General features: G+C 63.6%; 58 protein-coding genes (2 of these 58 running past the window's edge). 33 read left to right on the top strand and 25 right to left on the bottom strand.

Going from position 1 to position 55176, the window contains the following annotated elements; translation table 11 throughout:
* The 3 genes in view from HAV21_RS14825 to HAV21_RS14815 are tightly spaced (at most 16 nt apart) and all read left to right on the top strand, a layout consistent with a single transcriptional unit that may run on beyond the window.
* On the top strand, window positions 1-236 hold the 3' end of the coding sequence (locus HAV21_RS14825) for a carbohydrate ABC transporter permease (protein ID WP_166842248.1). It extends 706 nt beyond the left edge of the window; only the last 236 of its 942 coding nucleotides appear in the window; its start codon lies off the left edge, out of view; the stop codon is at window positions 234-236.
* A gap of 5 nt (window positions 237-241) precedes the next feature.
* Window positions 242-949 (top strand): hypothetical protein, encoded by a 708-nt coding sequence (locus HAV21_RS14820; protein WP_223941007.1) that lies wholly within the window; start codon window positions 242-244, stop codon window positions 947-949.
* 16 nt (window positions 950-965) lie between these two features.
* Entirely contained in the window at window positions 966-2720 is a 1755-nt protein-coding gene (locus tag HAV21_RS14815; RefSeq protein WP_166842247.1) for a beta-galactosidase family protein, read from the top strand.
* A gap of 242 nt (window positions 2721-2962) precedes the next feature.
* Here HAV21_RS14815 and HAV21_RS14810 read toward each other — a convergent pair whose 3' ends face one another.
* The 3 genes from HAV21_RS14810 to HAV21_RS14800 form a co-directional block, all read right to left on the bottom strand.
* Window positions 2963-3304 (bottom strand): hypothetical protein, encoded by a 342-nt coding sequence (locus HAV21_RS14810; protein ID WP_142937835.1) that lies wholly within the window; start codon window positions 3302-3304, stop codon window positions 2963-2965.
* A gap of 201 nt (window positions 3305-3505) precedes the next feature.
* On the bottom strand, window positions 3506-5227 hold the full coding sequence (locus HAV21_RS14805; RefSeq protein ID WP_166842246.1) for an amidase: 1722 nt from the start codon (window positions 5225-5227) through the stop codon (window positions 3506-3508).
* Window positions 5224-6267 carry an agmatine deiminase family protein gene (locus HAV21_RS14800; RefSeq protein ID WP_166842245.1) on the bottom strand — a complete coding sequence of 348 codons (1044 nt, stop codon included), beginning with the start codon at window positions 6265-6267 and terminating at the stop codon, window positions 5224-5226. Before HAV21_RS14800 ends, HAV21_RS14805 begins: the two co-directional genes overlap by 4 nt.
* A gap of 81 nt (window positions 6268-6348) precedes the next feature.
* Between HAV21_RS14800 and HAV21_RS14795 the strand changes: the two genes are divergently transcribed.
* The 3 genes from HAV21_RS14795 (at window position 6349) to HAV21_RS14785 (ending at window position 8320) form a co-directional block, all read left to right on the top strand.
* Window positions 6349-6984, top strand: a complete 636-nt coding sequence (locus HAV21_RS14795) for a TetR family transcriptional regulator C-terminal domain-containing protein (RefSeq protein ID WP_166842244.1) — start codon at window positions 6349-6351, stop codon at window positions 6982-6984.
* A 59-nt stretch (window positions 6985-7043) separates the two neighbouring features.
* Window positions 7044-7694: a hypothetical protein gene (locus HAV21_RS14790; protein WP_166842243.1), complete on the top strand. Its 651-nt coding sequence runs from the start codon at window positions 7044-7046 to the stop codon at window positions 7692-7694.
* A 203-nt stretch (window positions 7695-7897) separates the two neighbouring features.
* Window positions 7898-8320 carry a hypothetical protein gene (locus tag HAV21_RS14785; protein ID WP_166842242.1) on the top strand — a complete coding sequence of 141 codons (423 nt, stop codon included), beginning with the start codon at window positions 7898-7900 and terminating at the stop codon, window positions 8318-8320.
* A gap of 99 nt (window positions 8321-8419) precedes the next feature.
* Here HAV21_RS14785 and HAV21_RS14780 read toward each other — a convergent pair whose 3' ends face one another.
* Entirely contained in the window at window positions 8420-8722 is a 303-nt protein-coding gene (locus HAV21_RS14780) for a DUF3040 domain-containing protein (RefSeq protein ID WP_166842241.1), read from the bottom strand.
* A 194-nt stretch (window positions 8723-8916) separates the two neighbouring features.
* Here HAV21_RS14780 and HAV21_RS14775 point away from each other — a divergent pair, with 194 nt between their 5' ends.
* Window positions 8917-9504 (top strand): hypothetical protein, encoded by a 588-nt coding sequence (locus HAV21_RS14775; protein WP_166842138.1) that lies wholly within the window; start codon window positions 8917-8919, stop codon window positions 9502-9504.
* Here the strand turns inward: HAV21_RS14775 and HAV21_RS14770 are convergent.
* The 4 genes from HAV21_RS14770 to dnaK all read right to left on the bottom strand — a co-directional run bounded on the left by HAV21_RS14770 (window position 9428) and on the right by dnaK (window position 13554).
* Entirely contained in the window at window positions 9428-9850 is a 423-nt protein-coding gene (locus tag HAV21_RS14770) for a helix-turn-helix transcriptional regulator (protein ID WP_166842240.1), read from the bottom strand. The genes HAV21_RS14775 and HAV21_RS14770 overlap by 77 nt on opposite strands.
* A 10-nt stretch (window positions 9851-9860) precedes the next feature.
* Window positions 9861-10841 carry a DnaJ C-terminal domain-containing protein gene (locus tag HAV21_RS14765; RefSeq protein WP_166842239.1) on the bottom strand — a complete coding sequence of 327 codons (981 nt, stop codon included), beginning with the start codon at window positions 10839-10841 and terminating at the stop codon, window positions 9861-9863.
* A gap of 188 nt (window positions 10842-11029) precedes the next feature.
* Window positions 11030-11689: a nucleotide exchange factor GrpE gene (locus HAV21_RS14760; protein WP_142937826.1), complete on the bottom strand. Its 660-nt coding sequence runs from the start codon at window positions 11687-11689 to the stop codon at window positions 11030-11032.
* A gap of 2 nt (window positions 11690-11691) precedes the next feature.
* Window positions 11692-13554 (bottom strand): molecular chaperone DnaK, encoded by a 1863-nt coding sequence (gene dnaK / locus HAV21_RS14755; RefSeq protein ID WP_142937825.1) that lies wholly within the window; start codon window positions 13552-13554, stop codon window positions 11692-11694.
* A gap of 252 nt (window positions 13555-13806) precedes the next feature.
* On the opposite strand from dnaK, the gene HAV21_RS14750 reads away from it, so the two are divergent.
* Window positions 13807-14364 carry a hypothetical protein gene (locus tag HAV21_RS14750; protein WP_166842238.1) on the top strand — a complete coding sequence of 186 codons (558 nt, stop codon included), beginning with the start codon at window positions 13807-13809 and terminating at the stop codon, window positions 14362-14364.
* On the opposite strand, the gene HAV21_RS14745 is transcribed toward HAV21_RS14750, so the two are convergent.
* From HAV21_RS14745 to HAV21_RS14735, 3 genes are read right to left on the bottom strand one after another with little or no spacing between them, the layout of a single operon-like run.
* A complete protein-coding gene (locus HAV21_RS14745) occupies window positions 14339-15226 on the bottom strand; it encodes a DUF817 domain-containing protein (RefSeq protein ID WP_166842237.1) in 888 nt (295 codons plus the stop codon). The two genes, HAV21_RS14750 and HAV21_RS14745, sit on opposite strands and share 26 nt — an antisense overlap.
* Window positions 15219-16010, bottom strand: a complete 792-nt coding sequence (locus HAV21_RS14740; RefSeq protein WP_166842236.1) for an oxygenase MpaB family protein — start codon at window positions 16008-16010, stop codon at window positions 15219-15221. The genes HAV21_RS14745 and HAV21_RS14740 overlap by 8 nt, the downstream gene beginning before the upstream one ends.
* A gap of 17 nt (window positions 16011-16027) precedes the next feature.
* Window positions 16028-16756 (bottom strand): TetR/AcrR family transcriptional regulator, encoded by a 729-nt coding sequence (locus tag HAV21_RS14735; protein ID WP_166842235.1) that lies wholly within the window; start codon window positions 16754-16756, stop codon window positions 16028-16030.
* Window positions 16757-16896: 140 nt separating this feature from the next.
* On the opposite strand from HAV21_RS14735, the gene HAV21_RS14730 reads away from it, so the two are divergent.
* From HAV21_RS14730 to HAV21_RS14710, 5 genes are read left to right on the top strand one after another with little or no spacing between them, the layout of a single operon-like run.
* Window positions 16897-17829, top strand: coding sequence for an NAD-dependent epimerase/dehydratase family protein (locus HAV21_RS14730; RefSeq protein WP_166842234.1), 933 nt, complete (start codon window positions 16897-16899; stop codon window positions 17827-17829).
* A 60-nt stretch (window positions 17830-17889) separates the two neighbouring features.
* Window positions 17890-18609, top strand: coding sequence for a phosphatase PAP2 family protein (locus HAV21_RS14725; protein WP_243753304.1), 720 nt, complete (start codon window positions 17890-17892; stop codon window positions 18607-18609).
* A 10-nt stretch (window positions 18610-18619) separates the two neighbouring features.
* On the top strand, window positions 18620-19288 hold the full coding sequence (locus HAV21_RS14720) for a VTT domain-containing protein (protein WP_166842233.1): 669 nt from the start codon (window positions 18620-18622) through the stop codon (window positions 19286-19288).
* A gap of 4 nt (window positions 19289-19292) precedes the next feature.
* The gene (locus HAV21_RS14715) at window positions 19293-19967 is read left to right on the top strand and encodes a response regulator transcription factor (RefSeq protein WP_166842232.1); all 675 of its coding nucleotides are present in this window, start codon (window positions 19293-19295) and stop codon (window positions 19965-19967) included.
* On the top strand, window positions 19960-20946 hold the full coding sequence (locus tag HAV21_RS14710; protein WP_166842231.1) for a HAMP domain-containing sensor histidine kinase: 987 nt from the start codon (window positions 19960-19962) through the stop codon (window positions 20944-20946). The genes HAV21_RS14715 and HAV21_RS14710 overlap by 8 nt, the downstream gene beginning before the upstream one ends.
* A 94-nt stretch (window positions 20947-21040) precedes the next feature.
* Here HAV21_RS14710 and HAV21_RS14705 read toward each other — a convergent pair whose 3' ends face one another.
* Complete coding sequence (locus tag HAV21_RS14705) at window positions 21041-21649, bottom strand: dihydrofolate reductase family protein (RefSeq protein WP_166842230.1); 609 nt, start codon at window positions 21647-21649, stop codon at window positions 21041-21043.
* A 345-nt stretch (window positions 21650-21994) separates the two neighbouring features.
* Between HAV21_RS14705 and HAV21_RS14695 the strand changes: the two genes are divergently transcribed.
* The gene (locus HAV21_RS14695) at window positions 21995-24418 is read left to right on the top strand and encodes an HAD-IC family P-type ATPase (RefSeq protein ID WP_208096891.1); all 2424 of its coding nucleotides are present in this window, start codon (window positions 21995-21997) and stop codon (window positions 24416-24418) included.
* Here the strand turns inward: HAV21_RS14695 and HAV21_RS14690 are convergent.
* Entirely contained in the window at window positions 24400-24810 is a 411-nt protein-coding gene (locus HAV21_RS14690; RefSeq protein WP_243753303.1) for a hypothetical protein, read from the bottom strand. The genes HAV21_RS14695 and HAV21_RS14690 overlap by 19 nt on opposite strands.
* 122 nt (window positions 24811-24932) lie before the next feature.
* Here HAV21_RS14690 and HAV21_RS14685 point away from each other — a divergent pair, with 122 nt between their 5' ends.
* The 3 genes from HAV21_RS14685 to HAV21_RS14675 all read left to right on the top strand — a co-directional run bounded on the left by HAV21_RS14685 (window position 24933) and on the right by HAV21_RS14675 (window position 28619).
* Window positions 24933-26528: an alkaline phosphatase D family protein gene (locus HAV21_RS14685; RefSeq protein WP_166842229.1), complete on the top strand. Its 1596-nt coding sequence runs from the start codon at window positions 24933-24935 to the stop codon at window positions 26526-26528.
* 147 nt (window positions 26529-26675) lie between these two features.
* Entirely contained in the window at window positions 26676-27335 is a 660-nt protein-coding gene (locus HAV21_RS14680) for a hypothetical protein (RefSeq protein ID WP_166842228.1), read from the top strand.
* A 48-nt stretch (window positions 27336-27383) separates the two neighbouring features.
* Window positions 27384-28619 (top strand): pyridoxal phosphate-dependent aminotransferase, encoded by a 1236-nt coding sequence (locus HAV21_RS14675; protein ID WP_166842227.1) that lies wholly within the window; start codon window positions 27384-27386, stop codon window positions 28617-28619.
* A 70-nt stretch (window positions 28620-28689) separates the two neighbouring features.
* On the opposite strand, the gene HAV21_RS14670 is transcribed toward HAV21_RS14675, so the two are convergent.
* The 3 genes from HAV21_RS14670 to HAV21_RS14660 form a co-directional block, all read right to left on the bottom strand.
* Window positions 28690-29727, bottom strand: a complete 1038-nt coding sequence (locus HAV21_RS14670; protein ID WP_166842226.1) for a zinc-dependent alcohol dehydrogenase family protein — start codon at window positions 29725-29727, stop codon at window positions 28690-28692.
* A gap of 185 nt (window positions 29728-29912) precedes the next feature.
* Window positions 29913-30344, bottom strand: coding sequence for a hypothetical protein (locus tag HAV21_RS14665; protein WP_166842225.1), 432 nt, complete (start codon window positions 30342-30344; stop codon window positions 29913-29915).
* 19 nt (window positions 30345-30363) lie between these two features.
* The gene (locus tag HAV21_RS14660; protein WP_166842224.1) at window positions 30364-32346 is read right to left on the bottom strand and encodes a primary-amine oxidase; all 1983 of its coding nucleotides are present in this window, start codon (window positions 32344-32346) and stop codon (window positions 30364-30366) included.
* 122 nt (window positions 32347-32468) lie between these two features.
* Here HAV21_RS14660 and HAV21_RS14655 point away from each other — a divergent pair, with 122 nt between their 5' ends.
* Window positions 32469-33059, top strand: a complete 591-nt coding sequence (locus HAV21_RS14655) for a TetR/AcrR family transcriptional regulator (protein WP_166842223.1) — start codon at window positions 32469-32471, stop codon at window positions 33057-33059.
* On the opposite strand, the gene HAV21_RS14650 is transcribed toward HAV21_RS14655, so the two are convergent.
* Complete coding sequence (locus HAV21_RS14650) at window positions 33060-33701, bottom strand: LysE family translocator (protein WP_166842222.1); 642 nt, start codon at window positions 33699-33701, stop codon at window positions 33060-33062. It lies immediately after the preceding gene.
* Between the two features lie 161 nt (window positions 33702-33862).
* Between HAV21_RS14650 and HAV21_RS14645 the strand changes: the two genes are divergently transcribed.
* Together HAV21_RS14645 and HAV21_RS14640 are read left to right on the top strand one after the other, a co-directional pair.
* The gene (locus HAV21_RS14645; protein WP_166842285.1) at window positions 33863-35275 is read left to right on the top strand and encodes an aldehyde dehydrogenase family protein; all 1413 of its coding nucleotides are present in this window, start codon (window positions 33863-33865) and stop codon (window positions 35273-35275) included.
* 144 nt (window positions 35276-35419) lie between these two features.
* A complete protein-coding gene (locus HAV21_RS14640; protein ID WP_166842221.1) occupies window positions 35420-36277 on the top strand; it encodes a prephenate dehydratase in 858 nt (285 codons plus the stop codon).
* On the opposite strand, the gene HAV21_RS14635 is transcribed toward HAV21_RS14640, so the two are convergent.
* The 4 genes from HAV21_RS14635 to HAV21_RS14620 all read right to left on the bottom strand — a co-directional run bounded on the left by HAV21_RS14635 (window position 36274) and on the right by HAV21_RS14620 (window position 39938).
* The gene (locus HAV21_RS14635) at window positions 36274-37656 is read right to left on the bottom strand and encodes an NAD(P)-binding domain-containing protein (protein WP_166842220.1); all 1383 of its coding nucleotides are present in this window, start codon (window positions 37654-37656) and stop codon (window positions 36274-36276) included. The two genes, HAV21_RS14640 and HAV21_RS14635, sit on opposite strands and share 4 nt — an antisense overlap.
* Window positions 37657-37685: 29 nt before the next feature.
* Window positions 37686-38663, bottom strand: a complete 978-nt coding sequence (gene trxB / locus HAV21_RS14630; RefSeq protein ID WP_166842219.1) for a thioredoxin-disulfide reductase — start codon at window positions 38661-38663, stop codon at window positions 37686-37688.
* A gap of 24 nt (window positions 38664-38687) precedes the next feature.
* On the bottom strand, window positions 38688-39110 hold the full coding sequence (locus tag HAV21_RS14625) for an arsenate reductase ArsC (RefSeq protein WP_142937795.1): 423 nt from the start codon (window positions 39108-39110) through the stop codon (window positions 38688-38690).
* A 135-nt stretch (window positions 39111-39245) separates the two neighbouring features.
* Window positions 39246-39938 (bottom strand): helix-turn-helix domain-containing protein, encoded by a 693-nt coding sequence (locus tag HAV21_RS14620; RefSeq protein WP_166842218.1) that lies wholly within the window; start codon window positions 39936-39938, stop codon window positions 39246-39248.
* A gap of 45 nt (window positions 39939-39983) precedes the next feature.
* Here HAV21_RS14620 and HAV21_RS14615 point away from each other — a divergent pair, with 45 nt between their 5' ends.
* The 3 genes from HAV21_RS14615 (at window position 39984) to HAV21_RS14605 (ending at window position 41652) form a co-directional block, all read left to right on the top strand.
* The gene (locus HAV21_RS14615) at window positions 39984-40721 is read left to right on the top strand and encodes an MIP/aquaporin family protein (RefSeq protein ID WP_166842217.1); all 738 of its coding nucleotides are present in this window, start codon (window positions 39984-39986) and stop codon (window positions 40719-40721) included.
* A 74-nt stretch (window positions 40722-40795) separates the two neighbouring features.
* Entirely contained in the window at window positions 40796-41146 is a 351-nt protein-coding gene (locus HAV21_RS14610; protein WP_166842216.1) for a metalloregulator ArsR/SmtB family transcription factor, read from the top strand.
* Window positions 41147-41163: 17 nt separating this feature from the next.
* Window positions 41164-41652 (top strand): GNAT family N-acetyltransferase, encoded by a 489-nt coding sequence (locus tag HAV21_RS14605; protein WP_208096887.1) that lies wholly within the window; start codon window positions 41164-41166, stop codon window positions 41650-41652.
* A gap of 3 nt (window positions 41653-41655) precedes the next feature.
* Here the strand turns inward: HAV21_RS14605 and HAV21_RS14600 are convergent, their stop codons facing one another.
* Window positions 41656-43830 (bottom strand): MMPL family transporter, encoded by a 2175-nt coding sequence (locus HAV21_RS14600; RefSeq protein ID WP_166842214.1) that lies wholly within the window; start codon window positions 43828-43830, stop codon window positions 41656-41658.
* A gap of 166 nt (window positions 43831-43996) precedes the next feature.
* Here HAV21_RS14600 and HAV21_RS14595 point away from each other — a divergent pair, with 166 nt between their 5' ends.
* From HAV21_RS14595 to HAV21_RS14575, 5 genes are all read left to right on the top strand, one after another.
* Entirely contained in the window at window positions 43997-44509 is a 513-nt protein-coding gene (locus HAV21_RS14595; protein ID WP_166842213.1) for a helix-turn-helix domain-containing protein, read from the top strand.
* A 68-nt stretch (window positions 44510-44577) separates the two neighbouring features.
* Window positions 44578-45393: a methyltransferase domain-containing protein gene (locus tag HAV21_RS14590; RefSeq protein ID WP_166842212.1), complete on the top strand. Its 816-nt coding sequence runs from the start codon at window positions 44578-44580 to the stop codon at window positions 45391-45393.
* Between the two features lie 100 nt (window positions 45394-45493).
* The gene (locus HAV21_RS14585) at window positions 45494-45853 is read left to right on the top strand and encodes a YciI family protein (RefSeq protein ID WP_062068338.1); all 360 of its coding nucleotides are present in this window, start codon (window positions 45494-45496) and stop codon (window positions 45851-45853) included.
* A complete protein-coding gene (locus HAV21_RS14580) occupies window positions 45854-47077 on the top strand; it encodes a DUF6596 domain-containing protein (protein ID WP_208096924.1) in 1224 nt (407 codons plus the stop codon).
* Window positions 47078-47095: 18 nt separating this feature from the next.
* Complete coding sequence (locus HAV21_RS14575; protein ID WP_166842211.1) at window positions 47096-48079, top strand: aldo/keto reductase; 984 nt, start codon at window positions 47096-47098, stop codon at window positions 48077-48079.
* A gap of 37 nt (window positions 48080-48116) precedes the next feature.
* Here HAV21_RS14575 and HAV21_RS14570 read toward each other — a convergent pair whose 3' ends face one another.
* Window positions 48117-49172: a DNA polymerase IV gene (locus HAV21_RS14570; protein WP_166842283.1), complete on the bottom strand. Its 1056-nt coding sequence runs from the start codon at window positions 49170-49172 to the stop codon at window positions 48117-48119.
* A 187-nt stretch (window positions 49173-49359) separates the two neighbouring features.
* Here HAV21_RS14570 and HAV21_RS14565 point away from each other — a divergent pair, with 187 nt between their 5' ends.
* A complete protein-coding gene (locus HAV21_RS14565; protein ID WP_142937784.1) occupies window positions 49360-49983 on the top strand; it encodes a LysE family transporter in 624 nt (207 codons plus the stop codon).
* A gap of 42 nt (window positions 49984-50025) precedes the next feature.
* On the top strand, window positions 50026-50391 hold the full coding sequence (locus HAV21_RS14560; RefSeq protein WP_166842210.1) for a hypothetical protein: 366 nt from the start codon (window positions 50026-50028) through the stop codon (window positions 50389-50391).
* On the opposite strand, the gene HAV21_RS14555 is transcribed toward HAV21_RS14560, so the two are convergent.
* Complete coding sequence (locus HAV21_RS14555) at window positions 50375-51418, bottom strand: LacI family DNA-binding transcriptional regulator (RefSeq protein ID WP_166842209.1); 1044 nt, start codon at window positions 51416-51418, stop codon at window positions 50375-50377. The genes HAV21_RS14560 and HAV21_RS14555 overlap by 17 nt on opposite strands.
* Before the next feature lie 199 nt (window positions 51419-51617).
* Here HAV21_RS14555 and HAV21_RS14550 point away from each other — a divergent pair, with 199 nt between their 5' ends.
* The 3 genes from HAV21_RS14550 to HAV21_RS14540 are packed head-to-tail and all read left to right on the top strand — an operon-like array spanning window position 51618 to window position 55029.
* The gene (locus HAV21_RS14550; protein ID WP_166842282.1) at window positions 51618-52631 is read left to right on the top strand and encodes a nucleoside hydrolase; all 1014 of its coding nucleotides are present in this window, start codon (window positions 51618-51620) and stop codon (window positions 52629-52631) included.
* Window positions 52631-54076 carry an MFS transporter gene (locus HAV21_RS14545; protein ID WP_166842208.1) on the top strand — a complete coding sequence of 482 codons (1446 nt, stop codon included), beginning with the start codon at window positions 52631-52633 and terminating at the stop codon, window positions 54074-54076. Before HAV21_RS14550 ends, HAV21_RS14545 begins: the two co-directional genes overlap by 1 nt.
* Entirely contained in the window at window positions 54073-55029 is a 957-nt protein-coding gene (locus HAV21_RS14540; RefSeq protein WP_166842207.1) for a ribokinase, read from the top strand. Before HAV21_RS14545 ends, HAV21_RS14540 begins: the two co-directional genes overlap by 4 nt.
* A 79-nt stretch (window positions 55030-55108) precedes the next feature.
* On the opposite strand, the gene HAV21_RS14535 is transcribed toward HAV21_RS14540, so the two are convergent.
* A protein-coding gene (locus tag HAV21_RS14535) for a hypothetical protein (RefSeq protein WP_166842206.1) crosses the window boundary here: on the bottom strand, window positions 55109-55176 show its 3' portion. The gene runs 253 nt beyond the window's last position; the window shows 68 of its 321 coding nt (coding positions 254-321); its start codon lies off the right edge, out of view; it ends in the stop codon at window positions 55109-55111.

Here is a 55176-nt window from a genome sequence, read left to right as displayed (position 1 = left end):
CGCTGCTGACGTTCGTGAACACGTGGAACGACTACATGGGACCGTTCATCTACCTCACGTCCAACCGCCTCTGGACCGTCCAGCTGGGCCTGCGGTCCTTCGTGGGCCAGTTCGACGCCGAATACGCCATGATCATGACCGGCTCGGTGATCTCCGTGATCCCCATCCTGATCATCTTCCTGATCGGCCAGCGCTACTTCATCCAGGGCATCGCCACCAGCGGGATGAAAGGATGAGTGTTGTGGGTGGAACAAAACGGCGCGGCCTGGCAGGACGAATCCCCAGCCCGGGGTTCGAGGCTTTTGGCAGCATCTTCGGTTTCATCTACACCTTCCTTGCCGGGAATGTGCTGATGGCGGTGGCCAATGCCCCGTTGGTACTTTCCTTGTCACTGGTTGCAGATCCGGCGGCGGCCTGGCCCTTCTTCCTGGCTCTCTCCGTCACCGTCGCACCGTCGCTCGCCGGCATCTTCGCCGCCTTCAAGGCCTTGAACGACGACGGCGGTGCGGTCAAGCCGGTTGCCGCTTTCCTTCGGGGATACAAACGCAGTTTCGGCAAGGCCGCGCTGTTGGGCGTCGGGGCGGTGGGCCTCCTGATGTTCCTCGGCGTGGACCTGGCCGTCGTCCAGAACCAGGCCATCCCCGGCGCCGCAGTTTTGGTGCCTCTGATCGTCGTAGCAGCCGCCGTGACGGTGAGCCTCACCGTCACGGCGATTGCCGGCGTCGTGCTGTTGCCCGATGCGAAGCTCAAGAGCGTGCTGAAGGCCTCGCTGTATCTGGTGGTGCAGCGCTGGTACCTCAGCGCCGCCATGCTGATCCTGCTGGGAATCATCGTGTCCGCTGCCGTGCTACAGCCCGTTCTCGGCGTTGCCCTGGCACCGGCGCCGCTGCTGTTCGTGATCTGGAGCAATGCGTCGTTCGCTTTCCATGCCGTTCTCCGTTCGGCCTGATTTTTAGGATTTTTAGTTGCAGACCTTCGCAATCGGCCGTCAGGATTTCCTCCTGAACGATCAGCCTTTCCGTATCCTGTCCGGAGCCATCCACTACTTCCGGGTCCATCCGGACCAGTGGGCGGACCGGATTGAGAAGGCCCGGCTGATGGGTCTGAACACCATCGAAACCTATGTGCCCTGGAATGAGCATTCCCCCGTTCCCGGCGCTTTTGTGTGCGACGGTGGGCTGGATCTTGGCCGGTTCCTGGACCTGGTGGCCGACGCCGGGATGCAGGCCATCGTGCGGCCCGGCCCGTATATCTGCGCCGAATGGGACAACGGTGGACTCCCTGCCTGGCTCTTCACCGATCCCACCGTGGGAGTGCGCAGCAGCGAAGCCGGCTACCTTGCCGCCGTTTCCTCCTACATGGAGTCCGTGCTGGAGATTGTGGTGCCGCGGCAAATCACCCAGGGCGGGCCCGTGATCATGTTCCAGATCGAGAACGAGTACGGCGCTTACGGCAGCGACAAGGCCTACCTGCAGCACTTGGTTGACCTGTCCAAACGGTTGGGTGTTGATGTTCCGCTGTTCACCTGCGACCAACCATTCGGGACCATGATCGAGGACGGCTCACTGCCCGAACTCCACAAGACAGGAACGTTTGGATCACGCGCGGATGAGCGGCTGGCGTTCCTGCGGGAGCGTCAGCCTACCGGCCCTCTGATGTGCGCAGAGTTCTGGAACGGCTGGTTCGACAACTGGGGCACCCACCACCACACCACCGACGCCGCTGCTTCCGCCGCCGAACTGGATGCACTGCTGACCGCCGGGGCTTCGGTGAACATCTACATGTTCCACGGCGGAACCAACTTCGGGTTCAGCAACGGGGCAAACGACAAGGGTATTTACGAGCCCACCATCACCTCGTACGATTACGACGCTCCGCTCTCCGAGGACGGACAACCCACGGCCAAGTACTTCGCGTTCCGGGACGTCATTGCCAAGCACTTCCCGGTTCCTTCCGAGGTGCCGCATCGGCGGACGCCTGTTCCGGAATCCTCTGTCCTGTCCGTCACGTCCTCCGTCCCGCTGCTCTCCGTTCCGACCACTGCCCAACTGGTCCCCGGGCCGGTACCGCCGGTGGAAGTGACCGGCCAATACCGGGGCTTCTACCTGTACGAGGCATCGCTGCCTTCCGGCGGAGTGCTGTCCTTCTCGGGAATACGGGACCGGGCACAGTTCTTCCTGGATGGCGTGCCCGTGGGCGTCCTGAGCCGGGAATTGGGCGAACGCGCTGTTGTCATCCCGGGCGGCGGCCGTCTGCAGGTTCTTCTGGAGGACCAGGGCCGGGTGAACTACGGCCAACGGATCGGCGAGGCCAAGGGCTTGATCGGTCCCGCGATGCTGAACGGTGTGGAGATTATCGACTGGGAAGTGGGCGCTGTTGATGTGAACTCGCTGGAGGCCTACCGGTCCGCAGCGGTTACTCTTCCCCGCGGTTCCGCATCTGCCGGGGTGGCTGGGCCATCTGTTTCGTTCGCGACCTTCGACGCCGACGGCCCCGGCGACCGTTTCCTCCGCCTGGACGGCTGGACCAAGGGCAACGCCTTCATCAATGGCTTCAACCTCGGACGGTACTGGAGCCGCGGGCCCCAGCGCACGCTCTATGTTCCCGGTCCGCTGATCCGCGAAGGTGCCAACGAGCTCGCCATCCTGGAACTCCACGGAAGCGCCACACGCCAGGTGAGTTTCGCCGTCGGGCCTGACCTGGGCCCCGAAGAAAAGTAACCCTCTCTCACATCCCACCTGCTTGAACCCAACCGTCTCTCACATCCCACGCCCTTCCCGGCAACCCTCTCTCGCTCTTCTCAGAGGAGTGATAGAGCGTCGCGCCATAACGGCTACGAAGTGAGAGACGGTTCCGGTTTAAGGGCCAGAATGTGAGAGATGGTTGGGACGCGAAAGGGACCGGTCCTTCAACCGGTCCCTCTCGTGTTCAGCACGTCTGTGTGTTCAGCGCGCGGGCGTCATTAGCCGCGGCAGAGCTCGCCGTACTTGGTGCCGGCTTCCTGGTAGGCCTGGCCGAGCTCGCCAAGCTTCGCCTCGTCCGGGGTTTCCTTGGACTGCTCATCCATGTACTCCAGGATGGCGGTGACAACCGGCTTCATTTCGTCCGATGCAACGACTTCGATGGGCCGGATGGCGTTGGCCACGCGGTTGGTGGCGGTCTTGCTAGCGTTTTGGGGAATGCCGGATGCGGCGACGCCCACGCGGTCACACGTTTCCGCGGTAGTCAGCTGCTGCTGGGCGGAACAGGCGGATGCCGAGGCGATGAGCCCGGCAGCGATCAGGACAGTGGTGAGTTTCTTCATGATTCCCTCAGTGGTCGACGTCCCTTTGATTGTAATCAGTGCCGGGGCCCGTCCACGCATCGGCGCCAGGCCGCTTGCCCGCGCTCCTTCCCAGTTAGACCCCCGGTCGGGCAGCAAACTAGGTCGACTCACCGGTGTCGGAGCCTATCTACGGTGACAGCGGGAAAGCAACCGGGCAGGAGCGCAGGGCTGGCGGCGAAACTACAGCGCCGGCGTGCGCGGTGGCACGGTCCGACGAGAACCTGTTGCTTCAAAGGCGGCAGCCAGGGTCAGCAGTGCTGTGTCATCGTAGGCGCGGCCCGCGAACGTGAGGCCCACGGGCATGCCAATGTCTGCCATGGTTCCCATCGGCACAGTGACCGTGGGGATGCCGAGATGCCGCGGGACGAGGTTTCCGTTGGCCACCCAGACGCCGTTGCGCCAGCCGAGGTCGGCCGAAGCAGGGTTGACGTCCATGTCAGCGGGTCCCACGTCAGCGACGGCCGGGAACAGGACGGCGTCTAATCCGAGGCCGTCCATCCACTCCTCCAAGTCCACCCGTCGGGTCTCCTCCAAGCCACGCACCCCGTTTTCCAGCTCGGGGATCTCGGTCAGCTGGTTGTAGCCGTGCTCGCGAACGTGTCCCGGATACTCAGCAATGTCGTCGTCGAACCCGGTGTAGCGGTCCGGCAGGGCGCATTCAGGGTGCGGGAAAATCCTGGAACCGTCCACCTCAGCAAGGCCGCTTAGTGCGGGGTCGCCGTTTGCACGCAGAAAGTCGTCCCACGCCCAGGCTGACAGGTCCACGATTTCACGCTTGAGGTATCCAGGGGTGACAAGGCCCCGCGTGGCGATGGTGGGTGCGCCCGGACGGTCCCCTTCATAGTTGGAGACCACCGGGAAGTCCACCAGAACAACCTCGGCCCCGGCTGCTTCAAGGTCCTGTTTGGCGGCCTCCCACAGATCAATCACGGAAGCCCTCGTCTGGATGCGCTGCCCGGTCGGCCCGCCGATGCCCGGCTGCGCACTGGTCCCGGCGTCCGGATCTGCGTTGACGTACATGCGCGGCACTCCAAGGCGCTTGCCCCGCAGAGCCGACCGTCCGCCGTCGAGCGTTTCCGAAGCCAGCGCCGTGTATGACTCCGGCCGCACCTCTGAAGCTTTGGGTATCTGAACCCAGGGCTGCGCCCGCCAGAAGTCGCCGCGGGTCTCGGCGTCGTCGGCCACAATGACGTCCAGCAGCTCGAGCATGTCGGCCATGCTGCGGGTGTGCGGGACCACGACGTCCATGGTGGGGACCAACGGCCAATTGCCCCGTACGGAGATGACGCCGCGGGAGGGCGTGTAGGCGCACAGAGCATTGTTCGACGCCGGTGCGCGGCCACTTGACCAGGTTTCCTCACCAAGGCCGAAGGCAGCGAAACTGGCCGCCGTCGCGGTCCCGGAACCGTTGGAGGAACCGGAGCCGAACGCCGCAGTGAGGAAGCCGGCGTTATACGGGCTTTCGGCGCGACCGTACACGCCGCGCTGCATGCCGCCGTTGGCCATGGGCGGCATGTTGGTCAGCCCGATCAGCACCGCACCGGCATCGCGGAGCCGCTCGATGGTGAAGGCGTCGCGCTGCGCAATCAGGTGCTCGAAGGCGGGCGAACCCGCCGCCGCGGTGAGCCCTTTGGCCAGGTAGCTATCCTTGGCGGTGTAGGGGATGCCATCCAGTGGCCCACGCAGCGCGCCCTCCGTCCGGCGTTCGTCCGAGGCCCGGGCGTCCGCCAAAGCATCGGGGTTCATGACCACCAGTGCGTTGAGTCTGATGCCGTTGTGATCGTAGGCCTCGATGCGGTCAAGGTACGCCTGGGTCAGTTCCTCACTGGTCACCTCCCCTGTTTCCAGGGCCTCGCGCAGCTCTGCGATGGAGGCCTCAACGACGTCGAATGGAGCCGTCACGCTGCACCTCCTGCAAGTTTGGGCTGCTGCTGCGTGATGCAGTGGATGCCGCCGCCGCGGGCGAGGATGGGCCGGGCATCCACCGTGACAACACGGCGGCCGGGGTAGGCCTCGGCCAGGATTTCAGCGGCGAGGGAGTCGGCATGTTCTTCCCCGTATCCACAAGCGATGACCCCGCCGTTGACCACCAAGTGGTTGACGTAGCTCCAGTCCACAAAGCCGTCTTCGTCGCGCAGCGTTTCCGGCGCCGGCAGCGGCACGATCTCGAACGGCTTGCCCGCCGCATCTGTTTGCGTTTCAAGGAATGCCCGAAGTGTGCGGCTGACCTCGTAGTCCGGGTGCTCCGGGTTGGTCTGGGAATGCAGCAGGATTTGGCCGGGTGCGGGCAGCGTGGCCACCATGTCGATGTGGCCTCGCGTGCCCAGGTCCTCGTAGTCGCGGGTCAGTCCGCGGGGTACCCAAATGACCTTGGTGGCGCCGATGGTGCGGGCCAGTTCGGCTTCAACTGCTGCCTTGTTGGCGTAAGGGTTCCGGTTTGGATCCAACTGGACTGTTTCTGTTACCAGCACCGTTCCTTTGCCGTCTACGTGGATGGCACCGCCTTCATTGACCAGCAAAGAGCTGACAAGTTCGGCACCGGACTTCTCCGCAACGAAACGGCCCATTCCGGCGCTCTTCTGCCATTCGGACCATGCCGGAGCACCCCAGCCGTTGAAGATCCAGTCCACGGCGCCAAGCACGCCGGGGCGTTCGTCGTCCAGCACAAAGGTGGGTCCGACGTCGCGCATCCAGAACTCATCCAGCGGCGCCTCGATCTGTTCGATGCCGTTACCCAGCATCCGGGCGGCGCGCTCGCGTTCGCTGGGGTCCACCACCATGGTGACCGGCTCGAATTCGGCTACAGCATGGGCGACGGCGGTCCAGGCCCCGTAGGCCTCTTCGGCAGAGGCGGCGTCGTCGCCAAGCGTCAGGCCGGTGCGGGGGAACGCCATCCAAGTGCGCTCATGCAGTGCGGTTTCGGCCGGCATTCTCCAAGCCATGGGTGACTCCTTCGTCTTCAGACATTCTCTTGTTGATCGCATGATCAACAATGCAGAAAACCTAATCTAGACTGGTCTGTAATGTCAAGCACTCAACAGAAGCGCGCAGTCCGTAAGTCACCGGCTGAGCGCGCCGCAGAAATCACCGAAGCCGCCCGCGAGATCGCACTCGAGGCAGGCCTCACGGCGCTCACGCTGCGCAACGTCGCCGCGCGAATTGGCGTTGCTTCCGGTCTGGTGGCGCACTATCAGCCCACTATGGATGCCCTCGTTTCGAACACCTTCGCCACCATCGTGGCAGCGGAAACACAAGAAGTCGCCGCACTGCTGAGCCAGTGCCCAGGACCATCCGAACGTCTGGCCCTGCTGGTGGACACCCTCCTGGACAACAGCAGGCTCGACGTCACCGCAATCTGGGTGGAAGCCTGGACCTTGGGGCGCCGCAATGAAACCCTTGCCGCCGCCGTCCGTGGGCAGATGGATGCCTGGCAGAAGGTCTTCCAGGACGTGGTGGAGGACGGGAACGCCACAGGAGTGTTCAACGTTTCCGACGCCGCCGCCGTCGCCTGGCAAATCCTCGGCATGGTTGATGGCCTGAACGCGCAGGCCTTGGTCCGATGGGACGGCGTCAACGACCGCGGCACGCACCTTGCACGCGCCGTCGAGGGAATGGTGGGCGCCGCCCGAGGTTCGCTGGTGCCCAAACCGGGAGCGTAGGCCGCCCCACCCGGGGCCGCCTTCGGGAGCCAGTCCTGCCCTGCCCTAGGCTTGGGAGCATGGCGATCATTCACAAGGCAACCCTGTCCCCGTCCAAGCTCGAACTCATCGCTGACTACCTACCGAAGCAGCCCTGGTTCATCCAGGACGGCACCCCGGAGCTCATCGGCGCCTACCGCTTTGACGATCCCACCGGCGAGGTGGGGCTCGAAACACACGTGGTCGCGGCCGGCGAGCGCATCTACCAGGTGCCGCTCAGCTACCGCGGCTACGAGCTTGCCGGCGCCGAGGAGTGGCTCATCGGCACCATGGACCACTCGGTCCTGGGAAAGCGCTGGGTGTACGACGCCTGCGCTGATCCCGTATACGTCAAAGTCCTGGCCACCGCCATCCTGACCGGCCAGAACGAGGCCGAGCTCATCGTCGACGGCGAGCCCGAGCCCCGGCCCAGCTCTGTCACGGTGAAAGGCAGCGGAAAGCTCGACGGCGGCGCTCCCACCTTGAGTGCCTCGGCGCCGGTATCCGGCAGCGGCGTGACCATCATTGATGCGGGTGCCCTGCGGTTGAAAGTTACCCGGGTTCTGGATGTAGCCGCAGATGCTTCGGCCAGCACCGCAGCGGCCCAGGAGCTTCACGGGGAGTTGATTCTCAACGGACAGTGGGCCGGACTGGAGGAGCCGGTGGAGCTGGCCTCGGTAGTGCGGACCTAATCACCCGGATGCTTCGCGCCGCTCCTTCCCGGTTGCCCTGCCTCGCCGCCTGTAAGCCACGGCGTGTCGGCCCCCAGGCCCGCGTTATGTGCGGGGTGGCACTGGGGAACTGGGAAGGAGCGCGCGCCGGGGGGCATCTGTTGATCACAGGTGCTCAAGCGTAGGCTGGCAAGCAGGTCGTCTAACCACGTGAGGGGCTCAGCATGTACAAAGCGCAAAGCATCATTCCCGCCGCCCAGGATCTTGCCCGGGAATGGGTAACGCATGCGACAGAGGGCACATCCGCGCAAACAGACGCAGTGGTGAGGTGGGCTTTGGCCCGGATCAACCACGCCGACGTGCCGTCTGTGGTCCAGGGTGTGATGCTCACTCTGACCGGCAACAAAAAGGCCGCCAAGGAAGCTAAACGCACTGCCGCCAAGGCAGTAAAGAAGGCCACCCGAGCGCTCAGCCGGAAGACCACGCAGCGCAGCTCCGGCCGTGCAGTATGGTTCACCGCCATTGCTGCTGCCGTCGTGGGAGCGGGCGCAGTGTTTGCTTGGCGCATGATGATGCCTCCGGGCGAACCCGAGCCTGTCCAGCGGCCGGAAACCCCGGTCCAGCCGCCGGTCCCACCGGTTCCCTAGGTAACGTCTTCCCGGAAGGTCTCCCCCGAACGTCGTCCCTAGCCGCCGCTCCCCATCGCACCGGCAGGGTGGTGCGGGGCGACTCAGGTGCCGAACCTGCTAAGGTGCCGCGTGGTCGTCGTGCCGTCCGAACAGTCTCCGTAGCGATGTCCCGGTCACGAGCCAATAGGCTCCGCCACTGGCCAGCAGGAACCCCGCGACGCCCAGGATGACCAGCTGGGTGACGATCCCGGCGATCACCATGATGAAGCCGACCAGAACGGCCAGGCTGCCAAGAACGTTGCGCGCCAGAGCGCCACGTGGGCGACCGGACTTCAGCTCATAGGCGAGGCCGGGATCCGTTGAAGCGAGATCCCGCTCCAGCTCTTCCAAGCTCCTGCGTTCTTCATCCGACAACGACATCGGAATTCCTCACCACACGAGCAGGGCCGCCGAGGCTGCGTCAATGCTCAGAACACCCGCACGAGCGCTGCTTGCCGTGCTATGCCTTCATTATCTTCCCGTTGAGGTGTTCTAGCCATATGGCGGTCCCCCTTCATCACCGGCGGCAGGTCCAGGTATCGACTTACCAAAGGTTCTAAGCATGCTTACGATGGATGGGCAGGATTCAGACGCACCACCAGCATGGAACCCCCACCGCCGACTGGAAAGTTGAACTCCCCATGGCACGACGAAGCGCTAGAAAAGCACAGAGCATCACTGAAGCGGTTCCTGGGCGCCGCGGACCTCGAAAGGCCATTTGGCTTATTGCCGCGGGCCTCGTCGCTGGCATAGCTGGCGGAGTTTTCGGCTTCCGCATGCTGGTACCGTCCAGCGAATCTGAGCCGGCCAAGACACCGCGGCGTCAACCGGAGGAGATTCTGGTCAGGGAGGAGCCCGTGGAAATCTCCACCAGGATGCGCCCGGGCGAATGGACCGAGGAGTCCCTGCAGGAGCACCTTGAGGATTACAAGCAGCAGATCCGGGACATGGGAGCCAAAGAGTCGCAGATCGTGGTGGACGTAGAGCGGACCGAAGCCGGCGCTGCCCGGGTAGTGGTCAGTTGGGACCGAAGCCGGCGCTGCCCGGGTAGTGGTCAGTTGGGACCGCAGCCGGGCGTAGCCCGAGCTAGTCCCCCGACCGCGGCCGCCACACCACTACGGCCTGCGACCGCGCTCGTGGACGCTGCCCGCGGGCCAAGCTAACGACGTCGCCCGCGGCACCTGCCGCGAAGATCCGCGCATCCACGGGTGAGCGGCGGCGCGACAACTCCTCGGTCAGCTCAGTAACCCGGTACTGCAAGGCAGCAACCTGGTTTTCGAGGTCGAGGATGCGTTTGATGCCCTCGAGCGAGACGCCGGACTGCGAGAGGCGCTGGACCTCCCGCAGTTTATTGACGTCGTTCTGCGAATAGCGGCGGGACTTGCCGGGAGCGCGGCTGGGCGAAACGATGCCCAAACGGTCGTACTGGCGCAACGTCTGCGGATGCATATCGGCAAGCTCCGCAGCCACGGAGATGACAAAGATCGGCTGGTTGACGTCGATTGCCATGACCGCCTCCTTACAACCGGGCCTTCGCGGCCAAGTCGCTGCGCGGGTTGGCATCAGTGGTGGCCGCCGCGAAAGCCTTCACGGCTTCCTCTGCTTCTTTGTTGAGGTTCTGCGGGACCGCGACGTCGATTGTCACCAGCAGGTCGCCGGTGGACTTGGACGTCTTCACGCCACGACCTTTCACCCGGAGGGTACGGCCCGACGGAGTCCCGGCCGGAACGCGCACCTTGACGGTGTCGCCGTCGAGCGTTGGAACTTCAATGGTGGCGCCGAGCGCCGCCTCCGCAAACGTGACGGGCACGTGGATGCGGATGTTGTCGCCGTCGCGGTGGAAAAAGTCGTGAGGCTTGACGCTCACCGTGATGATGAGGTCGCCGTTGCCGGCAGGGCCAGCGTTGCCCTTGCCACGCTGGCGGACCTTCTGCCCGTCCTTGATGCCGGCGGGGATCTTGACGTCGATCACGTTGCCGTTGCTCTCACGCAGGCTCACCGTGGTGCCCTTGATGGATCCGGCAAAGGAGATGGACGTTGTAGCCGTCCGGTCCGCGCCCTTCTGCGGAGCCCGTTGGAACCCGGTGGGGCCGGCGCCTCCAAACCCACCACCAAACAGGTCAGCGAACTCCGGAGGGATGCCACCGCCCGCAGGCTGACGGGCACCAGGCCCACCGCCAAACAGGCCGCCGAACAGGTCCTCAAACCCACCGTTAGCTCCGGCACCACCACGCCCGGCGCCAGCACCCGGGGCAAACCGGGCACCGCCCATGGCACGGATGGCATCGTACTGCTGACGGTCCTCAGGATTGGACAACACCGAGTACGCCTCGGAGATGTCCTTGAACTTCTTCTCCGCAGCAGCATCCCCAGAGTTCGTATCAGGGTGATGCTCCCGCGCTAGCTTGCGGTAGGCCTTCTTAATATCCGCATCGGACGCATCCTTGGCAATACCAAGGATCGCGTAAAAATCCTTTTCAACCCAGTCCTGGCTGGCCAAGAGCGTTTCCTTTCAAATCAATAAACAAGCACCTGCGTCCACCCACCTTAGGCGAGCCGACCGCCGGAGCGGAGCGAGACAAGGGGCCCGGGAGTGGCTTCGGGCCTACCGGAGCGTGGCGGCTAAGTCCGTAGGACTAAAGCCGCCACGCGTAGGGGCGGGGCCCCTTGTCTCGCTTCGCGGTGGGACTAAGCGGGAACCGCGACGATCACTTGGGCTGCACGCAGGACCCGCTCACCTGAGCGGTATCCGGAGCGCAGCACCTGGCTGACCGTGTCAACCTCGATGTCTTCGCCGGGCTGCTGGATGAGTGCCTCGTGGATGGTGGGGTCGAATTCGACTCCGGTATCCGCGATGCGTTCCAGCCCGTACGTCTTCAGCGCGTTCTCCAGTTTGGTGGCGATGGCGGCGAAGGGGCCGTCTTCGAGGTCACCGTGCTGGCGGGCGGCGTCGACGTCGTCCAGCACCGGGAGCAGTGAGTTCAGGACGCCGATGACGGCCATCTCTCCTGCTACGGCGCGGTCGCGTTCGACGCGCTTGCGGTAGTTGACGTACTCAGCCTGGAGGCGGAGGAGGTCGTTGCGGAGCTCCGCTGCCTGGGCTTCAGCCGCGGCACCGGAGGCTACCGATTCCTCGGCCGGCACCTCTACCCCGTTGAGGATTTCCTCAGCCTGGGAGAGGGCGTCGCCGTCTGTAGGAGCGGCGTTGCCTTCGGTGGGAGCCGCAGCTTCGCTATCGGGGTGACGGGCTGCCCCGGTCTCCGGGTCAACCTTGCGGTTGTCCCGGATAACGGGCTTGCGCGGCTCGCCGCTTTCTGAGTGCTCTGCTTCGTTGCCGTGGTGAGGCATGGCTACTTCTTCGCTTCGTCTTCGTCGATGATTTCGGCGTCGACGATATCCTCGTCGGCAGCCTTGTCACCGGCAGGAGCGCCTTCTGCACCGGCACCCGGAGCGTCAGCTGCGGAGGCCTGGGAGTAGATGGCTTCGCCGAGCTTGGTCTGTGAGGCCTGGAGCTTCTCGAACGCAGTCTTCACGGCGGCGTCGTCGGTGCCTTCCAACGCGGACTTGAGGGCGTCGACGTCGGCCTTGACCTCGGTCTTGACTTCCTCGGGAAGCTTGTCGTCGTTGTCGGCGATCAGCTTGTCCACTGAGTAAGCAAGCTGCTCTGCGGAGTTACGGGTGTCCGTAGCTTCGCGGCGTGCCTTGTCCTCTGCAGCGTGCTCTTCGGCTTCACGGACCATGCGGTCGATGTCGTCCTTGGACAGTGCCGTGCCACCGGTGATGGTCATGGACTGTTCCTTGCCCGTGCCCTTGTCCTTGGCGGACACGTGGACGATGCCGTTGGCGTCGATGTCGAAGGTGACCTCAACCTGCGGAACGCCACGAGGTGCCGGGGCGATGCCGGTCAGTTCGAACGTGCCCAGCGGCTTGTTGTCGCGGGTGAATTCACGTTCGCCCTGGAAGACCTGGATGGCCACGGACGGCTGGTTGTCGTCAGCGGTGGTGAAGGTCTCCGAACGCTTGGTGGGGATAGCGGTGTTGCGCTCGATGAGGTGCGTCATGACGCCACCCTTGGTTTCGATGCCGAGGGACAGCGGGGTGACGTCGATGAGGAGGACGTCCTTGCGCTCGCCCTTCAGGACACCGGCCTGGAGTGCGGCACCAACGGCCACGACTTCGTCCGGGTTGACGCCCTTGTTGGGCTCCTTGCCGCCGGCGAGTTCCTTGACGAGCTCGGAGACGGCAGGCATACGGGTGGAGCCACCGACGAGCACGATGTGGTCGATGTCGGAAACCTTGATGCCGGCTTCAGCGATGACGTCCTGGAACGGCTTCTTGGTGCGGTCCAGCAGGTCCTTGGTGAGGTCCTGGAACTTGGCACGGGTCAGCTGCTCGTCCAGGTGGACCGGGCCGTCGGGGGTGACGGACAGGTACTGGAGGGAGATGTTGGTGCTGGTGGAGGAGGACAGTTCCTTCTTGGCCTGCTCTGCAGCTTCACGCAAACGCTGGAGGGCGATCTTGTCCTTGGAGAGGTCGATGCCCTTGACCTTGAGCTGGCTCAGGAGCCACTCGACAACGCGGTTGTCCCAGTCGTCGCCACCGAGGCGGTTGTCACCGGCGGTTGCGCGGACCTGGATGGTGGAGAAGTTGTCTTCGTCCTTGCCAACCTCGAGGAGGGAGACGTCGAAGGTTCCGCCACCGAGGTCGAAGACCAGGATGAGTTCGTCTTCCTTGCCCTTGTCCAGGCCGTAGGCCAGTGCAGCAGCGGTGGGCTCGTTGACAATACGGAGGACGTTGAGGCCTGCGATTTCGCCGGCTTCCTTGGTGGACTGGCGCTCGGCGTCGTTGAAGTAGGCCGGAACGGTGATCACAGCGTCGGTGACCTTTTCACCCAGGTAGCTCTCGGCGTCGTTCTTGAGCTTCATGAGGATACGCGCGGAGATTTCCTGCGGCGTGTACTTCTTGTCATCGACGGCGACGTTCCAGTCGGTGCCCATGTGGCGCTTGACGGAAGCGATGGTGCGGTCGATGTTGTTGACGGCCTGGCGCTTGGCGATTTCGCCGACCAGGACTTCGCCGGACTTGGAGAACGCAACGACGGACGGCGTGGTGCGGCCGCCTTCTGCGTTGGCGATAACGGTGGGCTCGCCACCTTCGAGAACAGAGACCACGGAGTTGGTGGTTCCGAGGTCGATACCTACTGCACGTGACATATCTTGTTTCCTTTCAATGGCCGATGTTGGAGATTGCACCTGACAGCGGTCCGCTGGGCGGTCTACGTGCCGGAAGCCTGCTCAACAATCGGCTAGTTGAGCGTTCTGCACTCAACTGTACTCAGCCTCGGAAAGATGTCAATCCAAAGTTGAGTGACGTACGCTCAACTTTGGATCTCGGGAACAGAAAACCACCGGAATTACGGGGCTGCAGAGCTGGTTTCGCCCACGGTGAACTGGCAAACTGGCCCGATGGAGATCACTGGATACGTGCCTCCGGACGAGTTCTGGGAGATGAACGACCGGTTGGATCAAGAGGTCCGCGACGGCGTGCACCTTCTCCCGCTGTTCTGCCTAGAGGGCTGGGACGTGCCCGTCATGCTGGGATCCTGGCAACTCGATGGCAGCGAGGCCGGGGTGGCGCACGGCAACGCCTTTTCACCAACGGGCCCGCTGGTGGAAGTGATCACTACAAACCAGGATCCACACGACGTTGCCAGAAACCGTTGGCGCGCCTCGGCCGGAATACCGCACAACCTTGAAGAGCTACAACGACAGGACGCCGCCTTCAACGCCCTCGTCAACGAGCGGCTCACCATCACTGTGGCAGGCAGGCCCGTACATTTCACGCTCTGGCGCGGAGCGAAATCGTGGCTCGCCGCCGGGACATTCGGCGGCTTCGGCATAGTGATCAACGCCCAACGCAACCCCACCCCACCGGAAGCCGTCCGCCTGAGCCGGGTGTCCGACGTCGAACCCTTGCTTCAGGCCCGGCGCGCGACACTCAAGGCGATACGCGGCGAAGCCTAGCCACCTCAGCAGGAGCGTCAAGCGGTTCCGGCTTGTACACCCATGCCACCAGCACCACGGAGATAATCATCAGCAGGAACCATGCCAGGAGCTTGTCAATGGAGACCGCCTGCCAGCCCTCAAGCTGGTTCGGATACAGCCACGCGCGGGACCACGTGCCAATGTTCTCCGCGAACCAAATGAACAGCGCCACCAGCAGGAACGAGACCAGGATGGGCATACGGAAGCGACGCCGGAACACCCGGAAGTGCATCACGCACCGTCCGTAGACAAGCACGACGGCGGCCAGCAGCACCCAGCGCGCGTCAAAGATGTAGTGGTGCGAGAAGAAGTTGATGTAGATCGCAGCCGCAACCAGGGCGGTGATCCAACGGCGTGGGTACCGGTCGAAGCGGAGGTCGAACAGCCGGAACACCCGCACCATATAGGACCCCACGGCGGCATACATGAAGCCGCTGAACAGTGGAACGGCCCCGATCCGGAGGAAGCCCTCGGCCTCGTACGCCCAGGATCCGACGTCCGTCTTGAACAGCTCCATCACCGTCCCCACCACATGGAATAGCAGAATGACCCGCAATTCCCGCAACGTCTCCAGCCTGAAAGAGATCATCAGAACTTGGATAACGACGGCGGCAAGGGTCAGGAAATCGTTGCGGGCAAGCGCCGCGTTGTCCGGGTACCAAAGCCGGGCAGCGATGATCACCGCGAGCAAAGCCGCCCCGAACACACACGCCCACGCCTGCTTCAGCCCGAACACCACAAACTCAGTCAGCCCGGCCCGCACACGGCCACCGCGAGTGCGGTCAAGGTAGCGGTGCGCAAGGGCGTCGATAGACTCTTCCACCGACGTGGAGTTACGCATGTGGCACCGCGGAATCCACCACAAGCTGGCCCAAATAATGGTCGCGGGGCCAGTGCCGGATCCGCTGGGGCAAGCGCGGATACACGCGACCCACCATCCGCATGGTCCGCTCGAAGCGCCGCGCCTGGCTTTCGCCCCAGGTGAAGCCGAATCCCTCACGCACGTGATCCGGCAACAGGCCGGCCGTGAGGAACCGCGCCAACGGCATGGCCAGACGCAACAGCCGCGGTCCTCCAGCCGGGTAGAGAAGGTCCCTGGCTACCTTGAGCGCCTTGTCATCCGGGCGAAGTCCGCGCACCTGGGATTCCCAGTACCTTGCAAAGGCTGCCCGGTCAGCCGGCCATTTATCCGCCGGAAGCTGCAGGGCTGTCCCGATCCGCGCATACTCGCGGTAGATACGGTCGGCGGTATCGTCGTCGAGCATTCCATGGACCTGCTGATAGACGGTGACGGCGGTGTCGTAGAGGGTGGCGACCACCCAGAGTTGGGAGTCGGCGTCGAAAGCGCTGTAGCCGTGTGAAGCACCATCGGGTCCGCGGCGGACCGGGGCATGGGCTCGGTTGACGGCGCGGCGAACGGCCTTCAGCTGTTCCTCCGAGCCGTAAACCACCGCATACACGTAGGTCATGGTGGCGCGGAGCCGATCCATGGGGCGCTCCGCGAAATTGCTGTGCTCGGCCACGCCGTGGCCCACTTTGGGGTCGGCGATCTGCAGGAGAATTGCGCGGCCCGCCCCGGCCAGGAGGACACCCTCCGCACCAATGTCAGCCAGTCCACGAACCATCTGAATACTGTAGCGCCCTAGCCTTGGAGCCCCACGACGCCCTGAAGCACGCCCAGCTGATGCTCAAAAAGCTCGTCGCGGGCCTTGAAAGTCTCCGGCCCGTACTGCCCAAAAACCTCGAAGCTGATGGCCCCGAACACCGACGTCCACACCAGAACACCACGCGCTAACGACGCGTCTGGTGCCGCGAGATTCATTTCGGCGCGAATGGCCGACAGGTCTTCGGCCAACGCCGGGGGAATCACGACGGCGGGAGTCACCTCAGTGGCCAGGGCACCTGCCCGGTAGGCGGCATCAAAGATCCCGACGAGACGGACGATGACGCGTGTTCCCGGAACGGTGGTGCGCTCCCCCGGTGCCTGATACCCAGGGACGGGGCTGCCGAAAAGCAGGGCGTAGCGGGCGGGCTCTCGGAGCGCCCACGACCGGACGGCAGTGCCAAGCGCCCGGAATTGCCCGGCGAAGTCGTTGTCGGGAACGGCCTCCACGGCTGCCTCCACATGGTCGCCCAGCTCGTTGTACGCGTCGATGAGCAGGAGGGTGAGGAGCTCGTCGCGGCTCTCCACGTAGCGATACACGGCCGAGGACACGACGCCGAGGTCCCTGGCTACCGCGCGAAGGGACAGGGCTGCCGCGCCGTGGAGGGCCAGATGCTGACGGCCCAGCCGGATGATGTCGGCGATGGTTTGTGCACGTGCCCGCTCCCTGGGAGTAGTCGGCTTGGCCTTGGTTGCAGCTGAAGTCATGCCCATAGCTTGCCACAAAGGAGAGCGGCGTCAACAAACAAGAGCAGTGCTCTTGACTTCACGCCAAAGGACAGTCATTCTGGATTCAGAGAGCACTGCTCTTGCTTTGCACCTCACCTACACAAAGAAAGAGGACCATCATGTACGTCGTCACAGGAGCAGGACCGGTGGGCCACACCATCGCCGAACAACTCGCAGGGCTGGGGCACCCGGTACGCGTACTGACGCGCTCGGGCAGCGGCCCGGACCACCCACTGGTGGAGAAGATGCGCGTAGATGCATCCGATCCTGAACAGCTCAAGGAAGCCGTCGCGGGATCAGCGGCCATCTTCCACTGCATCCACGGATCGGCGTACAGCGCTGCAGCTTGGGCCGCGGAACTCCCCCGGGCCGAACAAGCGGTGATGGACGCAGCCGCAGCCGCGGGCGCCGTCGTCGTATTTCCCGAAAGCCTGTACTCGTACAGTGAGCCCGCACGCATCATGACCGAATCGAGCCCCCGCGAAGCTGCGGGCGGAAAACGTGGCATCCGAACGGCGCTGTTGAAGGCGCGGCGGGCGCATGCGGCCAACACCGTGAGCGTAGTGGCCGGCGATTTCTTTGGACCGCGCGTGAAGATGGCACATGCCGGCGAGCGCATGGTCACGCCAATACTGGCGGGCAAACGGCTGCAGTTCATTGGCAGCGCCAGCCAGCCGCATTCCTTCACCTATGTGCCGGATCTTGCTGCGGCCATGATCGCCGCCGCAGGGAAGCCCGCACTCTGGAACAGCGTGCTGCATGCACCCACCGGCGCGGCCGTGACCCAGCGGGACATCGCAGTAGCACATGCCCAAGCGGCTGGTCTGACGGAACCAAAGGTGAGCGCTGTTCCCGGCTGGGTGCTGCGGGCCGCCGGACTGGTCTCGACCGATATGCGCGAATTGGCTGAGTTGCTGTACCAGTTTGAGCGCCCATTCGTGATGGATTCCTCCGAAAGCCAGCGGATACTGGACCTGGACCCGACTCCCCTGCCGGAGGCCGCTGCCGCGACCATGGCGTGGTGGCGCGGGGCGGACCAGCGCAGTTCTTAACGAGTTCTTAAAACCCGCGGCGGAGAATCCAAGAAACGAGTCGTCCTGTCGAGGGGTTCCATGTTTCCGCATTCCGCGCCGCATCCCGTGCGCTTCAACCCCCTGCCCGCACCCAAGCACTGGCTGATCATCGGGCTGGTACTTGCGGCCGCCGTTGTCTTGACGGGGTGGGCGATTCAGGTGGTCCCTGGCCTGACCTTGGCTGAACTGGCGGTGGACGATGACTTCAGCCGCCATCACACACCCGTGCTGACCGGGCTGGCCCTGGTGTTGAACGCGCTTTTCGGTCCGGTGGCGGGAACGCTGATCGTGATCGCTGTCAGTTTGTATCTGGCACTGATCCGACGTTCTCCGCAGAATGCAGCGCTCTTTTCCCTTACGGTGGCGTGTGGATGGCTGACGTGCCAATTGTTCAAGGTGGTTACCGGCCGGATCAGGCCGGATCCTGCCTTGCTGTTCGATCCCCTGGTGCCGGAGCCCGTGTCCAACAGCTTCCCCAGCGGCCACACGTCCTTGGCCGTCGCGCTCACACTGGCGACGTTCCTTCTGGTTCGTGAAACACGGTGGGCGAAACCGGTCCTCTGGGCAGGGACGGTCATGGCCGTGGTGGTCGCTTGGTCCCGGGTGTACATCGGCGCCCATTATCCGTTGGACGTTGTTGCCTCGTTCCCGGCAACGATCGCGGCGGTCCTGATCATGGCCGGAACCTGGAACCGCTTTGCACCAGCTGTCATGGCCGCGATTCATTCCCGGGCCACGTCCCCACGCTCTCCCAAATGAAAGAGACTCTATGGAAGCCCTTGCCTTGGTGCCTGCACTGAACCCTACCGAGCTCCTCCCCCTCCTGGACCCGGCCAGCCTTCTGCAGGGATTGGGACCCGCGACCCTCGGGGTGGTGGCCCTGATGATCTTCATTGAATCAGGTGTTCTGTTCCCCTTCCTGCCCGGTGACTCCTTGCTCTTCACTGCCGGGCTCCTTCACCAGCAACTGAACCTGACACTTCCTGTGCTGATAACAGTGGTGACTGTGGCCGCCATCGCGGGTGATCAGGTGGGCTATCTGCTGGGGCGCCGCTTCGGACGCCGATGGTTCTCCGACGACGCCAGGGTCCTGAAAACGTCCCATCTGGCAAAGGCCGAAGACTTCTTCCGACGCCGGGGCGGGCCCGCGCTGATCCTCGCCCGTTTCGTGCCGGTGGTGCGCACCTTCGCGCCCCTCAGTGCCGGCATCGCCCGGTATCACTACAAGTCCTTTGCCCTCTGGAACATCACTGGGGCGATCCTTTGGGCGAGCTCCGTTACGCTCCTTGGCTCCTGGTTGGGCCATTTCGAGATCATCGCAAAGAACATCGACGTCATAGCCGTGGTGATGGTGCTGGCCTCCGTGCTGCCGTGGGGTATCGAATACCTCAAACGCAGGCGTAGCCGCGCGGCGGAGTCCTCCTCCGCGCAAGAATAGATCCGTGACCACTGACTCCAAGCTGTCCGTCCTGCTGGTGGAAGACGATCCTGCCCTGGGGCCACTGATCGCGGAGCTCCTTGAGCCCGACTATCAGGTGCACATCGCCGTCGACGGCCATGAAGGCTTGAGCCAGGCCCTGGTGGGAACGTGGGATGCGATGGTGATTGACCGGGGGCTTCCGGGCCTGGATGGCATCGCGCTGATCGCCGCGCTACGTTCCAAGGGGATCGCCACCCCAATCCTCATCCTCACCGCCATTGGTTCTGTGGACGAGAAGGTTCGGGGGCTCGACGCCGGCGCGAACGACTACATGACCAAGCCCTTCGACGCCATGGAATTGGGGGCACGCCTGAGGGCTTTGACCCGCAGCTACCACCAGGCACCCCGGATCACCGTCATCGGCGACTGGGAACTGGACTCCACCACCAGATCCATGCGCTCCATTCACGGGTTCCTTGCCTCGTTGACCGCGACCGAATCGGAGTTGCTGTCGGTTCTTGCTGCCGAGCCGGACCGGGTGTTCACCAGGGAGGAGCTGATTGTCGCCACCGATAGCCAAGGTGACCTGCCCGGAGTCATCGACACCCATGTTCACCACCTTCGCCGAAAAGTCGCCCGATCGGTCATCCGGACCGTCCACGGTGTGGGTTACCAGATAGGCGAAGCCCATGACTGATCAGTCCATGGCCCCGGCCCAGGATCAGGCAATCCTTCGCAAGGCCTCCTTGAAGATCGCGCTACGAATCAGTGCAGTCTGCGCCCTGCTGGTCCTATGCCTCCTGACCGCGGCCACCATGTACCTGCTGAGCCAGGCCGGCAATCCGGAACCAACCGAACCTGGGGCCGTCTATGCCTATCTCGACACCAAAGACCTGATCAAAGCCATGGTCATCGCCGGGGCAGCGGGCATCCTGCTGGCGGGCGGTGTTGGCTGGCTCAGCGCGCGCAGTGCCATCCGCCCCCTCGGCGAAGCCCTGATCCTGCAACGACGTTTCATCCAGGACGCCAGCCATGAAATGCGGACGCCCTTGGCCATCCTTGATGCCCGCATCCAAGTGGCACAACGCAGCACCGCTCCGGAATCGCCCGTCGGCCGGCAACTGACACGGATCCGGGACGACACAGCCGCCCTCACCGGAATAGTCAACGAACTCCTCGAATCCGCTACCGGCACGCTCCAAGAACCCGCCGCCACGGCAACGAATATCCCCGACATCACACAGGAGGTCGTGGACAGCCTCCAGCAATTGGCCGCGGACCGGGGCATCACCCTGCACTGTTCGAGCACTGGGCACCCCCGGGCCATGATCACCCCGCAGCGACTTCACCGCGCCATCCTCGGTTTGGCCGAGAACGCACTCGTCCACACGCCAGCGGGCGGCCTCATCACGGTTGCCAGCACCGTGGCCGCTAACCAGGCGGTCATCACTGTCACTGATACCGGCCACGGTATTACAGGTATCGACCAGGACCGGATCTTCGACCGTTTCGCCAGGACACCCGACCCCCATCCCGGCCAACAGCAGCGTAGCTTCGGGATCGGACTGTCCCTGGTCCGCGATATAGCCGTCGCCGCGGGCGGCTCCGCGGACGTCGCATACACCGGCCCGGAAGGCACCTGCATGCGGATTACGCTGCCCCTGGCGGGGAATTGACGGTGGCGGGCGCCCACCGTAAGAACCAGAAAACAGAAGCGTTCGACGGCGGGTGCGCACCCGCCGTCGAACGCTTCTGTTGGAAGATGACCGGCTACGACTGGCTGATATCAATGCCCGTAACGGGGTCGCCGGCGCGGTCGTAGGCGAGCAGGATGGCGCCATTGGGGAATGCCTGGGGTGGCTGGGCCAATCGGAAGGCTGCGGGCACGCCTGCACCGTCCGGGAACAACCGCTTACCCGTTCCGAACGTCAGTGGGTACAGGTACAGGTTGAGCCGGTCCACAAGGTCGGCTTCGAGGAGCGAGCGTGCCAGGACGCCGCTGCCTATGACGTGGACGTCATTGAACCGCTCCTTCACCGCAGCCACCTCCTTCACATCCGTCAGGGCCGTCGTTTCCTCCCACCTGGGTTCGGTCAGGGTCCGCGATACGACGAACTTGGGCAGTGCGTTCAAGGTGTCGCCAATGTGGTCGCTTTGCTTTGGCCAGTAGCCCGCGAAGATGTCGTAGGTCCTGCGTCCCAGGAGGAGCGCGTCCATGCGGTCAATCCCGGCGACGATCGCGGCACCGGCTTCTTCGTCTGAATACGCCGCCTGCCAGCCGCCGAACGTGAAGCCGTCGGAAGTGTCCTCGTCGGGTCCACCCGGTGCTTGGTAGACGCCGTCGAGGGTGAGGAAAAGGTCAACAGAAAGAGTGCCCATAGTGTGTTCCTTCGGTGAAAGTCCGAGCTGCCCTTGGATGCGGGCCATCCTAGTCCCGCCGGGCGGCAAGCGGGAGGGCGTTCGGAATCAGGGTCCGCCGACCGGCCACCAACCCTCGCGCACACGGAGCAATGGGACTATTGTGGCGCGCATGGCCCAGGCAACCTCGCCAGCACGTGCGTGGATCGGGACGATCGTCTTCGCCGCGGAGGTCGCCTTCGTGAAGGGCTACGAGGAACCAACCCTCACCAGGACATAAGGTGGGCAGTACTTGGATTACCGGCAAAATGTCCCGGGATGGTGGCCCCGGCTCACCCCGTGGCGGCCAACGGAGGTGTGATTGGCATGGAGAAGGATCTTCAAGGGGCCGCCGTCCGGCAGACGGTGTCATCGACGCAGGGCCTGAGCACTGCCGAGGTCGCCGAGAGGGTGGCCGCGGGGCAAACCAACGCGTTCGTCCAAGACACCAGCCGCAGCGTCTGGAGCATCGTCCGCGCCAACGTGCTCACCCTGTTCAACGGCATCATCCTGGCCTGCTTCATTGTCCTGTTCGCGATCGGCCGCTGGCAGGATGCCCTCTTCGGTTTCAGCGCCATCGCCAACGCCGTCATCGGCAGCGTCCAGGAGTACCGGGCCAAGCGGGCTTTGGACCGACTGGCCTTGCTGAACGCCCCGCATGCCCGGGTAATGCGTGATGGATCAGAGGCAGAGATCTCCTTGGACGATGTCGTACTGGACGACACCCTTGTCCTGAGGGCCGGGGACCAGGTGCCGGCGGACGGTTTGGTGTCTGGATCACGCGGACTCCAAGTGGACGAATCCATGCTGACAGGCGAATCCGATGCGGTGGAGAAGGAAATCGGGGATCGCGTGTTGTCCGGCTCTGTGGTGGTCGCCGGTGAAGGCTCAGCGGTGGTGGATCGGGTGGGCGCAGATTCCTTCGCCAACTCGCTCGCCGCGGAAGCCAAACGATTCTCCCTTGTAGCGTCGGAGCTCCGTTCCTCGATCGACCGCGTCCTGAAATGGGTCACCTGGTTCGTCGGTCCCGTGGCGTTATTGGTTCTGAACGCACAGATGATTGCCCAGGGCGGGTGGGCAGAGGCCTCGGCAAGTGGAGCGTGGCGGGACGCAGCGACGGCGACTATTGCCGCCGTCGTCGCCATGGTCCCCCTGGGGCTGGTGCTGATGACCAGCATCACCTTCGCTGTGGGGGCGGTAAAGCTGGCCCGCCAGCAGGTGCTGGTGCAGGAGCTGCCCGCGGTGGAAGGACTTGCCCGGGTGGATATCATTTGCCTCGACAAGACCGGGACACTCACCCAGGGCGACATCGTTTTCGACGACGCGCACCCGCTCACCGCCCGTCCTGGTTGGGAGTCGGTGCTGTCCTGGTATGGCGTGCAGAAAGATGCGAACGCAACGGCCCGCAGCCTCGCCGGCCACTTCAACGAGCCAGCTAGCCTCCCACTTGACCGGGTGCCCTTCTCGTCCGCCCGCAAATGGAGCGCGGTGATTTTCGAGGACGGGATGTGGATCCTGGGCGGCCCGGAAATGGTGTTCCCGGACCGCGACTCCAGCGATCCCGTGAAGCGGCAACTTGCCACCCAAGCCGCAGAACTCGCCACAACCGGCCGGCGCACGCTGGTCCTTGCCCACGGCACACCCACCGACGACGAGACTGTTCCGCCAGATGCTGTCCCAGTGGTCCTCCTGACGTTCAAGGAGAATATCCGTCCCGACGCTGCGGAGACACTCACGTATTTCGCAGCACAAGATGTAGATGTCCGGATCATTTCCGGTGACAACCCACAAACGGTGGCCGCGATCGCCCGGGAAGTGGGGCTGGATGCACCTCACGGCTTTGATGCCCGCGAATTGCCCGACGACGACCACGATTTGCTGGAAGTCATCAACAACAACGTGGTCTTTGGCCGGGTGACTCCAGACCAGAAGAAAAGGATCGTCGTTGCGCTGAAGGGTGCGGGCCGCACGGTTGCCATGACCGGCGACGGCGTCAACGATGCCTTGGCCATCAAGGAAGCCGACATCGGTGTGGCCATGAATTCCGGTGCCGCCGCCACCAAAGCGGTGGCCCGGCTGGTGCTCCTTGACGGCAAGTTCTCGCACCTGCCCAGCGTGGTTGCCGAGGGCCGTCAGGTCATTGCCAACATTGAGCGCGTCTCCATGCTGTTCCTGACTAAAACCGCGTACGCCACCTTCCTTGCCATCGCGTTCGGAATCCTGCTGCTACCGTTCCCGTTCCTTCCGCGTCAGCTGAGCGTGACTGACGGCCTGACCATCGGCATTCCTGCCTTCTTCCTGGCGCTGCTGCCCAATGCTCAGCGCTACGTTCCCGGTTTCCTGCGGCGCTCACTCACTTTCGCCGTCCCTGCGGGAGTCTCCGTAACTTTGGGGCTGGCCTCCTACGCCCGGCTTGCCGCGAACATGCAAATTCCGGAAGGGGAGATCCGGACCGGGTCCACACTCATCCTGGCGATCATCGGCATCTGGATTCTGGTGGTGCTCTCGCGTCCCGTCACCCGTTTCAAGGGCATGGTCATCGGCGCCATGATGATCGGGCTGGTACTCGTGTATTCGGTGCCGATTGCCCGTGACTTCCTGCAATTCACGGATCCGACGCTGCCCACGGCAGTACTGATCCTGGGAACATCCGTTGCCTGCATCGCACTGATCGAGGTTGTCCGCTTCGTTCACCGCCGTGTTGCCTACCGGGATGCCCAGGAAGCACTACATCAGCGCGTCTCGAAGTAGCGGCGTCCCCGGCCTGCCCACAGCGGCACCAGCACAGCCACCGTTGCGGTGGATTGTGAGATCACAGCGGACCAATCTCCGTCCGCGGCAATGATGAGGTCCAGCACGGCAAAAGCCAGTCCGAGCAGCATGACTGCTGTGGCGCCGCGACGGGCTGCTTCGCTTCCCCGCGCAACTCCGGACGCCAGCCCGATCACCAACAAGCCGAACAGGATCATGCCTGCACCCAGCAGCGTGATGGGCAAAGCAATGCCGCCGGATTGGGCTTCCGGGGTGTAGCGCAGGAAAATTGTCAGGATTCCCAAGACGATTTGCGCGATGCCGCCGATGTACATCAGCACCACTGAGAACGTCACCACTCCGGGCCGCTGACGGCTCTCCCCCGTAGTCATGAACTGAGCATAGACGAGCCCTCCTCCACCCCAACCCGGAGTTACACTTTTTGTCACACAATTAACCACTCATTCACGTCTCCCTTGAATCCAGTCAACCCGGGCTTCCTAGGCTCGGTCGTATGGAAAACATCTCCCGCCGATCCCTCATCACCGCCGGCCTCGGGGCCGGACTCGTCGCCGCCCTGCCTGGCACCGCCGTCGCCAGTCCCGCCGTAGCGGTTTCAACAGCGGACGACGCCGGTCTCCGCACCCATCCGTTCACACTTGGCATCGCATCAGGCGAACCGTGGCCCGACGGCTTTGTGATCTGGACCCGGCTGGCAGTGAACCCCGTGGCTAAAGATGGCTTGGGCGGCATGCCCTCCCGCAACGTCGCCGTCGCCTGGGAAGTCGCAGAAGATCCGGCGATGCGCCGGGTAGTAGCCCGCGGCGTCGAACATGCCAGAATCGAAACCGCCCACTCGGTGCACGTAGAACTCAAAGGTCTCCGACCCGGCCGGGAGTACTTCTACCGCTTCCGGACAGGACGGCACCTGAGTGAAGTTGGCCGCACCCTGACAAGCCCCGCACCCGGCGAGACCCCTGCTGCGCTGGCCATGGCATTCGCCAGCTGCGCACAGTACGAGCACGGCTACTTCACCGCGTACAAGCGGCTGGCCGAAGACCATCCGGACCTGGTGCTGCACCTCGGCGACTACCTCTACGAGTACAAAAAGGACAGCTACGTGATCGGCGGCGGCAACCCCCGTGATCATGAGGGCCCGGAGACAGTCAGTCTGGCGGGTTACCGCCAGCGGCACGCCCAATACAAGGCCGATGCCGATCTGCAGGCTGCGCACGCAATCGCGCCTTGGCTGGTGGTGTGGGATGACCACGAGGTGGACAACAACTGGGCGGACGAGATCCCCGAGAACAGCGACCCCGGCCAGCTCAACGACACCACGGAGCACTTCCGGCAGCGCCGCTCCGCAGCCTTCCAGGCGTACTACGAAAACATGCCGCTGCGCGCGTCATCGGTTCCGGCTGGATACGACATGAAGATCTACCGCACCATCCAGTGGGGCCAGCTGGCCAACTTCCACATGATGGACACCCGCCAGTACCGGGACGACCAGCTCGCCGGGGACGGCTGGAAGAAGAACGTCGCCGAGCGCCTGGATGAAAACCGCACCATCACCGGCGCTGAGCAGGAAAAGTGGCTGCTGGACGGATTCAAGAACTCCACGCAACGCTGGGACATCCTGGGCCAGCAGGTCTTCTTCGCCGAACGGGACCGCGACAAGGCGCCGAACATCGACGACGTCTCCATGGACGGCTGGGACGGCTATGCCGCTTCCCGCCGCAGGATCACCCAAGGCTGGTTGGACGCCAAGGTGCGCAACGCCGTCGTACTCACCGGCGACGTTCACCGCCACTGGGCCACCAACCTCAAAGTGGACTACAAAGACCCTGCGGCAGCGGTGGTGGGAACAGAACTGGTGTGCTCGTCCATTACCTCCACGGGTGACGGCACAGGATCCACCACCGACCCCACCATGGCCTGGAACCCGCACCTGAAGTTCTACAACGACAACCGCGGCTACGTGAACACGCGCATCACCAAGGACGCCATGACCGCGGACTTCCGTGTACTGGACTATGTCACCACGCCGGGCGGCCCGGTCAGCACCAAGAAGTCATTTACCATCAACGATCGCGTCCCCGGCCTCTCCTGAATTTTTGTACAGATAATGCCCTCCTGCGGCGGCTTTAGGGGCATTATCTGTACAAAAACCCGGGCATGCGCCGTGCGCTACGGGCATCTCCGGGAGTAGCCTTGTTCCAGTTGAATTAGTGGATCTCCGTCCGGCTGGGGTTCTTCCGTGGGCCATGTGCAATCGTCGCTGTCCGACCTCCTGGGGGTACTTTCCAACGCCGTCGCCCCTCAACACGTAAGGTTCGACGACGGGTCCCCCACCGCCGTCGTTCCGCCACCCGACGCTCCGGTCACCGTACGCGCCGTAACCCTCAACAGGGTTGGGCGGTCACGCCGCGACGGCCCGGCACTGGATCTGGAGCTGAAGGTGGCCGTTGAATGCCACGGCCCTGAGCAGTTGGACAACATGGAGCAACTGCTTCTGGCTGTGGAACTCCATGGCCAGTACTCAGTGGTGTCCAACGGCGAGTTCCGGCCTGCGGAGTATGACGGCGCAATCGGGCAAGGGCTGGGTTTTCTGGTCTGCATCCCTGTATCCCTCCGCTTCGAGGAACCGTCGGATCCGCCCGCACAGGCGGCAGTGGGCAACGCGGCTGCCGGACGCCGCATCCGGGGACGACTGGTGGATGGCCACAACAAGGGCATCTCCGACGCCTACATCCACGCGCATTCATCGGCTACTGCCGCCGTCAGTGACGCGACCGGGCACTTTGAGGTCCTGGCTTCAGCGGACGATATTCAGCACTTCGCTGTTGCTGTGGACGGCACTGAACGGGAAGTTTCGGCAAGCACCCGGCGCCTTCCCGTGGTCTTACGCTGGGTCTGATTCCCGAACAGTTTGCTCACCCGGGCCGCTGCCATGAAAAGATCAACCATGCGTCCGATGCAGCACTCCAGCAAACTTCAGAATGTCCGCTACGAACTCCGTGGGCCCATCCTCCAAGCGGCCAAGGCCATGGAGGCCGAGGGGCACCGCATTCTCAAAATGAATCTGGGTGACACGGCACCGTTTGGACTGGAGGCACCGGAGTCTGTTGTGGTGGATATGATCCATCACCTTCGCGGCGCACAGGGTTACAGCGACTCCAAGGGCATTTTCTCCGCCCGCACCGCCATCTCGCAGTACTACCAGACGCGCGGACTGATGACGATCGGCGTCGAAGATGTCTTTGTTGGCAACGGCGTCAGCGAGCTCATCTCCATGACCCTGCAGGCGTTCATGGAGAACGGCGACGAAATCCTCATCCCGGCGCCCGATTACCCTCTGTGGACCGCAGCGGTGACCCTGACTGGCGGAAACCCGGTGCACTATTTGTGCGATGAGGAGGAGAACTGGTGGCCGGACATGGCCGATGTCGAAGCCAAGATCACCCCGCGCACCAAGGGCATTGTGATCATCAACCCGAACAACCCCACCGGCGCCGTCTACCCCCGGCACATTCTGGAACAGTTCGCGGACCTGGCCCGTAAGCATGACCTCGTTCTGTTCTCGGATGAGATTTACGAGAAGATCCGCTACGTCGATGCCCCCCATATTCACACGGCCTCGGTTGCGGAGGACGTCTGCGTCTTGACCTTCAGCGGGTTGTCCAAGGCGTATCGCATGCCCGGATACCGGGCAGGTTGGGTTGCTGTTACCGGCCCCCGAACGGCAACCGCTGCTTACCGGGAGTCCTTGGAACTGCTGGCCTCGTTGCGGTTGTGTGCCAACGTTCCGGCCCAGCACGCAATCCAGACCTGCCTGGGTGGGTACCAAAGCATCGAAGCGCTCATCCGTCCTGGCGGAAGGCTCCGCGACCAGCGGGACCTGGCGTGGAAGCTCCTCACCGCGATCCCGGGCGTCAGTTGCGTTCCCGCAGCGGGTGCCATGTATCTGTTCCCGCGCCTTGACCCGGAGATCTATCCCATTGCCTCGGATGAGAAGTTCGTCCTCCAGCTCCTGCAGGAACAGAAAATCCTGGTCTCGCACGGAACGGCCTTCAATTGGCCCACGCCGGACCATTTCAGGTTTGTGATCCTGCCGGCTACGGAGGACATTGAGGAAGCGGTGCGCCGGATCGACCATTTCCTCGCCGCGTACCGGAACCGCCCCGCGGACTCACCCAAGTAGGTCGCATTCGTGCGCGTTTTGAGCGCTCAAAACGCGCTCTGCTGCTACTTAGTTGGGTGCCCGCGAGCAGTTAGAGGGCAGGGTCAATCATGGTCATGCCAGCGGGGTTGGCTTGGTCGAACCCGGGCAACAGTGCAGCGGCGTCTTCCAAGCCAATGGTGCGTTCGATCAGCAGCTGTGGCTGGAGCGCGCCCTGTTCAATGAGCGCCATCATGCCCGGATAGTCCACGGCGGCCATACCGTGACTGCCCAAGAGGTCCAACTCCCAGCCGATCACCCGCGCCATGGGTACTTGCGGGTTACCGTCGACTGACGGCAGCAAACCGATCTGGACGTGCCGGCCCCGCCTGCGAAGGCTCAAGATCGCGTCGGCACAGGTCTGTTCACTTCCGACGGCGTCCACCGCCACGTGGCTGCCTCCGCCGGAGAGGGCGTTGACTGCGGCCGGGATGTCCGCACCATCAGCGAGCACAGTATGGTCGGCACCCAATCGCTCGGCAACAGCCAGGGCCTGGGGGTTCCGGTCCACGGCAATGACCTTTGCTCCCATGGCCTTAGCGATCATCACAGCGCTCAGCCCTACGCCGCCGGCGCCCACCACGGTCACCCACTCGCCGGCCTTCACCTGGGCACGGGCTGCCAGCGCACGGTATGCCGTGGCGAAGCGGCAGCCGAGGCTTGCCGCCGTCGTGAACTCAACACCGTCAGGAATGGCAACCAAGTTGCTGTCCGCAGCGTGCAGGGCCACAAACTCGGCGAACGATCCCCAGTGGGTGAAGCCGGGCTGCTGTTGGTCCGGGCACACCTGCGCCTCGCCGGCCAGGCACCATTCGCAGGTTCCGCACCCGCAGACGAAAGGGACGGTGACGCGGTCGCCCACCTTCCAGCGCTGAACGCCTTCGCCGACGGCGTCGATCACACCGGCGAGCTCATGGCCAGGCACATGGGGCATGGCGATGTCATCGTGGCCGGCCCAGGCATGCCAGTCGCTGCGGCACATGCCTGTTGCCAACACTCTCACCACCACACCTCCCGCGGGAGCCTGGGGTTTGGCGACTTCCCTCACGTCGGGCTGGGTCCGGACCTCATCAAAAACTACTGCGCGCACTGACCGACTCTAACAATTGGCCACCGCTGTCACACTTTCGGCGCCCACCATGCCCCGCATCAACATCGGCCGCAGCAACAAGACCTGGCCCCTTTGGCCCTTCTTTGGTTCTCCGGCATGGTCCTCGACCCCGAAAACCGGGCTTTGCTCCAGCAAAGATGGGCCACTTCGGCGGCAGGTGTGGGTCAGCCTGCCACCCGACGCCTCAGGCGCGCCACCAGCGTGGCGGCGAGTAACGCCGTCGTGATTTCCAGCCCGATCACCAGCAACAATCCGGCCGCGCCGGAGGTATCAACAGCGTTCGACGTCGGCCTGCCGCCATGGATGTGTCCGGCACCTCCCGCTCCAAGCAGCAGGACGGCATGGAGTCCCACCATTGCCAATGCGGAGATGGTCACTTGATGGAGTGCGCCCACCCGGCTGTGGCGCCATATGTGGACCGTGCAGGGGACGCAGACGGCGGCCAACGCGATCATGAGGATGCCCAGCCAGACGTCGTGGTGTCCCGAGGCTGCGAGCCAGAGGTGCACCAGGCACGAGACTGCCGTGAGCGCTGCGCAGATCCGGGGGTGCAGGACGGGCCCGGCTGACCGGACCCGTCCCGCCGTCGTGGTCATTGTGTGTCCCGGAGCGGTTCTAGTGGCAGTGCCCGGCGGGCTGGCTGTGATCTTCTGATTCGGCTGCCGCGCCTGTGCTGTGGCAGCTCGAACCCGAGGCGCTGGCCGGCACGTCCAGAACCGGGCTGCGGTCAAAGAAGCCTTCCGGCCGGAGTTTGAAGCCGACGGTATCCACGGGCATGATGGGCCAGTCCTCGACGCGCGGGAAATGCGTGAGGCCGAAGGTGTGCCAGAGGACGATGTCCTGACCGTCGATGTCGCGGTCCTGGGCAATGTAAGCCGGCAAGCCGGCGCCGCCGGAGTGTTGATTCACGAAGTCGCCCGTGGGGTAGCGTTCCTCGTCGGCGTAGCGGGTGACCCACACGTCCTTGGTGGCGAACGCTGCGCGCTTGGCGATGGACGAACCGGGATCGGCCAGCAGCGTGGGCTGGTTCTGGGCATGGAGTTTGTAGCCGACCGGCTCACCCAGACGGTTTTTTGATTCCGGGTTGGAGATGATCCAGGTGCGGCCTGCACGGGCGTCGGCTTCCCGGACGCCTTCGGATTCTTTGGTCAGGAGTGTGCGCTTGCGGGAGAACGCGTTGCCGCGCTCGTTGCCTGCGCCCATGGCCTGGCGGACTACGTCTTCTTCTTCCACGCGGTTGGTGAAGCCGTCAATGGCCATGTCCAGGCGCGCGCTGAAGAGGTGCTGGTGGAAGGGGGCACCGAGGCCCGGGGCGAGTTGGGAGATGTTGTCCGAGCCGCCTTCCGGGAACGCGCTGGTGAAGACGACGCCGGTGGCCTTGGCTTCGAATTCGATGGTGCCGTCCAAGTAGAGGTACCAGTAGAAGCCGTAGTCGTAGTTGCCGATAGTGGTGAAGAAGGAGATCACCAGGCGGCGGTTGCGGCGGGTGTAATTGATGCCGGTCCACAGGTCTGAGTGCTTGGAGAGGATGCCCCAGTCTTCCTCGTGCATGCAGATGCCGTTGCGGATTTCGCGGGGGTTGCCGAAGGCGTCGCTGATGACAGGGCTGAGGTAGGTGATGTCGCCCAGGCAGTCGCAGCCCAGTTCCAAAGAGTTGGCGTACTGGCCCACCAGGTACTCGCCGGTGTCGAAGTAGTTCTGCCAGGACCTGATGGGCGAAGGATCGCCGTAGGGAACCACCATCTCGGCGATGGAGGCGCGGTTGATGATCTGCCTTTTGCGGTCCCCGTCCTGGAAAGCCAGGTTGTGGAGGACAACTCCTTCGCGGACATCGAAGCCGACGTCCACGCTCCACTTTTCCCATTCGACGTGGTTGCCACCTGTGACGGTGAAACTGGGGCCCTCCGGCTGGGTGATGCTGATGGGTTTCTGGGTTTCGCGGAGCGGTCCAGTCAGTTCAGGATCCGTGTAGTTTCCGTGCTCTGCAGGGATCGGCATGACGCCAAGGTCGATCACCTGGGTGACTTCCTTGTTGACCACGTCCACGTAGGCTACGAGTCCATCCACGGGGTGCGCCCAAGCGCTGTCCTCCGGGAAGTCCTGCACGAACGCGAGCCCGCGGAGGATGCGCCGGCCCCTTTCATCTTCATATTCAAAGACGCCGGCGGACAGCGGAGCAACACGGACTTTGGTGACGTCCAGGTCCCGGGCATCGAGGGCGGCGAGCCACCGCTCATCGGTGGCGAGGAGTGTCTCCACCACTTCGAATTCCTCCTCCAGGACAGGGAGTTCGCCGGAGACCTTGGTGTCGAGCTCTATGGAGGAGAGGATCTCGCCGCGGGTCACGGAGACGAGGACGTCAGTGGGGGCGCCTCCGGAGATGTCGTGGAGGAAGACGCGGAAACGGCGGTCCTGCTCTGACTGGCCTCGGGCCGGGTCCACCAGTCCCAGATAGGCGATGCGCTTCTCGGCGCCTAGGTGTCCGGCGGCCTGCAGGATTCCCTGGACCTCAGAGATCTCGGCGCCCGTTGCCAGGGCGTACTGCGTTTCCACAATGGCGACGGCGTCTGTTGCTGTCTCAGATGATGTAAGCGTCATGGCTGCCTCTTGTCCGGGACCTGGAACGGTCAGGATTTATTTTCTATAGGTGTAGAGAATAACCAAAACGTAAGATGGGTCACAAGACCTGTCCAGCCTTTATTTTTTCGGGAGCCCGCCCAGTGCCAAAGATTGTTGACCACGATCAACGACGCCTCGAACTAGTGGACGCGACTTGGCGGATCATCGCGAGGCTGGGCATGGAAGGTGCAACCATGCGCGAAATCGCTGAGGAAGCAGGCTTCGCCAACGGCGCCCTCAAGCCCTACTTCCCCACCAAGGACCTCCTGCTGACGTCGGCGTTCGCGCACGTCTTCAACCGCACCAACCAGCGCATCGCCACCATGACGGATGGACTCTCAGGAGTGGCGGCCCTCCGCGCGTTCTGCGCCGAAGTCCTGCCGCTGGATGAAGAACGCGTCAACGAAGCCCGCATCGTGATTCCGTTCTGGCAGAAGGCGCTGAACGACGCTGACATGGCAGCACTCCACAGCGATTCCATGAGCCAGTGGCACGCCACCATCACGGCTCATTGCGCAGCAGCCCGGGCGGCCGGTGAGATCAGCACCCCTATCGGGGACGCCGCCGTCGCCGACCACCTGCTCAACATGATGCTCGGCGCACAGATCGTGGTGGCATTGTCCCCGGCTGAACATTTTTCGCAGGATCTTGCGGGGCAGTTGGATGACTATCTGGCGCTACTCGCGGCGTAGCTAGCTGGTCGCGCCGGAAGCCACGACTCCAACACCCAGCCCGGCGATCACACCGCTACTGACACGCTCGACGACGGTACTCACCTTGGGACGCTTGAGCCACCTCATCGCCTTGAACGCGACGACGGCGATCATCGACAGATAGGCGAAGGCGATGACAGCCACCACTACACCCAGGATGAGGGAGGTTCCCATGGTGTCGCCACCGTGCGGGATGAACTGCGGGACCACAGCCAAGTAGAACAGGCCCACCTTCGGGTTGAGCAGCGTAGACAGCGCCCCCGCCCCCATGGCCGAAAGCCGACTGTAAGGGAGGGGCGCGTCCGCGCTTGTTCCGTCGGCGCCGGCTTTGGCTGCCTTGCGGGATTTGATGAATGACGAAACGCCCAAATACAGCAAGTACAAGCCGCCCGCGATCTTGACCCAGCGGAACAGTTCCGCGGATTGCTCAAGGATGGCGGCTAGGCCCACTCCCACCAATGCAGCCCAGGCTATGGCGCCAACCGCAGACCCTGCCGCCGCAGCAATGCCCGCACTGGGACGGTTCAACGCGATGCGCAGGACAAGGAATGTGTCCGGCCCTGGCGTCACGGAAAGGACGAGGCATAGGCCGGCAAAGGCAGCGAGGGAAGCAAGAGTCACAAGCTCGATTATCAGGCACAGACCCCGCTTCGGAAAGCGTTCGCTTCCGGTCAAGGGCTGTTCGTGCATAGACAAGGTTTACGCACGTGGCTCCCACCACACTGGAAACATCGCCGCGTGCCTCACTGGCCGCCAAGAATTACTACATGAGCGGAGTACCAATGGAGACTTACGACGCCCTGCTGGCCTCGATCACCCCGGCCCCCGGCCAGAACAGCCGCACCATTTTTGACCCGGCGACGGGCGAGGCCGTCGGCGAAGCACCGGTTCACACTGTCGAGGACCTCGAATCCGCCATCACCGCGGCCGCCGCTGCCCAACCCGCGTGGGCTGCTCTGGGCCACGACGCCCGGTCCGCCGCGCTCATGAAAGCCGCCGACGCCGTCGAACGTTCCGCCGAAGAACTTGCCCAGCTCCTCTCCCGCGAGCAAGGCAAGCCGCTGAACGGCCCGAACGCGCGCTTCGAAGTCGGCGCCTGCGCAGCGTGGCTCCGCGCCACGGCCGCCACCCCGTTGGACCCCGAAACCGTAGTGGACGACGGCGAAACCCGCGCCGAACTGCACTACCGGCCCATCGGCGTCGTAGGTGCCATCGGCCCGTGGAACTGGCCCATGATGATCACCGTCTGGCAGATCGCCCCGGCCCTGCGCATGGGCAACGCCGTAGTGGTCAAGCCCTCGGAATACACTCCCTTGTCCGTGCTGGCACTGGCTTCGATCATCAACGAAGAGCTGCCCGAAGGCCTGCTGTCCGTTGTCTCTGGCGGGCGCGATGTCGGCGAAGCGCTGGCCTCGCACGATGCCATTGGCAAGGTCATGTTCACCGGCTCCACCGCCACAGGCAAGGCGATCATCCGCTCGTCCGCTGACACCGTCAAGCGGCTCACACTGGAACTTGGTGGCAACGACGCCGGCATCGTCCTGCCGGACTCGGACCCCAAAGCCATCGCCGAAGGCCTGTTCTGGGGTGCGTTCATCAACACAGGCCAGACATGCGCCTCCCTTAAGCGCCTGTACGTCCACGAATCCCAGTACGAGGCCGTCTGCAACGAGCTCACCGCTGTTGCTGCTGCGATGCCCATGGGTGTTGGGCTCGATGAGAACAACGTCCTTGGCCCGCTGCAAAACCGGCAGCAATTCGACATCGTCGCCCGGCTGGTGGAGGCCGCCCGTGACTCCGGCGCGCGTATCCTGGTGGGCGGAAACCCCGACGCCGACGCACCCGGCAACTTCTACCCCACCACCCTGGTGGCCGACATCGACAACGACAACCCGCTGGTGGCCGAGGAACAATTCGGACCCGCCCTGCCGATCATCAAATACAGCACCGTTGACGAGGCAGTCGCCAAAGCGAACGCGCTCGACGTCGGCTTGGGCGCCTCAGTCTGGTCCTCCGACTTGGGTGCCGCACGGGAAGTGGCTTCACGAATCCAGGCCGGCACCGTGTGGATCAACAAGCACGGCGCCGTGGACCCCCGCGTCCCGTTCGGCGGTGCCAAGCAGTCCGGCTACGGCCTGGAGTTCGGCGCCGAAGGCCTCAAGGCCCTGGGCGTCCCGCAGGTCATCAACGGCTAACCTTCCACCCAACTGAGTCGCAGCAGAGCGCGTTTTGAGCACCCAAAACGCACTCTGCTGCTACATAGATTGGGTCTTAGGGTGTCCAGTCACAGGGTGGACGCGGTTGGGAGGCCGGGCGCTCTGCATGTAACCATGAGCATCATGGCCCAGAAAATTGCGTACCAAGGTGAGCCCGGAGCCAACTCGGATCTCGCGTGCAAGGAAATGTTCCCCGACCTCCAAAGCGTTCCATGTGCGAGCTTTGAGGACGCATTTGAGCTGGTGTCCACTGGCGAAGTGGATCTGGCCATGATCCCGATCGAAAACTCCATTGCCGGGCGTGTGGCCGATATCCACGTCCTTCTCCCCCAGTCCAAGCTGCAGATCGTCGGCGAGTACTTCTTGCCCATCCGCTTCGACCTTTTGGGAATCCCGGGCAGCACCATTGAAGGCGCCACGGAGGTCCACAGCCACATTCACGCCTTGGGGCAGTGCCGCAGGATCATCCGGGAAGCCGGCCTCAAGCCCGTCATCGCTGGTGACACCGCAGGCTCAGCCCGCGAAGTCCGGGACTGGAACGATCCCCGGAAACTGTCCCTCGCTCCGCCGCTCGCCGCTGGCCTCTACGGGCTTGAGGTGTTGGCCTCCGGTGTGGAGGACGATCCCACCAACACCACACGCTTTGTTGTTCTGGCCCGTGAACGCGAGCTTCCCACCAAGGAAGAACTGCCCGGTCCAGCGATCACCAGTTTTGTTTTCCGAGTCCGAAACGTTCCGTCGGCCCTTTATAAGGCACTAGGCGGTTTTGCGACCAACGGCCTCAACATGACGCGGCTGGAAAGCTACATGGTGGGCGACGAATTCGCCGCCACCATGTTCCTTTCCGATGTCGAGGGGCACCCTGCGGATGCTCGTCTCCGCCGTGCACTGGAGGAACTCGAGTTCTTCACCACCGAGGTTCGGGTCCTTGGTGTTTACGCCGCCGATGGTTACCGCGAACGGAACACCGTCAGCGCCTAGTCCAGGTTGGCCCCGGAACGGCCGTGAGCCAATCCCGTGGGGATGCCAATGAGCACCGGTTCCGGAGCGGAGCAGCAACCGCCGGACTGCTCGCCCTCCGAGGACTGAACTGCGGCAGGCACGTCGCAGCTGGTACCGGCGTCGGATGAGCAGACACCGGTTTCGGGTAGCTCCAGGTGCACCGTGTCAGCCGCCGCCTGATCCCCGCCCAGCGCGGCAGCCACGGAACGGACCTGCTCGTAGCCGGTGGCCAACAGGAAGGTGGGTGCACGGCCGTACGACTTCATGCCCACGATGTAGAAGTCTTTCTCCGGGTGGGCGAGAACCTTCGCGCCGTGCGGCGGGACAGTGCCGCAGGAGTGGAACTCGGGATCGATCAGCGGGCCCAGTTCCGTAGGGGCTTCAACAGCAGGGTCCAGGTTCAGGCGCAGTTCCCGGAGCATGTCCAGATCGGGGCGGAAGCCGGTACAAGGCACGACGACGTCCGTCACCACACTGCGACCGTCACCGGAGGTTACGGTCACGCCGTTCTCCGAATCGACCAGCGAGTTGATGCCGAAGCTTGTGTGCAGTTCGATCGTGCCGGCATCCACCAGACGGCGAAGCCGGGAGCCGAGCTGTCCGCGTGCGGGCAGGCCGTCGGCATCACCGCCGCCGTAGACCTTCTCCGGGGATGCACCGCGGATGGCCCAGAGAATGCGTGTTTCGGGCTCTGTCCTGGCCAGTTCCGCGAGGTTGATCAGCGTGTTCGCTGCGGAGTGGCCTGCTCCGACCACCAAGGCACGTCGGCCAGCGAACGATGCCCGATCGCGTCCGGAAACATCGGGAAGGGGTGAGGAGATCCGGTCTGATGCGCGGACCTCACCGATAGCAGGTAACCCTGACGTACCAAGGGGATTGCGGGTGGACCAGGTGCCGGAGGCGTCGATGACAGCCGACACGGTGTAGTCGCGCACCTCCCCATCAGCGTGTTCCACTCGGACCATAAACGGGGTGGTGTCGCGGTCGCGCACGTGGGTTTTATCGAGGCCGGCGCGGGTAACCGCGGTGACGCGTGCGCCGGTCTGCAAACGGGAGGCAAGGGCCGGGTGTGCTGCCAACGGACTGAGGTACTTATCAACAAGTTCGCCGCCGTAGGGCAGGGCGGTCAGCCGAGGCGACTCCCAGCCCGTGGGCTCCAGCAACCGAACTGCCGCTGCGTCGAGGTTGAATCGCCACGGGGAGAACAACCGTATGTGCCGCCACTGCTCAATCGCTGAACCCGCTGACGGCCCGGCCTCGAAGATTATCGGTTCCAGACCCCGCTCCAGCAGGTGGGCCGCTGCAGCCAAGCCGATGGGGCCGGCGCCGATCACGGCGACAGGAAGGTTCTCAACCATGGGTAACTCATACCTCCGTTGGGTAAAGCTCAGAAGTGGGTGGGCTCTTCGACCAGTGCTGTTGCAATGCTGTCGGCGTCGTCCAGGGCAGCGAGGTAACGCTCAGCGTCGAGGGCGGCAGCGCATCCTGTGCCCGCCGCAGTGATGGCCTGGCGATAGCGGTGATCCACGGCGTCGCCACACGCGAACACACCGGTGAGGTTGGTCATGGTGGTTGGCGAGGCCACCTTGATGTAGCCCTCGGCGTCGAGGTCCACTTGTCCCTCCACCAGTTCTGTTCGCGGCAGATGACCGATGGCTACGAAGATTCCTGTGGCGGCCTGCTCTCGGGTTTCACCGGTACGCGTGTCCTTGAGCGTCACTCCCGTGACCTTCGTGTCTCCATGGATGGCCGTGATAGCCGAGTTCCAAGCGAAGGTGATCTTGGGATTGTCCTTGGCACGCTGCGCCATGATCCGGGATGCCCGCAGCTCACCCTTCCGGACCACTACCGTGACGGACTTCCCAAAGCGCGTCAGGAACGTCGCTTCCTCCATGGCGGAGTCACCACCACCAACAACGATGATGTCTTGCTCACGGAAGAAGAAGCCGTCGCATGTGGCGCACCAGGATACTCCGTGGCCGCTGAGCTTCTTTTCCTCCGGAAGACCGAGCTCCTTATACGCCGAGCCCGTAGCGAGAATGACGGCAGGTGCCTCGTGGGTCTCACCGGCTCCGGTGACTACGCGCTTGAGGTGAGCCTTGAGATCAACCTCAGTGGCGTCGTCGAACACTATCCGGGCCCCGAACTTTTCCGCTTGCTCCTGGAGTCCATCCATGAGTTCGGGTCCCTGAATACCGCCAGGGAAGCCGGGGAAGTTTTCCACTTCGGTGGTGTTCATGAGGGCGCCGCCGGCGGTGACGGAACCTGCCAGCACCAGGGGATTCAAGCCGGCTCGGGCCGCGTAGATCGCCGCTGTGTAGCCAGCAGGGCCGGACCCGATAATGATGAGTTGTTCGTTGCTCACGGGAGTTGCTCCTGGTAGTCGGGGTTACTTGGCCGCGGGGATCAGTGACGCGATAAGGCCTTCGATGCGGGTCTTGATATCGTCGCGGATCGGCCGGACCGCGTCCACACCTTGCCCGGCGGGGTCCTCAAGAACCCAGTCCTCGTAGCGCTTGCCGGGGAAGTACGGGCACTCGTCTCCGCAGCCCATGGTGATCACGACGTCTGATTCTTTGACGGCTTCAGTGGTGAGGACTTTGGGGATCTCGGCCGACATGTCGATACCAAGCTCAGACATGGCTTCCACCGCGGCGGGGTTCACCTTGTCTGCGGGCTGCGAGCCGGCTGAACGGACCTCAATGGCACCCTTGGAAAGGGTGGTGAGAAAAGCTGCGGCCATCTGCGAGCGCCCTGCGTTGTGAACGCAGACGAACAGAACGGACGGCTTCTTAGCGGTTTCGGTGCTCACGGTGTTCTCCTGTGTCAGTTGGGTCTGGTCGGGATCGATCCGCACCAATGCCGCGATGTGTCATATCGATAATCATCGATGCATTGAGTATCGGTCCATAGATTGATGATTGTCAATATATTGAGGGCTGCAGAGCTAGGCGGCACGCAGCCGGGGGGCGAGATCGTGGACTCGGCGTGAAATGTCGGCGAACGCGTCCTCAAACGCTTGCTCGCTATCAAGTCGCACCGGATCCGGAATGGACCAGTGAATGCCCTGGAGCCCCGGCAGCTCCTCGTGGGCGTTATCGCAGACGGTGATCACCAGATCTTCGGCACCCGCCACGTGGTCGATCAAGCGGGGCTTGACGCCCCCAAGGTCCAAGCCGTGGCGGCGGGCAACATCCACGGCACCGGGTGCCACATGTTCGGCCGGATGCGTTCCCGCCGAAACCGCTGGGATGTCACTAGCCGTTCGCCACAGAGCGGTAGCCAGTTGCGAGCGGGCGCTATTGCGGGTGCACACAAATAAGACGCGCCGCGCCCCGTGCTCGCGGCCGGGAGTGAGGCCTTCCAGAGCGCCGGGCGCCAGACGAACATAGCTTCGGCGCTTGTCAGCCTCGGAACGATGCCGCACCGCCAGCCCCGCGAGTTCCATGGATCGCAGATGGTGCGACAGCAGATTCGCCGGCATCCCCAATTCCGATTGCAGCTCCGTGGGCGACAGGTCCCCCAAGGTGAGCAGGTCTACGATGCGGAGCCGCGCAGGGTCACTCAGGGCCGCGTACTTGGCGGCTCTCTCCAGAAGAGCTGCCCTCTCCAGAGGGCTTGAGCTTTGATCAATATTCATTGATTCAATTTTGACTGAACTACTTTCATCAGTCAAGCTGTCTTCATGACTTCTTCCCCGACCGCCCTCTGGCGGCGCGCCTTCGCCGAAGCACTGGGTACCTGCCTGCTGGTAGCCATAGTCGTCGGCTCCGGCATCGCGGCCCAGCAGCTCTCCCCGCATGACGTCGGCCTGCAGTTACTGCAGAACAGCACCGCCACCGTGCTCGGGCTGACCGTCCTCATATTGGCCTTTGGCCCCATCAGTGGCGCGCACTTCAATCCGGCGGTGTCACTGGTGGACTGGGTTCTGGCCAGGCGAACCGGCAGCGGGCTGTCGCTAGGGGAATTAGGCGCGTACATTGCGTCGCAGACTGCGGGCGCCATCTGCGGCAGCGTGCTGGCGAACGCCATGTTTGACGTGGGTACGTCAATCTCCAGCAAGGAGCGCACAACTCCGGGCCACCTGTTGGGCGAAATCGTGGCCACGGCCGGACTTATTCTGCTGATTTTCTCCCTCGCCGCAACCAAACGTGGCTTCTTGGCAGCCCCAGCTGTTGGCGCCTACATTGGGGCGGCTTATTGGTTCACTTCCTCGACGTCCTTCGCGAACCCCGCAGTCACGGTAGGACGGGTCTTCAGCGACACCTTCGCAGGGATCGCACCCGCCTCCGCGCCTGGATTTGTTCTGGCGCAGTTGGTTGGCGCTGCCATAGGACTGGGACTTCTGGCGATGCTGTTCCCCACGGAATCGCGCGCACCAGAGGACGTCGTAGTACCGCACCCAGCGGACAAGCACGCATGACCCACCCTTACACTCGGGGGTAATGCCCAAGTAAAGGACATTGATAGCCGTCAATGTAGGCGCATAATGGGTTCATGACCGCCTTACCGATACTGCAAGCCGCCTCGGAGCAAGACTGCTGCGAAGCAACGGGCCACCCTGCCCTGAATGCGGACGAAGCCAAGCGGAAGGCAACGGTTTTCAAAGCCCTCGCAGACCCTAACCGGCTGCGGCTTCTGTCCATGGTCAAGGCTGAACCGTCAGGAGAATCCTGCGTCTGCGACCTCACTGAGCCACTGGGCCTGGGACAGCCGACGGTGTCGCACCACCTGAAGATCCTTGTGGATGCAGGCTTGCTTCACCGGGAGAAGCGCGGCACGTGGGCGTATTACTCCATGGTCCCGGGCGCATTGGACAATGTAGCCGGAACCCTGGCCGCGCTGTGACGGTAGCGCTGAGGGCTATGGAGCCCAAAGACTGGCGGGCAGTCAGGGAGATCTTCCAGGAAGGAATCGACACCGGCTACGCCACTTTCGAAACAAATGCCCCCGAATGGGCTGCCTTCAACAACTCCAGGCTTCCGGACCACCGGCTGGTAGCGGTCAATGAGACGGGCGTGATCCTCGGCTGGACCGCAGTCTCACCGGTTTCCTCGCGTCCGGCCTACGCCGGCGTCGTTGAGCATTCCATCTACGTTGCGGGCGCTGCACGCGGCCACGGCGTTGGGAAACTCCTTCTGCAGGCCCTGGCTGCTTCCACCGAGGCGCAGGGAATCTGGACCATCCAGTCCAGCATTTTCCCGGAGAACGAGGCCAGCCTTCGACTCCATCAAGCCAATGGGTTTGCCATTGTCGGGCGGCGGAACCGTATTGCTCGCGTGAGCACCGGACCCGCCGCCGGACAATGGCGCGACACCCTGCTGCTAGAGCGCCGCTCGCCCGTCATTGACTGACGCTTACCGCCCCACCGACGCCTGCTCCTCCTCACGAGGACCCACAACGTCCGTGGAAGACTCACGCGCAAGCTTGCTCGGCCACCAGATCTTGCTGCCGATGTCGTAAGCCAGCGCGGGCACCAGCAGGGATCGGACCAGCACCGTGTCCAGTAGCACGCCGAATGCCACGATGAAGGCGAGCTGGACCAGGAACATGATGGGAATGACACCGAGGGCTGCGAACGTGGCCGCCAGGACCACGCCGGCAGAGGTGATCACACCACCGGTGACGGCCAGTCCGCGCAGGATGCCCGGACGTGTCCCATGTTTCAAGGATTCTTCCCGGACCCGACTCATGAGGAAGATGTTGTAGTCCACGCCGAGGGCCACCAGGAACACGAAACCGAACAACGGCACAGTGGCGTCGGCACCGGAGAAGCCGAACACTCCGTTGAAGACCCAAGCAGAAACTCCCATAGCGGCGCCGTAGGAGAGCACCACGGACAGCACCAGCAGCACCGGCGCCACCACCGAGCGCAGCAGGAGCATCAGGATGAAGAGGATGACCACCAGCACGATCGGGATGATGACCACCAGGTCGCGCTGGGCTGTGGTGTTGGTATCCAGCGCAGTTGCTGTCACGCCGCCCACCAATGCTGCGGAATCAACCTCGCGAACAGCCACACGCAACGACTTCACGGCCTCTTCAGCCTCAATCGAGTCTGCCGCCGAGTTCAACGTGGCATTGATGAGGACCCTGCCGTCGCGAACTGCCGGCTCAGCAGGAGCGCCGGGGGCACCGGTGATGGGAACATTTCCGTCAGCCAGCAGGTAGGCGTCACCCACGCCGTCGGCTGCTTTGACCTTGTCCAGGACCTGCTGCGCGGAACCTTGTGAGGCGACCACGACGGCGGGGCTGCCGCTACCGGCGTCGAAGTGGCGCGCCAGCGCTTCCTGCCCGTCCACGGCGTCGGACGCGGAAAGTATGACATCCGTTTGCGGAACCCCGTTGGCCTTCAACTGCAACAAGCCTGTGGAAGCGACCAGGAGGAGAAGGACCGAAGCCACCCACACAACCCGCGGGCGCTTGGAGACCAGACGACCCGTGGCGCGCCACAGACCCTTTTGCCCCTCAAGGCCGGTGACAATCTCCGGTTCGCGTTCGTCGTCGGGCAGCAGCTTGGGCCGGAAGGGCCAGAAAGCCGAACGGCCCAGCAACGCCATGAGCGCGGGCAGCAGCGTGAGCGCAGCGAACAAGGAGCAAAGAATACCTGCGGCGGCTACAGGTCCCAGCGCCTTGTTGGAATTCAGATCGGAGAACAGCAGGCAGAGCAGCGCAATGATGACAGTGGCCCCGGAAGCGAGGATGGGCTCGAAGGAGGCCTTCCATGCCGTGATCACCGCTTGGGTGCGGTTGGCGGTGTGCGTGAGCGCCTCCCGGAACCGCGCCACGAACAGCAGCGCGTAGTCCGTCGCGGCGCCAATGACCAGAATGGACAGGATGCCTTGGCTCTGGCCGTTCAACTGAATCCAGCCGGCCTTCGCCATTCCAAACACCAGAAGGATCGCGGCGCACAGGGCAAACACGGAGGTGAGCAGCACTGCGATTGGCAGCACCACCGAGCGGTAGACCAGCAGCAGGATTACGAACACGGCACCCAGGGCAACCAGCAGCAGGATGCCATCAATTCCACCAAAAGCGTTGACGAGGTCGGCGGTCAGGCCTGCCGGACCAGTGACAAATGCCTTCATGCCGTCCGGCGCGCCGGGCTGCACGACGTCACGCAGCTCCTGGACTTTCTCCCGCAGCTCATCCGAGGACGCCATGGGGACAACGAACTGAACTGCCTTGCCGTCTTGCGACGGGATGGGCCCGACGACGGCGCTCCCCAGCTTGAGCGCCTCAATGTCGGCTTTCAGCTGGGCTGCTTCGCCCAGCTGCGCGGGGGTGAAGGAAGCGTCACTCTCGATGATGACAATTGCCGGGATCTCTTCGGAGTCCCGGAATTTGGCCTGCCAGTCAGCGGCTTCCGTGGCTTCGGCGCCAGCGGGAAGGAAGGAAGCTTGGTCGTTGGATGAGACCTCTTCCAGTCGGCCGAACGTGGGGCCGCCGATTCCTGCGATGCCCAGCCAGGTGATGACCAGCACCACTGGTATCAGCCAGCGCAGCCAGAACGGTATCTTCTGCGAGTTCATGAGTCCTTCTTTTGGTGGGAGTGCTTGAGGGCTTTATTCCATCATAGATTATCTCTATGATGGAACTATTCCAAGACCTCATTACTATGAATGCCGGAATCCCTTATGGCTGGGAGTAATATCCGGAAGGCAGTAATCACATGACAACGCTGGCAGGAGGGCGGACATGTCGAACCCCACAGACCCGCGCCCCGGCGAGGGGCGCCCCGAGAACGCGGCTCCCCAAGAACTTGTGCGGCTCCTCCAGGACTTCACCCTCGAGGCCAACCACTATGTAGACGCCGCAGGCGGCCGGAACGACATGCACCGCACGGACCTCAACGCGCTGGCCGTCATTATGCGCCACTCCGCAGCGGGCAAGGTAGTCACCCCGGGTGTTCTCCGCGCCGAACTCCGGCTCAGCTCCCCTGCCACTACCGCATTGGTTGATCGCCTGCACGCCTCCGGACATGTGGTGCGCGAACGACTCGGGACGGACCGCCGGCAGGTCCAGTTGCAGATGACCCCCAAGGCGTACCAGGACGGAAGCGCCATGTTCATGCCGCTCGCCATACGCATGGGTAAGGCAATGGCCGCTTACAGCCCTTCGGAGCTGGCGCTGGTGACCCGGTTCATGACTGACATGGTGGAGGCCACCCTCGCCGCCCGCGAAGAAGCGGCCCAATCCGAACCCAACTGAGTCGCATTTGTGCGCGTTTTGAGGGTCCAAAACGCGCAAAATGCGACCCAGTTGGGTAGCGTTTCCCTATGAACGCGCAGCAGCCTGAAGATGTCTATACCCACGGGCACCACGAGTCGGTTGTCCGGGCCCACGCCTCACGGACGGTCGAGAATTCGGCCGCGTTTGTGATTCCCCATCTCACCCCCGGAACGTCAGTTCTCGACGTCGGGTGCGGACCCGGCAGCATCACCTGCGACTTCGCGGGGCTGGTTGCGCCCGGGCAAGTGATCGGCTTGGACCGGTCCGCCGACATCGTGGCACAGGCCACCGAACTGGCAACCGAGCGCGGCGTGGACAACGTGACCTTCCAGACCGGCAACATCTACGATCTCGACTTTGAGGACGAGTCCTTCGACCTCGTTCACGCACACCAGGTCCTCCAGCACCTGACAGACCCCGTCGCCGCCCTCCGTGAAATGCGCCGGGTGGCGAAACCCGGTGCCATAGTTGCGGTCCGCGACGCCGATTTCCACGGCATGAGCTGGTACCCGGAAGTCCCCGAGCTGGACGACTGGATGGAGCTCTACCAGAAGATCGCCCGCCGCAACGGAGCAGAACCCGACGCCGGCCGTCGCCTTGTTTCGTGGGCCCAGCAAGCAGGATTCACTCAGGTAGCGCCCACCAGCAGCAACTGGCTCTACGCCACCGCCCAACAACGCGCGTGGCAGTCCCGGGTCTGGAGCGAACGGGTGCTGCACTCAGCGTTCGCCGAGCAAGCCTTGGAGTACGGTTTCGCCAACGAGGCCGACCTCGCCCGGATTGCTGCAGGCTGGCACCGCTGGGGAGCCTCCGACGACGGCTTCTTCCTCATTCCCAACGGCGAGGTGATCGCTCGGGCATAATCTCCGGAGAAAGTTTGCCGAACCATGTAGAAAAGCCCGCCGCAGTTCCGACCCATGAGTGAAAGCACCTACAAAGGGCGCCCCTCACAAGGAGTTTGAGATGAAATACATGATCATGATGTTCGGTTCTGCCGAGGGCATGATGGAGACCGCTGACCCTGCATGGATTCAGGAAATGATCGGATTCATGATCCAGATCGACAAGGACCTGACCGAATCCGGTGAGATGGTGTTCAACGCGGGCCTCGCCGATGGCAGCACCGCGAAGCTCGTCAAGCAGACCCCCGACGGCGTCATCACCACCGACGGACCCTATGCCGAATCCAAGGAGTCGCTTGTTGGGTATTGGGTGGTCGATGTTGCCAGCGAAGAACGCGCGGTGGAGATCTGTTCCAGCATTGTGAAGTACGCGCAGGTAGTCGAACTCCGCGCAGTTCAGGAAGCGCCGCCGGAGGTCTAACTGGGCTCCCCGCCGGACGCACGAATCGAGGACCTGCTGCGCACTCTGGCGCCGCAGGTCCTCGGCGTGCTGGCACGGACACACGGCCAGTTCGATGCCTGCGAGGATGCCGTCCAGGAGGCACTCCTTGAGGCCTCACTGCAGTGGCCTTCCGGACTCCCGGACAACCCGAAGGCATGGCTGATGGCTGTCGCGTCACGCCGGCTGGTTGATAACTGGCGAAGCGAAAGCGCCCGCCGCGCCCGCGAGGAACGTGTTGCGGCCATGGACGCCGACTTCCACTACAGCTCAGTTTCGGAAGCCGACGACACCCTCACCCTGATGTTCCTCTGCTGCCACCCCGCGTTGACCGCACCATCGCAACTCGCCCTAACGCTCCGGGCAGTTGGAGGACTCACGACGGCGGAAATCGCCTCAGCTTTCCTGGTCCCCGAAGCGACCATGGGTCAGCGCATCAGCCGTGCGAAACAGGGGATCCAGAAGGCAGGAGCCACGTTCACCATGCCGCCGCCTTCCGAGCGCAAGGCAAGGCTCGGCGTCGTACTTCACGTGCTGTACCTGATCTTCAACGAAGGCTACGCGGCCAGCTCGGGTCCGTCGCTGCAGCGTGAGGAACTCACCACTGAAGCCATCCGGGTGACGCGCCTGCTCGTTGCCATTGCGCCGCGAGAGCTGGAGGCGACTGGCCTGCTGGCACTGATGCTGCTCACCGATTCCCGACGCTCAGCCCGTGCGTTGGCGGACGGAACGCCTGTGCCGTTGGCGGAGCAGGACCGGCGCCTCTGGAACCGGGACCAGATCGAGGAAGGCATCACTCTGCTGTCCGCCGTGCTGGGTCGCGGTGCCGCGGGGCCCTATCAGCTCCAAGCGGCCATCGCTGCCGTTCATGCAGAGGCCGCCTCCAGCGATCAGACCGACTGGCCTCAAATTCTGGCGCTGTACACAGTGCTTGAAGCGGTGGCACCCAGCCCCGTGGTCACGCTGAATCGCGCGGTTGCCGTGGCCATGGTGCATGGTCCGGCCGCCAGGCTTGAACTGCTGGCGGGACTGGATACGGCGCTGGGCCGCACACACCGTTTGGACGCCGTGCGGGGCCACCTGCTGGAGATGTCCGGCGCCTATGTGGAGGCCCGCGCAGCGTACCTCTTGGCGGCCAAGAAGACCGGAAGCCTGCCCGAACGAAAGTACCTCATGGAAAAAGTCGCGCGGATGGACCAGCAGTAACCCCATATAGTCGGAACCATGGAACAACGCATACTTGGCAAGACCGGCCGGTCCGTCTCCACCGTCGGACTGGGAACGTGGCAACTGGGAGCCGATTGGGGTTCCGTCACCGAAGAGGACGCCTTTGCCGTCCTTGAAACCTCGGTGGAAGGCGGCGTCAATTTCTTCGACACCGCAGACGTCTACGGCGACGGGAGGAGCGAGCAGTTCATCGGCCGCTTCCTCCGCGCCAACCCGGACACGGACATCACGGTTGCCACCAAGATGGGCCGCCGCGTGGATCAGGTCCCCGAAAATTACACCTTGGAGAACTTCCGGGCGTGGACCGACCGCTCCCGGCGCAACCTGCAGCAGGACACCTTGGACCTCGTTCAACTGCACTGCCCTCCCACGTCCGTCTACAGCAGCGACGAAATCTACGACGCACTGGACACCCTCGTCAGCGAAGGGGCCATCCGCAACTACGGCGTCAGCGTTGAGCGCACCGATGAGGCCCTCGAAGCCATCAAGCGCGGGAATACTGCATCCGTGCAGATCATCCTCAACGCCTTCCGCCTCAAGCCCTTGGATGAGGTTCTGCCCGCAGCCAAGGAAGCGGGCGTAGGCATTATTGCGAGGGTGCCGCTGGCGTCCGGTTTGCTGTCCGGGAAGTACACGCCGGACACCGAGTTCCCTGAAAACGATCACCGCAATTACAACCGCGACGGGTCTTCCTTCGACGTCGGCGAGACGTTCTCAGGCGTCGATTTCGCAACCGGCGTCAAGGCCGCGCAGGAGTTCAGCGGATTAGTGCCCGACGGCGTCAGCACCGCCCAAGCGGCCCTCGCCTGGGTCATCGCGCAGGACGGTGTCACCTCGGTCATTCCCGGTGCACGATCCGCTTCGCAGGCAGCGGCAAATGCCGAGGCAGGTGGCCTGCAGTCTGTAGGCGCCGGGCTCACGGACGGGGTCCAGGACATCTACGACCGTTACTTCCGCGCAGCGATCCACCCGCGCTGGTAGCTGCCGGGCCGCCGTCGGGCGTTAACGTTCGACGGCGTCACCAGCCGCCGCGCGTCGGCGTATGTCCCTTTCGGGCTTCTTCAGGCATCGGCATCTCTGCCCGCAATCCGAGGAGCCGGATGGGACGGTCCGGCTCGATTTTTCCGCTGAGCTCCAAGGCCTGCGCAAGGACTTCCCCGCGGTCGAAAGTCTCGGGAATCTTCCTGGCGTAGGTCTTGGTGACGAACGGTGCGTAGCGGACTTTCAGGGTCAGCCCGATCACAGGGCGTCCCTCCGCCGCGACGTCTTCCAGGACGCGGGCGGTCAGTTCCTTGATGGCGTCGCTGATCTGGGCGGGCGCGGTGAGGTCCTGTTGGAAGGTGGTCTCGCGGCCATGTGCCCGGGCCACCCACGGAGTGTCATCCACTTCGCTGGAACCCTCACCGCGTCCCAACTGCGCGTACCAGGGGCCCATCTTCGGACCGAATTCCGGGACGAGATCCTGGGGATTGCACGCGGCGAGCTCAGCCACCGTGGTGATGTGGTGCTTTGCCAGCCGTTGGGACACTTTGCTTCCAATGCCCCACAATTCCTTGGTGGGCTTGTCGCCCATGACGTCCAGCCAGTTCTCCTTGGTCAGCCGAAAGATGCCTGCCGGTTTGCCGAAATCCGTGGCGTTCTTGGCACGGACCAACGTGTCGCCGATGCCTACGCTGCAGTGCAGCTGCGTTTGCTCCAGGACGGCGGCCTGGATCTGCTTGGCGTAGGCGTCCGGATCCTCCGTTTGGATGCCCACAAAAGCCTCGTCCCAGCCGAGCACTTGAACCGTGGCTCCCGGCTGCGCGCGCAGCGTGGTCATCACCACGTCCGAGGCCGCCAAGTACGCCTCCTGATCAACCGGCAGGATGATGGCGTCGGGAACTTTCCGGGCTGCGATCCTGAGGGGCATCCCGGAACCGACGCCGAACGCCCTGGCTTCATAGGACGCGGTGGACACCACAGCCCGCTCCGTGGGGTCCCCCCGGCCTCCTACGATGATCGGTTTGCCCGCGAGCTCGGGCCGCCGGAGCATCTCTACAGCGGCAATGAACTGGTCCAGATCGACGTGCAGCACCCACGGGATTCCGCTCACGGCACCAGTTTGCCCTAAGCCGCGGCTTGGGCTGTAGCTTCCTGACCCACTTTGAGGTTTGGGAGCGCCATAATCAACCCATTCCGGGTGCATTCCGTGGTCAGCGCAGCCAAACAGGGTCAGGAAGCAACGCGTCCAAACCACCCACTTCACGGGCATAAGCTGAGATGTGCAGTTTTCACTCTGGCTGGCCCTGGTTGGCGCCGGCACCCTGATCAGTTTCACTCCCGGCGCCGGTGCCATTTTCACCATGAGCAACTCGCTCAATTCCGGCTTCCGACGCTCCATCTGGGGCATCCTTGGTCAACAGGTGGCCTTGGTCATCCACATTGTGATCGTCGCTCTGGGCGTTGGCGTGCTGGTGTCCAACTCGCCGGTGATCTTCAATGTGATCCGCTACGCCGGCGCCGCATACCTGGTGTACCTGGGCATCCGGCAGTTCCTGCACAAGCCGGACCTGGACAAGGAAGAGGTTGAGGACAAGAAGAACGAGTCCGCCCTGTCCATGTTCCAACGCGGCATCTGGGTGAACCTGCTGAACCCTAAAGCCATTGTGTTCTTTCTGGCCTTCATGCCCCAGTTCATTAGGCCAAACGAACCCCTGCTTCAGCAGTATGTGGTGCTCTCTGCCACGGTGATTGTCATTGACATCATGGTGATGTGGTTCTTCTTCGCCCTCGCAGCCCGGTCCTTCCAAAGATTCACCCATGACCAAAAGGGCCAGAAAGTCCTCAACCGCGTCTTTGGCTGCTTGTTCGTGTTGGTCGGCATCCTGCTGGCAGTTATCCACTAGCCACGGCGCGTCGTAGCAAAACGCGGTGCTACCGTCGAAGCCATGGAATCCGATTGGATCGAACACCGACGAGCTGACGATGGCGAGCACGTGGGCTGGATGAAGCCGGTAGACGATGGATTCGTTGCCATTGACCTTCTGGGACGCCCCAGGACGGAGACGGTGGACTGGTTGAGCGCCGAGGAAACTCTTGATGAACTCGGGCTGCGCTACCTGGCCGACCCTCACGAATTACTGCTCGACGACGGCGGTTGGCTTCGCGTGCGGATCGCCGAGGTTACGCCCTCCGCTGTCCGCGTGAAAAAGGAAGACTGGGGCGATATGACTGCGCCGCAGATTTACTTCACGGTGTCGCTACCCATCACGGAGGACCAGCTTCGCCCGCTGTCACCTAACCAAGAGACGTAGATCCGCGCACCACCAATGAGCTTTCGAGCGTCACATGTGGCTCTGCCAGTGGTAGGCCTTCCATGAGTCCCCGCAGTTGTTCCCCGGCCTTGCGCCCCAGCGGTGTGGCCGGCAAGTGGACGGTGGTGAGGCTGGGGTTGCTGGTGACTGAGTACGGCAGGTCGTCGAAGCCCGCCACGGCCAACTCCTCAGGAATCCGGACACCCTCAACGCGGGCTTCCTGCAGCACGCCATAGGCATGCGTATCAGTACCGCAAACGACGGCGGTAACTCCCTCACGCTGCCACTCCGGCCAGGCCTCGGCGAACGCGGCAGCGGCAGCACCGACGTCGATCGGGGTGCTGATGACATGCCCGTCGGCCACTAAAAGCCCACAGGCTGCAGCCTCCGCCAAGAAGGCCTCACGGCGCAGTTGGAACGTGGCAGTGCCGGTGATGCCGTCCACGTAGGCGGCCCGGGTGTGCCCGGAAGCAGCGAGGTGCCGGGCAAGCTCGCGGGCGCCCTGGGCGACATCAAGGTTCACGGACGGTGCATAGGACTCGAGCCCCGGGGCATCCAGCAATACAAGGGGCGGGGCTGCAGACAGGTCTTCCAGGAATTCCGCACTGGGTGCGCCCACCAGCAGTCCAGCAGGGCGGAGAGCCAGCAACTTGCGGACGTCATCAGCCTGCGGTGATTCACCGGCGTCGGTCACGGAGAGAAGCAGCTGATACTCGGACCCCAACGATTCCCGTACCCCCGCGATGACGTTGGCAAAGAAGGGGTTGGACACGTCCGGAGTCACAAGAATGACGATCGAGCTGACGCCGCGGGCCAGGGAACTGCCAATGCTGTCCACCACGTAGCCGAGCTCGGCAATCGCCGAGCGGACCCGGGAGATGTTGTCATCGGATACCCGGCCCTGGGTTTTACCGTTCGCCACCAGGGACACGGTGGCCGTGGAAACGCCTGCGCGGGCGGCCACCATCGCGGCCGTCACGCGTTGCGAGCGGGGCGCGCGGCCGTGGGGCCGTTCCAGGGATTCCATGCATCGATCGTAGCGGCTCCAACCAGCCCTGACCTGCGAGAAGGCATCAAGCGCTTGACGTTGAAGGCTCCAAGGTCACGTTAAGCGTTTGACGTAAACAGCTAAGTAGTGCCAGAATCTCCCTGAATGCATACTGCCCTGCCCGGGAAAGTTCCAGGCAGGCCCCAATGACGTGGAGAAAAACGTGGACCCCAACACCATGACGCCCGCACCCAGGAAGATCATTCTTGACTGCGACCCTGGCCATGACGACGCAGTGGCATTGCTGCTGGCGCACGGCAACCCGGACATTGAACTGCTGGCGGTCACCACCGTGGTGGGCAACCAGACCTTGGAAAAGGTCACCCGGAATGCCCTCTCCGTGGCCACCATTGCCGGCATCACGGGAGTCCCCTTCGCCGCCGGCTGTGACCGCCCCTTGGTGCGCACCATCGAAACGGCCCCCAGCATCCATGGCGACTCCGGCATGGACGGCCCGGAACAACCCGAGTCCGCCATCGAGCTGGACCCCCGCCACGCCGTCGATCTCATCATTGAAACCGTCATGGCACATGAGCCGGGCACCGTCACTCTGGTCCCCACAGCGGGCCTCACCAACATCGCCATGGCTGCCCGCAAGGAGCCCCGCATCGTTGAGCGCGTCAAGGAAGTTGTCCTCATGGGCGGCGGCTACCACGTGGGCAACTGGAGCGCCGTAGCGGAGTTCAACATCATCATTGACCCCGAAGCCGCGCACATCGTCTTCAATGAGAAGTGGCCCGTGGTGATGGTGGGCCTCGATCTCACGCACCAGGCGCTGGCCACGGATGAAGTCGTCCGGAAAATAGCCGAAATCGGCACCAAGCCGGCCAAGTTCGTCATGGAACTCATGGACTTCTTCCAGAAGACCTACAAGGACGCCCAGGGCTTCGACTTCCCGCCCGTCCACGATCCCTGCGCCGTGGCCTACGTGATCGACCCCTCCGTCATGACCACCCGCAAGGTCCCCGTGGACATCGAACTCCAGGGCAAGCTCACGCTTGGCATGACAGTGGCTGATTTCCGCGCCCCGGCACCGGAGGACTGCCACACTTCCGTGGCCGTGGACCTGGACCACAAAAAGTTCTGGGATTTGGTCACCGACGCGATTGTCAGGATTGGCGAGCCAACGCTCGACGGCGGCGCTGACGCCACCGCTGCTGCTGAGCCCGTTCTGGCTGGAGAGGCAAAGTAATGTCCTCCCCCGCAACCGAATCCACATCCACCCGCGGCAACGTCACCGCCCTCATGGTCGCCCTGCTGGCAGCCTGCGTGGCCTTCCAGCTCAACGCCTCCATGCTCAGCCCGGCCCTGGTGACCATGGGCAACGAACTCAACACTGACCAGGCCACCATCGGCCTGTCCCAGACCTGGTTCTTCACAGCCGCAGCCCTGTTCTCCCTCTTCCTCCCGCGCCTGAGCGACATCGTGGGCCGCAAGAAGATCCTTGTGGGCATGATGCTCCTGATGGCAGTGGGCTCGGTCATTGCCGCACTGGCCCCGGACGTCACCTGGCTGTTCGTGGGCCGCATCATTCAAGGCGTCAGCGGCCCCACGGTTCCGTTGTGCCTGATCATGCTCCGCTCCGCGGTCAGCAACCCCCGCAAGTACGGCACCCTCATGGGCCTCATCACCGCGGTCAACGGTGGCGTGGCCGGCGTGGACTCCTTCGTGGGTGGCTACTTCGCTGAGAACTTCGGCTTCCGCAGCATTTTCTGGCTCATGGTCGCCCTGGCCCTCGTTGCCACCGTGCTGATTGCTGTCCTGGCCGGCGAAAGCAAGCCTGCTGCGGGTACCACCATGGACTGGCTGGGTGTGTTCTGCATTGTGATTGCCGTGGGCGCTTTGCTGACAGCCTTGAACGAGGGCGCCAAGCTTGCCTCCGCCTTCGACTCCGGCACCCTGACCCTCGCGGTGGTCCTCACCGTGATCGCCGCCGTCGCGTTCTACGCGTTCTGGACCGTTGAAAAGCGGGCCAAGCAGCCCATGGTGGAAACCGTGCACCTGCGCCAGCGCTCCACGTGGGCGCCGCTGCTGACCACCACGCTCACCATGACCGGCATCTTCGCGGTCATCAACGGCATCGTCCCGGCCTACGTGCAAGCAGCGGATCCGGGCTTCGGCGTTGGTCCCACAGAGATGTCGCTCATCATCCTGACTCCATACGCGCTGCTGGGCTGGCTCTTTGGTCCGATCAGCGGCCGACTGGCACCCGTGCTCGGCTACACCAAGGTCCTGCGCATCGGCCTGCTTGGCAGCTTGGTGGCGCTGGCGATCATCGCGTTCTTCGGCCTCAACAACCTGCCCATGATGATTGTGGGAACGGCCTTGCTGGGCATCATGTACGCCGGTACCGTCAACATCATGCTCAACGGACTGGGCGTGGTTCTCTCCCCGCAGGGCAACCCGGGCTTCCTGCCTGGCATGAACGCCGGCGCCTTCAACCTCGGTGCCGGGCTGAGCTTCCTTGTCCTGCCCGCGGTCCTCGTGGCCACCGCTTCGCTCAATGATGCCAAGGCGTCCTACCTGACCGTTGTTGTGGTGGGACTCGCCATCACCCTGGCAGCCTTCGCAGCCTCACTCCTGATCCCCAAGCCGGTGGACGCAGAAGTGACCGAAACCGAAAAGGTGACCGCATGACCAGCGCACCCAAGGCGGGAATCGTCGTCGTCGGCTCCCTGAACGCCGACCTCACCATCTACTGCGACCGCCTCCCTCAACCCGGCGAGACGGTCCACGGCAACGGTTTCGCCGTCAATCCCGGCGGCAAGAGCGCCAACCAGGCCGTGGCTGCCAGCAAGCTCGGCGGTCAGGTCAGCCTGATCGGTGCCGTGGGAGACGACCCCAACGGCACCATGCTCCTCGACTCTACGGCCAGCTCGGGAGTGGACGTGTCCCGCGTCCGACGCTCCGACGTCGCTACTGGTGTTGCGGTCATTTCCGTAGACGCTGGCGGCGAGAACAGCATCATCATTTCCGCAGGCGCCAATGGCACCCTACGGCCTTCGGATGTCACGCCCGACGCCTTCCAGGATGCAGCCGTGGTGTGCCTCTGCCTGGAGGTGGAGACGGATACCGTGATTGCCGCCGCCCAAGCAGGGCACGACGCCGGTGCGACCGTTCTGCTAAACCTCTCGCCTTACGCGGAGGTGCCGGAGGCTTTGGCCGGGTTGAGCGATGTGCTGCTGGTGAACGCGCACGAGGCGTCGTTGTTCCTGGGCTCGGAAGCAGATGTACCCGACGCCGACGCAGAGGCCGAGGCCTGGGAGCCGGTCCGGAGCCAGTTCGCCGACCGTGGATTGCAGCGGGTGCTGGTGACCCTGGGGGCGCATGGCTCGGTGGTGCTGGACTCGCTTGCTTCCAGCGGCGAAGACCAGATCACCCGCATCGCCCCTACGCGCGTTTCCGCAGTGGACACCACGGGTGCCGGTGATGCCTTCACTGGTGCTGTGGCTGCTCGCTTGGCAGCTGGTGAATCCCTCGCAGATGCTGCATCTTTCGCCTCGGTGGCTGCGGCCTTGGCTGCCACCAAGAAGGGAACGCAGGCCGCCTACCCAACCATCACCGACGTAGAACAGCTGCGGGGCGCTTAGTACCAGCCTCGCACCCAACTGGGTCGCATTTGAGCGCGTTTTGAGCCGTCAAAACGCGCTTAAGTGCGACCTACTTGGGTTAAGCAGACTTGCGGGCTGCTCGTTGGGCCGCCCGCTCTACTGCCTTGCGGGACAGGGCTCCGTGGC

It is taken from the genome of Paenarthrobacter sp. MSM-2-10-13, from assembly GCF_011605365.1.
GTDB lineage: Bacteria > Actinomycetota > Actinomycetes > Actinomycetales > Micrococcaceae > Arthrobacter.
Note: the sequence above shows the minus strand (reverse complement) of the source record. Positions and strands in the feature narration are given on the sequence as shown.

Coding starts and splice junctions, on each gene's coding strand:
- HAV21_RS14810 (WP_142937835.1), bottom strand. CDS start 3,304: ATGAAGAAACTCACCACTGTCCTGATCGCTGCCGGGCTCATCGCCTCG.
- HAV21_RS14800 (WP_166842245.1), bottom strand. CDS start 6,267: ATGGCTTGGAGAATGCCGGCCGAAACCGCACTGCATGAGCGCACTTGG.
- HAV21_RS14795 (WP_166842244.1), top strand. CDS start 6,349: ATGTCAAGCACTCAACAGAAGCGCGCAGTCCGTAAGTCACCGGCTGAG.
- HAV21_RS14790 (WP_166842243.1), top strand. CDS start 7,044: ATGGCGATCATTCACAAGGCAACCCTGTCCCCGTCCAAGCTCGAACTC.
- HAV21_RS14785 (WP_166842242.1), top strand. CDS start 7,898: ATGTACAAAGCGCAAAGCATCATTCCCGCCGCCCAGGATCTTGCCCGG.
- HAV21_RS14780 (WP_166842241.1), bottom strand. CDS start 8,722: ATGTCGTTGTCGGATGAAGAACGCAGGAGCTTGGAAGAGCTGGAGCGG.
- HAV21_RS14775 (WP_166842138.1), top strand. CDS start 8,917: ATGGGCAGGATTCAGACGCACCACCAGCATGGAACCCCCACCGCCGAC.
- HAV21_RS14770 (WP_166842240.1), bottom strand. CDS start 9,850: ATGGCAATCGACGTCAACCAGCCGATCTTTGTCATCTCCGTGGCTGCG.
- HAV21_RS14760 (WP_142937826.1), bottom strand. CDS start 11,689: ATGCCTCACCACGGCAACGAAGCAGAGCACTCAGAAAGCGGCGAGCCG.
- dnaK (WP_142937825.1), bottom strand. CDS start 13,554: ATGTCACGTGCAGTAGGTATCGACCTCGGAACCACCAACTCCGTGGTC.
- HAV21_RS14750 (WP_166842238.1), top strand. CDS start 13,807: ATGGAGATCACTGGATACGTGCCTCCGGACGAGTTCTGGGAGATGAAC.
- HAV21_RS14745 (WP_166842237.1), bottom strand. CDS start 15,226: ATGCGTAACTCCACGTCGGTGGAAGAGTCTATCGACGCCCTTGCGCAC.
- HAV21_RS14740 (WP_166842236.1), bottom strand. CDS start 16,010: ATGGTTCGTGGACTGGCTGACATTGGTGCGGAGGGTGTCCTCCTGGCC.
- HAV21_RS14735 (WP_166842235.1), bottom strand. CDS start 16,756: ATGACTTCAGCTGCAACCAAGGCCAAGCCGACTACTCCCAGGGAGCGG.
- HAV21_RS14730 (WP_166842234.1), top strand. CDS start 16,897: ATGTACGTCGTCACAGGAGCAGGACCGGTGGGCCACACCATCGCCGAA.
- HAV21_RS14725 (WP_243753304.1), top strand. CDS start 17,890: ATGTTTCCGCATTCCGCGCCGCATCCCGTGCGCTTCAACCCCCTGCCC.
- HAV21_RS14720 (WP_166842233.1), top strand. CDS start 18,620: ATGGAAGCCCTTGCCTTGGTGCCTGCACTGAACCCTACCGAGCTCCTC.
- HAV21_RS14710 (WP_166842231.1), top strand. CDS start 19,960: ATGACTGATCAGTCCATGGCCCCGGCCCAGGATCAGGCAATCCTTCGC.
- HAV21_RS14705 (WP_166842230.1), bottom strand. CDS start 21,649: ATGGGCACTCTTTCTGTTGACCTTTTCCTCACCCTCGACGGCGTCTAC.
- HAV21_RS14695 (WP_208096891.1), top strand. CDS start 21,995: ATGGAGAAGGATCTTCAAGGGGCCGCCGTCCGGCAGACGGTGTCATCG.
- HAV21_RS14690 (WP_243753303.1), bottom strand. CDS start 24,810: ATGACTACGGGGGAGAGCCGTCAGCGGCCCGGAGTGGTGACGTTCTCA.
- HAV21_RS14685 (WP_166842229.1), top strand. CDS start 24,933: ATGGAAAACATCTCCCGCCGATCCCTCATCACCGCCGGCCTCGGGGCC.
- HAV21_RS14675 (WP_166842227.1), top strand. CDS start 27,384: ATGCGTCCGATGCAGCACTCCAGCAAACTTCAGAATGTCCGCTACGAA.
- HAV21_RS14665 (WP_166842225.1), bottom strand. CDS start 30,344: ATGACCACGACGGCGGGACGGGTCCGGTCAGCCGGGCCCGTCCTGCAC.
- HAV21_RS14660 (WP_166842224.1), bottom strand. CDS start 32,346: ATGACGCTTACATCATCTGAGACAGCAACAGACGCCGTCGCCATTGTG.
- HAV21_RS14645 (WP_166842285.1), top strand. CDS start 33,863: ATGGAGACTTACGACGCCCTGCTGGCCTCGATCACCCCGGCCCCCGGC.
- HAV21_RS14640 (WP_166842221.1), top strand. CDS start 35,420: ATGGCCCAGAAAATTGCGTACCAAGGTGAGCCCGGAGCCAACTCGGAT.
- HAV21_RS14635 (WP_166842220.1), bottom strand. CDS start 37,656: ATGGTTGAGAACCTTCCTGTCGCCGTGATCGGCGCCGGCCCCATCGGC.
- HAV21_RS14620 (WP_166842218.1), bottom strand. CDS start 39,938: ATGAATATTGATCAAAGCTCAAGCCCTCTGGAGAGGGCAGCTCTTCTG.
- HAV21_RS14615 (WP_166842217.1), top strand. CDS start 39,984: ATGACTTCTTCCCCGACCGCCCTCTGGCGGCGCGCCTTCGCCGAAGCA.
- HAV21_RS14610 (WP_166842216.1), top strand. CDS start 40,796: ATGACCGCCTTACCGATACTGCAAGCCGCCTCGGAGCAAGACTGCTGC.
- HAV21_RS14605 (WP_208096887.1), top strand. CDS start 41,164: ATGGAGCCCAAAGACTGGCGGGCAGTCAGGGAGATCTTCCAGGAAGGA.
- HAV21_RS14600 (WP_166842214.1), bottom strand. CDS start 43,830: ATGAACTCGCAGAAGATACCGTTCTGGCTGCGCTGGCTGATACCAGTG.
- HAV21_RS14595 (WP_166842213.1), top strand. CDS start 43,997: ATGTCGAACCCCACAGACCCGCGCCCCGGCGAGGGGCGCCCCGAGAAC.
- HAV21_RS14590 (WP_166842212.1), top strand. CDS start 44,578: ATGAACGCGCAGCAGCCTGAAGATGTCTATACCCACGGGCACCACGAG.
- HAV21_RS14585 (WP_062068338.1), top strand. CDS start 45,494: ATGAAATACATGATCATGATGTTCGGTTCTGCCGAGGGCATGATGGAG.
- HAV21_RS14575 (WP_166842211.1), top strand. CDS start 47,096: ATGGAACAACGCATACTTGGCAAGACCGGCCGGTCCGTCTCCACCGTC.
- HAV21_RS14560 (WP_166842210.1), top strand. CDS start 50,026: ATGGAATCCGATTGGATCGAACACCGACGAGCTGACGATGGCGAGCAC.
- HAV21_RS14555 (WP_166842209.1), bottom strand. CDS start 51,418: ATGGAATCCCTGGAACGGCCCCACGGCCGCGCGCCCCGCTCGCAACGC.
- HAV21_RS14550 (WP_166842282.1), top strand. CDS start 51,618: ATGACGCCCGCACCCAGGAAGATCATTCTTGACTGCGACCCTGGCCAT.
- HAV21_RS14545 (WP_166842208.1), top strand. CDS start 52,631: ATGTCCTCCCCCGCAACCGAATCCACATCCACCCGCGGCAACGTCACC.
- HAV21_RS14540 (WP_166842207.1), top strand. CDS start 54,073: ATGACCAGCGCACCCAAGGCGGGAATCGTCGTCGTCGGCTCCCTGAAC.